This window comes from Acidobacteriota bacterium (assembly GCA_009861545.1).
In the GTDB taxonomy this organism is placed as follows: domain Bacteria; phylum Acidobacteriota; class Vicinamibacteria; order Vicinamibacterales; family UBA8438; genus WTFV01.
The window spans coordinates 1-45936 of the sequence record VXME01000032.1; the positions used below are offsets into that span (position 1 = coordinate 1).

The window sequence follows — 45936 nt, forward strand, 5'->3', positions numbered from 1 at the left end:
GTGGACTGGCGACCCGTTTCGTGCCGCAAACGTCCTGCGGCGCAGACTCCTAGCCGGCGCCGACGAGCCAGCGGCGGACATCGAGAAGAGCGCGCCGGCCGGGACCGCAGCGATACGGTCGTCGATGCCATACGGCATTTCGCCCGGGTAGAACGTGCGGACGAACGCCTTCCGCCACGCCGCGCGCCAGCGCTTTCTCGAGCCCTCCGCCGTCGAACCGCTAGTCCTGGGAGGATGCCTCCCGTACCGCCCGCCGGGCGATGCTCCGCAGGAGCCCCCTGAACAGAACGACGTGGACCGGGTACAGCGCGTGCCAGTAGCACCGCCCCAGCAGGCCGGCCGCGTCGAAGACGGCGGTCTGGCGGACGGTGGAACCCCCGCCGTCGCGCGGCGCGACGTCGAACTGGAGCCACGCGCGGCCCGGCACCTTCATCTCGGCCGCGAGCCGCAAGCGGGCATCGGGCTCGTACGCCTCCACCCGCCAGCAGTCCAGCACGTCGCGCTCCGCCAGGTGTTCGCGGTCGCGCCGGCCGCGGTGCATGCCGACGCCGCCCAGCAGCAGGTCGACGAGACCACGCAGGCGCCAGATCCAGTCGCCGTAGTACCAGCCGCTGGCGCCTCCGATGCGCCGGATGGGCGCGAACGCGGCATCCGGCGCCATGGGCAGGTCGACCGCGCACGAGTGAATCAGCCGGGTGCTGATGCGCACGCCGCCCCAGCGCAGGGCCGTCCCCGCCGACAACGCATCCTCGGACCACGAGATCGAGGCGAAACCGGCGTCCTCCTCCTCGATGGCCCGCGCAACCGCCTGCCGCAGCCCCGGCGGGCGAACGGGAAACGCCGCCAGGGCGGCAGCGTCGCTCACGACCGTCGCGGTGCGGAGGCCGTCGACGAGCTCGCGGCCCACCCTTGCGTACACCGGCGTGGTCAACCCCAGCCACAGGCTCGACAGGTGCGGCGTCAGCAACGGCACCGGGATCAGCCAGCGCCGGAGTCCGCGCTGCCGGGCGTACTCCTGCATGATCCGGCCGTACGACACCACGTCCGCACCGCCCACCTCGAACACCCGGCTCTCACCGCCGGGCCGGTCGAGCACGGCCACGAGATAGCCCACCAGGTCCGCCAGTGCGATCGGCTGGGTCGGGGTACGGACCCACGACGGGCAGATCATGACCGGGAGCCGCTCGACCAGCGCGCGGATCAACTCGAACGAGAGACTGCCGGCGCCGAGCACGATGCCGCTCCGCAGCTCGATGACCGGGACGCCCGACTCGCGCAGCACCTCGCCGGTCTCATGCCGGCTGCGCAGGTGGCGGGACAGGCCCGACGAGGCGCCGAGTCCGCCCACGTACACGATGCGGCGGACGCCCGCGGTACGCGCGGCGGCCCCGAAGTTGCGCGCCGCGGCGCGGTCCTGCGCCTCGAAGTCCGCCGTGCCCCCCATCGAGTGGACCAGGTAGTAGGCGGTGTCGATCCCGGCGAGGGCGTCCGGCAGCGAGGCCGGGTCCAGACAGTCGCCGCGGACCACGCTGGTGCGCGCTCCTGCCCGACCGGCCAGGGCCTCCGGACGTCGTGTCATGCAGCGGACCGGATACCCGCGCGCCTCGAGCGCCGCAAGCAGGCGGCCGCCGATGCAGCCGGTGGCGCCCGTCAGCAGAATCTTCGGCCGTGGCTCCGTTACGTTCATCGCCATGCGGTTCGCTTCAGCCGTCCATCGAATAGCCCCTCACGTCGAGGCCGGGCACACGGCGATAGTGTCTCGTGTTGCGTGTCACCACCGGCACGCCATGCGCCACCGCGGTGGCTGCGATCCAGAGATCATTACCGCCAATCATGGCGCCGTTGTCCCGCAGGTATCGGGACGCGCGTCCGTATTCCCAACTGACGTCGTCGGTAATCGGCAGAACGCGGAACGGACTCAGGAACCGCTCCCAGCGCCCCGGTTCGGCGAGGCTCGTGCCGGCAGCCAGCTCCCCGGCAATGGTCGGGGTTATGAACAGACGACAGGTCGCATGAGACTCCAGGAAGCGTTGCGCGGGACCATTCTCACCCTTGACGAACTCGCGTTCGAGGTCGATCAGGAAGGTCGTTTCGAGAATCAGCGCATGTTCCATTTGTCGATCGCCGGAGCGTCATCGCGCTTGAGCGCCTCTACCCGATCGAGCGCCGCGGCATCGAAGACGGCTCCCCGTTCCCTGCAGATGTCCAGGAACGCCTTGCCGGTCGTCGTCGTCTCCGGCCACGTCGCTCGCAGGACGACAGCACTGAACGACTCGCCGGGATAGCGACGTGCCGCACGGAGCCGTTCGTACGCCTCCTCCCGGAGCGATATGGTCTTGCTGGACATGCATGTAGTATGCATAATGCACGTGTTCCCTGCCAGCGACACTCCCATGATCACGTTCCTCGACGGTCTCCGGTCCTGGCAGCTTTTCGTACTGGCCGCCGCGCTGCTCGTCATCGATCTGCTCGTCCCGGACCCGATCCCGTTCCTCGACGAGACGCTGCTGGCCGTGCTCACCTACACCTTGGCGCGCTGGAAGAAACCCCTATAGCACCCGCTTCTTCCAACCGCCGCGCCGGAACGCGAGCACGCCCACCACCGCCATCAGCGTCTGGCAGACCGCGACCGTCACGAACACCCCGGTTGGCCCCAGACCGGCCGGGCCCGCGAGCGTCCACGCGAGCGGGAGCTGCACCACCCAGTAGACGAAGAAGTTGATCCACGTCGGCGTGGTCGTGTCCCCCGCCCCGTTGAACGCCAGTACGGTGACGAGGCCGAAGCCCCAGAACACGTAGCTGCAGGCCACGATGCGCAGGCAGGTGGCGGCCAGCGCCACGACCTCCGGATCGGCCGCCAGCAACCCGACGATGGGCCGGGCGAAGACCACGAAGATCACGCCGACGATGCCCAGCAGCACCGTGTTCAGGCGCGCGGTGAACCAGACCGCGCGCTCGGCGCGATCCGGTTGGCCGGCGCCCAGGTTCTGCCCCACCAGCGTCGCGGCGGCGTTGCCGACGCCCCAGACCGGCAGCAGCACGAAGATGATGATCCGCACCGCGACCGTGTAGCCCGCCAGCACCGTGTCGCCGAACGGCGCCAGGATGCGGATGAGACCGACGAAGCTGGCGGTCCCGACCAGGTACTGCAGGATGCCGATGCCGCTGACACGGAGCAGGCGCAGCATGGTCTGCGTCTCGATGCGCACCCGCCGCCAGTCGACGGCCACGCGGCCGTTGCCGCTCGTGAGCGCCCGAAGCTGGTAGGCGACGCCCAGGCCGCGCCCCACCGTCGTCGCGATCGCCGCCCCTTCGAGCCCGAACGCCGGGATGGGTCCCAGACCGAAGATCAGGATCGGGTCCAGCACGATGTTGACGAGGTTCGCCAGCCACAGCGCCCGCATCGCCAGCACCGGATCGCCCGCCCCGCGGAAGATGCCGTTGATCATGAACAGCAGCGTCACCGTGACGCAGCCGCCGAGCATGATCGCCGTGAAGGTCCGGCCGCTCGCCGCCAGCTCCGGCGTGGCGCCCAGCAGCACCAGCAGATCGGAGGCCCAGACGACCCCGGCCACGCCGATCGCCAACGACACCGCGCCTCCGGCGGCGATGGCCTGCACAGCGGCGGCCGCGGCGCGCTCGGGCGCCCCCTCGCCGACGCGCCGCGCCACCATCGCCGTGGCTCCCATGCTGAGACCGATGGAGACGGCGAACACCAGGGCGATGAGCGAATCGGACAAGCCGAGAACGGCGACCGCCTCCGACCCGAGACGGCCCACGAAGTAGACGTCGACGACCGAGAACACCGACTGCATCCCCATCTCGAGGACCATCGGCACCGCCAGCAGCAGGACGGCGCGCCCGAGGCTGCCGCGGGTGTAGTCGCGGGGCACGGCGCGCACGGCGTCGCGCACGTCGCCCCAGAGTTGCGCGTTGCGGGCCGCCAGGGTGCGGCGGCCGTTGGAAACCACGTTGACGAAAGACATCGGTGCACCACGAAAGAAGAGCGGAGACGACGGAACGGGACGCCGCGTCGAACGCAACGGACCCGCGGAGCCGACCGAAGAAGGAAGTAGATCAGCCGCGCCGCGCGGAAGGATCGAACCGAACGAACGGCGGAACTGTCGTGAAGGAGCGGCGCCCGTCCAGGAGTCCGCACCCGTTTCTACGGTGCGGATTCCCGGTCGCGCGTGCGGACGCTAGCCGCGAATGCGAGGTGTGTCGGAGATGGCAAGCACGAACATGGGCAGGCTTCCTGTAGGCAAAGAACCAGTATACATCATCTGCCGATGCGCTTCCGCACCGTGTCGGCGAACTGCAGAAGCTCGCCGAGATGGTGCTCGACCACGTCGCGGACGATTTCGAGATCGACCGTGTCGTAACCGTGCACGAGCACGTTCCGGAAGCCGGCCATGTCCCGCAGCGCGTCGGCCAGCACCGGCGGGATCCAGCCCGCCCCATCGAGCAGGTCGAACAGCTCGCGGTTGGTCCGCGGCTCCCCCAGCCTTTCGTCGGACACGATGTGCGACGCGGTGTCGAGAACCGCCTGGATAGCGATCTGCAGCGTGTGCTCTACGAACCGCGCCTCGCGAACATCGGCGTGAATCGCCGCCGGGCGGGCCAGCTCGCGCAGCTCGCGGACGCTCGTCTCGATGATCGCGAGCCGTTTCGCGACCAGCTCCGGATCTGTCATCCGGCCGGCGCCGCCAATCGCCGATACGTGCGGAGCACCGGCTGCAGGTCGAACCACAGGTTGCGCGTCCGCACTTCGAATCCGATCCGCAAGGCGGGATCATGGTCCGCGAGGAGCACGCCGTCACGCAGCACGCGGGCGCACAGGTCGACGGGAGCCAAGTTAAGACAGACGACCTCCGTGCGCCGGCGCAGGAGTCGCTCGATCTCCCCCTCCAGACGCAACGGCAGCGCGTCGAACGTCCGCGGCGGATCGCGCCGGTAGAGGATCGCCACGTCGACGTCGCTCCGAGCCCCGTCGTCGCCGCGCGCGACGCTGCCGAAGAGCCAGGCGGCGACGAGGTTCCCGTCAGTCGCGTGCGCCGCGAAGTACCGCTCGAGCTGTTCGATCACGCCGTTTCTTCCGACTCGACTTCGATTATAGGCGTCGCGGAGCGTGCTACGATGAAATCGACCCCGCAGGAACGCCGGTGACCGATACGACCACCGAGGCCACCTTTCGCTGGACCCGCGAGCGGTACGACCGTGCGGTCGAAGCCGGCGTCTTCGGCCCCGACGACCGTCTCGAGCTGATCGAGGGACAGCTTCTCGCCATGAACCCGCAAGGCAGCCGGCACGCGGCGATTGTCGGTCAGGCCGGCGACATCCTGCGCGACGTCTTCGGCGCCGACTGCAGCATCCGTACGCAATGCCCACTGGTAGCGGGTGACGATTCGGAACCAGAGCCGGACCTCGCGGTGGTACCGGGACGGGCGCGCGACTACCTGGACGCCCACCCGACGAGCGCCCTGCTGGTGGTCGAGGTTTCCGACGACTCGCTGCGCCGCGACCGCATCATCAAGCAGAGCCTCTATGCGCGCCACGGCATCCCCGAGTACTGGATCCTCGCCCTGCCCGACGCCCGTGTGGAGGTCTACCGCGATCCGACTCCGGACGGATACCGCACCGTCCTGATACGACGCGCCGGCGAGACGATCGCGCCGCTCGCGCGGCCTGCGGCGGCCATCGCCGCAAGCGACCTGCTCCCGTAACAGAGGACCCGCCGAACACGGACTCCAGTCGTTCCACCAGCACCTGGATTTCGTGGCCGGCTCTTCGACGCGCAATAGCGGATCGTCGCCGGAACGCGAGTATGATGGCGAACTGGCCCTGGACATCCCGGTCAGGTGGGATCGGCCTGAATCAGGTTGCCGACGAAACGGGGGCGAGGATGAGCACGAAGACGTGGTGGACGATCTCTCGGACCCGGATATCACGGATGGGGACGCTGGCGATCCTCCTCGCCTCCCTCGCCGGCGCCGGACCCGCCGCGGCGCAGGACCGCGACTTCACGCCGGTCACCGACGCGATGCTCGCAGACCCCGATCCGGCCGACTGGATCAACTGGCGGAGAACGCTGGACGGCTGGGGCTACAGCCCCCTCGACCAGATCGACCGGGAAAACGTCCACCAGCTCGGGCTGGTCTGGTCGTGGACGATGCCCACCGGCCTGGCGCAGCCCACGCCGATCGTCCACGACGGCGTCATGTACCTGCCGGGTCCGCTCAACGTGGTGCAGGCGCTCGACGCCGTCACCGGCGATCTCATCTGGGAGTACCGCAAGCGCTTCGAGCGCTCGCCCGACGATTCGTTCCGCGCCCGCACGCGGTCCATCGCCATCTACGACGACAAGATCTACCTGAACACCAACGACGCCCACATCGTCGCCCTCGACGCGCGGACCGGCGAGGTGGTCTGGGATCACGTGGTGGCCGACAACCGGCTCGGCTACCGCTACACGAGCGGGCCGATCATCGTCAACGGGAAGATCGTGGCCGGCATGACCGGCTGCGAGCGCTACAAGGACGGCACCTGCTTCATCTCCGCGCATGACCCGCAGACCGGCGCCGAGCTGTGGCGCACGTCCACCGTGGCCCAGCCGGGCGATCCGGGCGGCGACACCTGGGGGGACCTGCCGGCGATGTTCCGGGCGGGCGGCGACGCCTGGATTCCGGGCAGCTACGACCCGGCCACCAACCTGACCTTCTGGTCGACTTCGCAGGCCAAGCCGTGGGCGCGGCTGTCGCGCGGGACCGACGGCGACGCGCTCTACACGAACAGCGTTCTCGCGCTGGATCCGGACACCGGCGAGCTCGACTGGTACTACCAGTTCGTGCCGGGCGAGACGCACGATCTGGACGACGTCTTCGAGAGCGTGCTCATCGACCACCGCGGCCGGCAGTCGCTGTTCAAGATGGGCAAGCTCGGCATCCTGTGGGAGATCGACCGGAAGACCGGCGCGTTCGTCGCCGCCCACGATCTCGGCTACCAGACGCTGGTCGACGTCGACCCCGAGACCGGCGAGACCACCTACCGCCCGGAGATGATCCCGGAGCCCGGCGAGGAGCTGGAGTTCTGTCCCGACTTCCAGGGCATCCGCAACTGGCGCTCGTCGGCGTACCACCCCGGGACGGGAATGCTCTACATCCCGATCCACCCGACCTGCGTCAAGGGCACGTTCAGCGAGGTGGCGCGCGAGCCGCATCCGACCGGCGACCTGTACTACTACGGGAACCCGCGCTGGACCGGCTGGCAGTCGGCGGGCCGGCTGCCCCACCCGAAGAGCCCCGACCACGACGGCCACCTCGTGGCGATGGACATCGACACCGGCGAGGTGCGCTGGCGGCACTCGACCCGCCTGCGCTCCCTGGCCGCGGCCCTGACCACCGCCGGCGGCCTGGTGGTGACCGCCGACGGCGACCGCTACCTCTACATCATGGACGTGGAGACGGGCAACGTGCTGTACCGCACCCGCATGCCATCGCCGGTGCAGGGCTTCCCCATCACCTACGCGGTCGACGGCCGGCAGTACCTGGCCATCCCGGTCGGCGGCGGCCGGGTGCCCGGGGCGCCGAACGCGATGTACGTGTTCGCCATGCCTGAAGATGACCAGGGTCCGTAGCAGTCCATAGACTGCCGGTATTCCCCGGTTTTATTGGCGCATCTTGCAGTATGCATCCAGAGGCCGCACGGGTCCTCAACGGCTGGGCCACGCAACCGAACGGTGCTGCCGGATGAACCGTCCGAGTGTGCTGGCGTTGCCGCAAGGGCCTGGCAGCTGTGGCTGTCTACGCGCGACATTGTCAGGCAACGCCTCACCGCAGTGGCCGGAAGGCCGCAGCGGCGCCTCCGCCGCTCGGCCCTGTTGCCCCCGTTCGAGGTGCACGTCAAGCCGGTGGGCGTCCCGCAACCGGACTACGGCGCGCGGCACGGCGCCGCTCTGGTGCTGATCGTAGAGCCGGGGCGCCATCAGCGTGTCGGTCCGGGCCTGGTGGCCACGACGCTGGGGCTGACGCCGGGGGAGAGTCAGGTGGCGGTCTGGCCTGGCGGAAGGCAGAAGCGTGCGGGACATGGCCGAGGCGACCGCGCACACGCAAGGCGCCATCTACTGGCACCTGAAGGAGATCTACCGGAAGCAGTCCATCTCGCGGCAGGTGGACCTGGGACGGTTGGTGTCGCTCGCCGAGTTCGGTGATCGCTCGGACCCTCGACGCTGAAGCGCGCCGTGGCCCGCCGCGATACCAATTCTGGTATTCAACGGCGTAAGGGTCCGCCCCTCTATCCCATGGTTGCATGGCATTACATCGCTATGTGGCCGGAATTAGTACGCTCGGCGTCGTCGATGCCGCACAGGCAAACTTGACAAACGCCAGCGGGAGTGCGAGAAAAGGCCCGGCGCGCGGATCGGGAACCACCGCCAGGACCGCCAGGAAGTCTCCGGGCTGACGCCGGATCAGTAGTGACAACTCGAGGAGGAAGAAAGCTATCCTGAACCGGTGGAGACCGGCTTCGGGGCCAGATTCCGAAAAGGACTGCACTGACCAGGGGACTGACAGATCATGCAACACACACATCGTTCGCTCGTGGCGGTTGCGGTTCGCCTGGGGTTGCTGACAGGCCTGTGGGCGGCGCCGCCATCGGCGCAAGGAGCGCCCTGGATTGCCGAACCAGGGACCGGTAGCGTCAGCTTTTCGTTCGTGAGGCAATTCACCGACTTCGGTGGGACCTCGGCACGGCCTTCATGCGCCCGCGCAGTCTGACGTATGCACTGTCGCGTCTCGGCGTGTACTACGCGCCACGGTGAGGGAAAGCGACAGTGACCGGTCGCATCGTCGGGGCAGCCCGGAACATCCCGAACGTCGGGCCATGCGAGACGGCGAATCCGTGGGAAGTACCCTCGCCGCTCGCGACGGGCGCGGTGGACATGACCGACGGGAGTCGCATCATACTGCGGCGGCACGGCAACCCGGACGGTCCACGGCTCGTGCTGAGCCACGGCAACGGGCTGGCGATCGATCTGTACTACCCTTTCTGGTCACTGCTCGCAGAGCGATTCGATCTCGTCCTGTATGACCTCCGAAACCACGGCTGGAACCCGCCGAGCGACATTCGAAGCCACAACATTCCGACCTTCGTTTCCGACAACGAGCACGTCTTCAGGGGCATCGACCGGTACTTCGGGAAGAAATCCGGGATCGGCGTCTTTCATTCGCTGTCGGCGGTGGCGGCGCTCAACCACGAGCCCCCGGGAGAAGGGTTGGCGGCCCTTGTTCTCTTCGATCCGCCGATCTGCCCGCCCAGCGGCGACCCACTCGAGCTCGACGCCCTGTGGAAGAAGTGCGGCATCATCACGCGGCTGCGCCAGGAACGGTTCGAGACGCGCGAGGAGCTCGCGGACAACATCCGCCGCACGCCGGCGTTCGCCCGTCTGGCGCCCGGCGTAGCGGATCTCTTCGCGCAGACGACACTCCGCCACGCATCCGACGGCACGGGCTACCAACTTCGTTGTCCGCGCGCGTGCGAGGCCCGGGTGTTCGAGTACATCTTCGCCTACAACTTCGAGCCCGAGACGAGCGGTTTCGCTTGTCCGGTCAAGGTGGTCGGAGGAGACCCGACCGCGGGTTACTCATTCCTTCCGAGCATGAACCTGCGTGGCATCGCCGGCCTCGACTACGACTTCGTGCCGGAGACGACTCATTTCCTCCAGCTCGAGGACCCGGAGGCGTGCGTCGCCAGGATGCTGGAGTTTCTCGAGCGCCAGGGACTCGCATGAACCGGGGCCGCTCGTTCGGGCCACAGGGGGGCGCCGCCGAGCGGAACAAGGCTGATGGAACACATCGACTGGCAGTTGCAACGCTTCGGAGAAGGCGCGGATCGTGCGGCCATCATCTGGCGCGATCGCGCCTGCGACTACTCCGAGCTGACCGATCGCTACCGGCAGTGGCTCGGCCGACTGGAGGCGGCGGGCGTGCGCCCGGGCGATTCGGTAGGCGTGCTCAGCGACTTCTCGCCGGGCGCCGTGTCGTGCCTGCTGGCGTTGCTGAAGATGCGGTGCGTACTCGTGCCCCTTGCGTGGGAGTCGCGCGATCAGCACCAGGCCTTCTTCAGGACGGGCGAGCTGGATCACCGCGTGGAGATTGACGACCAGGACCAGGGTGTGGTTACCAGGATGGAGGAGCACCGCCGCAACCACCCATTGATGGAGCGACTGCGGACGGCGGGCAAGGCGGGACTGGTGCTCTTCAGTTCCGGCTCCACCGGTAAGCCGAAGGCGATTCTGCACAGCCTGCCGGAGCTGCTCAACAAGTTCCGCAAGCCCCGGCACTGCTACCGGACGCTGACGTTTCTCCTGTTCGATCACATCGGCGGATTCAACACGCTGTTCTACACCCTGGCCAACCTCGGCTGCGTGGTGGCGGCGGCCGGTCGCAGCGTCCCCAGCGTGTGCGAGGTCATCGAAAGGCACCGGGTGGAGCTGCTGCCGACCTCGCCGACGTTCCTGAACCTCATGCTGCTGTCGGGGGCGCACAAGTCGTACGACCTCTCGTCGCTCAAGTTGATCACCTACGGTACCGAGGTCATGCCGGAGCGCACGCTCAGGATGGCCAACGCGGCGTTTCCGAAGACCCGTTTCCTGCAGACCTACGGCCTCAGCGAGCTCGGCATTCTGCGCTCGAAGTCGGAGTCCGACGAGTCGCTGCGGGTCAGGATCGGCGGCGAGGACTACGAGACCCGCGTCACGGACGGCAGACTGCGGATCCGCGCGCAGTCGTCGATGCTGGGGTATCTGAATGCGCCCAGCCCCTTCGACGAGGACGGCTGGTTCGACACCGGAGACTCGGTGCTCCGCGAGGGTGACTACTATCGGATCCTGGGACGGCAGTCGGACATCATCAACGTTGGCGGCCAGAAGGTATACCCCGCCGAGGTCGAGCAGGTAATCGCCGAAATGCACGGGATCATCGACGTGTCGGTGAAGGGCGAGCAACACCTGCTGATGGGCCAGGTGGTCACCGCCACCGTACAGGTGGCGGAACCCGTGCCGGCCGTGCAGATGCGGAAGCGAATCGCCGAGCATTGCAGGGGACGCCTGCAGCCTTTCATGATCCCGGTGAAGGTCAAGGTGGCCACCGAGGGACAGGTGAACTACCGGTTCAAGAAGATCCGGCGATAGAGGAGCGAGTCGTCCGTCATGGCGAAGAACACGCGCAGACCGGTCGTTGTCGTCGGCGGCGGACCCGCCGGCAGTGTCGCCGCGCTCTGTCTCCGGAAACTGGGACATGACGTGGTCGTGCTCGAGCGGGAGAAGTTCCCCCGCTACCGACTGGGCGAATCGCTGCTGCCCGGGACCATGTCGATCCTGACCCGGCTCGGGGTGATGGACCGCATCGAGGCCGCGAACTTCGTCAAGAAACGGGCTGCGACGTTCATCTGGGGCCCGGAGCAGGCCCCCTGGACTTTCACCTTCGCGACGCCGAAGACCGCGCCCTGGGTCCACGACCACGCCTACCAGGTGACGCGCGCCGAGTTCGATCAGATCCTGCTGGACGCCGCGCGCGAGCGCGGCGCCGACGTCCGCGAAGCGCACGAGGTCACCGGGATTCGGACGGACGGCGAGGGCGGTCCCGTGGCCGTGAGCTGGAAGAACGGCGCATCGAGCGGGACGCTGGAAGGCGACTTCATCATCGACGCCTCGGGGTCGCGCGGAATCGTCGCCACGAAGCTCAAGATGCGGCGGTTCGACCGGTACTTCCAGAACATGGCCGTGTGGTCCTACTACAAGGGCGGCAAACGGTTCGAGGGCGACCTGGAAGGCAACATCTTCTCGGTGACGTTCACGGAAGGCTGGATCTGGATCATTCCCCTGAAGGACGACGTCTACAGCGTGGGGGTGGTGACCGACAAGTCGGCGAGCGCCCGCATGCGCGACGTCGGGATCGAGACGTTCTACCGGGAGTGCCTGGAGATGTGTCCCCTGGCGATGGAGATCCTGGAGAGCGCCACCCGCTGCGAGGAGGTGCGGGTGATACGCGAGTGGGCGTACGACGCCTCGTCGCTGTCGCTCGGCCGCGCCTTCCTGTGCGGCGACTCGGCCTGCTTCATCGACCCGCTGTTCTCGCAGGGCGTGCATCTGGCGACCTACTCGGCGATGCTGGCCGCCGCGGGCATCGATCATCTGTACCGCAACCCGCAGGACGCGGACGAGATCCGCAAGTGGTACGAGAAGTCCTACCGGGAGGCCTACAACCGCTACCACGAATTCCTGGCCGCCTTCTATTCCGCCAACTCCGCGCTCGATTCGACGTTCTGGCGGAAGCGCAAGATCGCCGGCGCGGAAGACAGCCGCTTCGCCGGCAAGGAGTGGTTCACCGCACTGTCCGGCCAGCAAGTGGAGGCCGGCGCGCGGGGCGTCGACGAACTCGAAGCGCGTGCGGCGACCCTGGCTGACCTGTGGCAGCACAGCAGGAACGAGGTCACCGACCAGTTCGACGAGACCGAGCTCTCGCTGCGCCGCCTGCGCTGGGCCGGCCAACTGATGAAAGAGTTCAGGCGGATGGCCCGGATCACCTGGGTGTCGGACGAGGTGCGGCTGGTGCCGTCCTTCAAGGTCCATCCGACCTCGTTCGCGCTCGAGCGCCAGCAGTTCATCGCCGACGAACATGGGCGCGCCATGACCGCTTATGCCCTCACGGAAGAACACCGCCGGCTCTTCGAGAGCCTGAAGAGCCAGCCGCTGAGCTATACGGCGCTGGCCGGCAGGCTGAAGGCGCTTGCCGGCCAGGGCACGCCGGTGCAGGTCATCGGTCGCCTGACCGAGAACGGCTTCCTGCGGGGATTCGACAAGAACGGCGATCCGGTGAAGATTCGCGCCGCCCTGCGCTTCGGTGGGGTCGGGGCCGAGGACGACATCTCCTGACGAAGCCGGCGCCACGGTGGGGAGAACATGCAGAAAACCGATCTGATCGAGATGATGACCGCGCTGCTGGTCGACGCGCTGAAGGAAGAGGGCTGGGACGATCCCGGGCGGGCCGGGGCGGGCGCGCCGCTGTTGGGGAGCGACGCCGTGCTCAGCTCCATCGGCCTGGTCACCTTCATCACCGGCGTCGAGTCGGTCCTGGAGGAAGAGTACGAGGTGGAAGTGACACTGGTGAGCGAGGAGGCGTTCTCGCGCCGGCAGAGTCCCTTCCGCACGATCGACACGCTGGCGGACTACATACTTGAATTGTCCGGCGACGCGACGAACGATGCCGTGCAGGAAGCGTCAGCGAGCAGGCCGACCAGCCGATGAATAGCGGACCGTGCCCGGTAGCCCTGGTGACCGGGGCTCGAAGAGGGATCGGCAGGGCCCTGGCCGAGCATCTGCTCGACCGCGGGTACCGGGTGGTCGGCTGTAGCCGTCTGGACGCGGACTGGACGGCCGAGGGCTTCTTCCACCTGCGGACCGACGTGGCCGACGAGCGGCAGGTCAAGGCGCTGTTTCGCGAGGTCAAGCGACGCTACGGCCGTCTGGACGCGGCGATCAACAACGCGGCAGTAACCTCGATGAACCATGTTCTGCTGACGCCGGCGGCTTCCGTCGAGAAGATGATGAGCGCCAACGTCGTCGGCACGTTCCTGGTCAGTCGCGAAGCCGCAAAGCTGATGCAGAGGCGGGAGTACGGGCGCATCGTGAACTTCAGCTCGCTGGCCGTACCCATGCGTCTGGGCGGTCAGTCGGCCTACGTCGCGTCCAAGGCCTCGGTGGAGAGCCTGTCGCAGGTCATGGCCCGGGAGTTGGCGGAGTACGGCATCACCGTGAACGTGATCGGCCCGTCCCCAATCGAGACCGACATGATCCGCGGGTTGTCGAAGGACAAGGTCGATCACCTCCTCGACGCGATGGCGGTCAAGCGGATGGGAACCTTCGCCGACGTCGCCAACGTCCTGGACTTCTTCCTGCGCCCGGAGAGCGATGCGGTGACCGGACAGGTGATATATCTCGGCGGAATTCCCAACCTCTGATTCCGTACGGCTTGCCCCGCGTGCTCCACCATGCGGGCGCCCCGGAGGTGGCACTGCGCGTGCGCGGTTCCTTCAACGCGCCGGCTCTGGCCGGAGACCTGTTCGGCGGCGTGACGACGGCGGCCGTGGCTCTGCCGGTGGCGCTGGGCTTCGGCGTCGCCTCGGGGCTGGGCCCGCTCGCCGGCCTGTACGGCGCCGTGATGGTCGGATTCTTCGCGGCGGTCTTCGGCGGGGCGCCCGCACAGGTGTCGGGCACCGCCGCACCGATGGCCATCGCCACGGCGGTCGTGGTGACCCGGCACGCCGACCACCTCGCCGAAGCGTTCACCATCGTCATCCTCGCCGGGTCGATCCAGATTCTGCTGGGGGTCCTGCGGCTCGGCAGTTTTGTCGCCTACACGCCGTACTCGGTAGTCTCAGGGTTCATGTCCGGCATCGGCATCATCATCGTCGTCATGCAGGGAGCGCCCATGCTCGGTGCCGCGACCGCGCCGGGAAGAGCCCTCGACACGATCCGGTCATGGCCCGACGCGGTGGCCGCCGTCAACCCGGACGCTGTCGCGGTGGCCGCCGTGGCGCTGGCGGTGAGCTGTGGTTGGCCCCGCAGAATCCGCCGGTTTCTGCCCGCGCCGCTGGCTGCCCTGATCATCGGCAGCCTGGCCGCCTCGCTCTGGTTCGGCGACGCCCCCGTCCTCGGGGCGACGGTGTCCGGCCCGCCCAGCTTCGAGACGCCCGCGTTCTCCCTCGACTTCGTCGCCAGCGCCCTGCAACCGGCGTTCATACTCGCCCTCATCGGCTCCGTCAACAGCCTGCTCACCCTGCTGGTGACCGACTCGCTGACCCGCAGGCGTCACAATCCCAACCGCGAGCTGGTGGGGCAGGGGATCGGCAACATCGCGGCCGGACTGATCGGCGGCCTGCCCGGCGCAGGATCCCCCCCGCTCACCGTGCTGAACATCAGCGCGGGCGGCAGGACCGCGCTCGCAGGCGTCGTGCGCACCGCCGTCCTGCTGGCGCTGGCCCTCGGGATGGGCCGGATCGCCGAACCTGTCCCGCAGGCGGTCCTCGCGGGCATTCTGGCGAAAGTCGGCTGGGACACGATCGACTGGCGCTTTCTGACCCGGATCCGCCGGATCGGACGCAGCTACGCCGTGGTGATGCTGATCACGCTCGTCCTCACCGTGTTCGTGGATCTCGTCACCGCCGTGGCGCTCGGCTTCATCGCCGCGGCCATCGCGCAGGCGCGGGATGCCGAGCGCCTGGAGCTGGACGGCGTCGTCTCCGCGCCGCTGCTCGACCAGTCGTTCCTCCCGGACGGGAAGGGCGCGGGCGAGCTCGACCCCTACATGGCCCGCGTCGGTCTCGTGGTGCTGCGGGGCCGCTTCTCCGTCGCCTCCGCCAACGCGCTGGCGCGCGTCGTCGGGGCGGACATCCGCGAGCACGATGTCGTGATCTTCGATTTCTCGTCCACCACTCACATGGACGACAGCGCAGCGTTGATCATGGAACAGCTTATCGGCATCGCCGCCGAGGACGGGACGGCTTGCATCGTGATGAATCTCTCCGACCCGGTCGCCGGCGCCCTGCAATCGCTCGACGTGCTCAGGCGCGTCCCCAAGCATCATATCGTCGACAGCCTGGACGAGGCGAGGCGCGCGGCGAAACGCGTCCTCGACACCAGAGACCGGTCGCATGCGCCGAGCCGATCGGTGACCTGAAACGCGACGCTCGCGCGCTCCACGCGAGAACTATTACGCCATCGATGAAGCCGCGCCCCGCTTCCGGCAACTGCCCGACGGAGGTCTGGCCCACGCGACGGATCTTTACACGGCCGAGGAGGTGAGATCCTGGCCACCGAACCCGGCGCATCGATGACGTGACCGCGTTCGACCGGGACCGGGCATGAGAGTACGATCCCTTCCGGGATGCCGGGCAACAGCTTCGGGCAGGCGTTCCGGATCACGACCGCGGGCGAATCGCACGGCCCCGGGAATCTGGTCATCGTCGACGGCTGTCCCCCAGGACTGCCGCTGCGCGTCGAGGACCTGATCCCCGACCTCGCGCGGCGACGGCCCGGGCAGAGCGCCATCGTCACGCAGCGCGACGAGCCGGATGCGCCGGAGATCCTGTCGGGCGTATTCGAGGGGAAGACCACCGGCACGAGCATCGCGATCCTCATCCGCAACCGCGACCAGCGCAGCCGCGACTATGCCGCCATCAAGGACAAGTACCGCCCGGGGCATGCCGACCACACCTACGATGCCAAGTATGGGTTCCGCGACTACCGGGGCGGCGGGCGGTCGAGCGCGCGCGAGACGACGGTCCGCGTGGCCGCCGGGGCCATCGCGAAGAAGCTGATCGCGGAGCGGTTCGGCGGGCGGGTCGTCGGCTACGTGAAGCAGGTCGGCGGCGTGGCGGCCGAGATTCCGGACCCGGCCGCAGTCACCCTCGACCGGGTGGAGCAGCTCCCGGACGGACGGCCCAACATCGTGCGCTGCCCGGACGCGGCGGCGGCCGAGCGCATGGTGGCGCTGATCGAGCGGATGCGCGCCGAGCAGAACTCGATCGGCGGCGTGGCCGAGATAGTCGCCGCGGGGATCCCGGCCGGACTCGGCGAGCCGGTCTTCGACAAGCTGAAGGCCGACCTGGGCAAGGCGCTGTTCAGCCTGCCGGCGGTGCTCGGGGTCGAGTACGGCGTCGGCTTCGGCTGCGCGACGCTGCGCGGCACGGAGAGCAACGACGTGTTCTACGCGGCCGAGGTCCTGGAGCGAACGATCGGGAGCGGCAACCGCCCGGCCGACGACGTCGGAGAAACTGCCGGCAACGCCGGGGACAGGTCGGCAGCGGGTGGAGGCGCTCCGGCTTCACCCCGCATCGCCACCCGCACGAACCGCCACGGCGGCATGCTCGGCGGCATCTCCAGCGGGATGCCGATCGTGCTGCGGGCCGCCGTCAAGCCGACCAGCAGCCTGCCGCAGCCGCAGGAGACGGTGACCCGCACCGGCGAGCCGACGACCATCGCCACGAAGGGGCGCCACGACCCCTGCCTGCTCCCGCGCTTCATCCCGATGGCGGAGGCGATGGTCGCGCTGGTCCTCGCCGACCACTGGCTGCGCTGGCAGGCCGCGGGCGGAAGCTGACCAATCCCCCCTCGATGCCGCCGAACGGGACCTGGCGGGACACGGACACCGGCGCAGGGGATCAGGACGCGCCGCACGCTATAATCGCCGCAATCCGGGAGGTCGATTGCGATGCATGCCGAGACGAAACCCGTCAACGTCGGTGCCATAGCCAAGATAGCCGCCGCCGGCGCGGTCCTGATCCTCGTGTTCGGCCTCGGCTGGCTGACCGCCGCCACAGGACGCGGACAGGAAGCCGACCCCGCCTCGCTCACCGACCTTGAGCGCGAGTTCACCGAGCGGATGCGCAACGTCGTCCTCGTCGGGCACTTCACCATCGAGGGACAGCAGCGCCGCGACGGCCTCCCCGAGCGCTACGCCATCAGCGAGGTGACGAAGCTGGAAGGTGACCGCTGGCGCTTCGACGTCCACATGACCTACGGCAGCGTCGACGCCACCCTGCCGGTGGTCGTGCCGATGGTCTGGGCCGGCGACACGCCGATGGTCAGCATCACCGACTTCGCCATCCCCGGCCTGGGCGAGGAGTTCGGCGCGCGGGTGGTCTTCCACGACAGCCGCTACGCCGGCACCTGGGACCACGGGGAGTACGGCGGGTTGATGTACGGCACCATCGAGCCGCTCGACGCGGAAGACGGGGAATAGCCCCACACGCCCGGACGTTCTGTCCCCCGCCGCGGCAGGAAGCGAGAGTGGGGCCGCCCGCTCGGGTCGGCTCAGAACGCCCGCTCGTAGCGCCAGCCCGACTCCAGCATCCACAGGCGGTGCCGCGGACCGGGAAGGTCGAGTCGACCGTCCCCGTGGGCGGCATCCTGGTGATACAACGCGACCTGCCCGCCTTCCACGTCGAGCAGATCGCCGAGCAGGCGCTCCTCCGGCCAGCCCGCCACGGCGGCGAGGGCCGTCTCGACATCGTCGAACGCCGCCATCCGCGTCGTCAGGGCGAAGGTGGGCGCGGCCAGCTTGATATCCCCCGCGGCCTGCCGCGCAAGCGCGTCGGCCGGCCCCAGCCACTGGTGCGCATGGATCTCGCCGCCGTCCACCGTAATGCGTTCGGTGGGGGCCCGCGCCACGAAGAACCAGGTGGCGAAGCGGATGGGGCTGACCTCCGGGGTCGTCCAGTGGACGGCGAAGGCCAGCGACTCGGGGGTCACCTCGACGCCCGCCTCCTCGCGGGCCTCGCGCACCGCGGCCCGCCGCGCCGCCGCCGCCTCGTCGCCCGGCGCATCGGGATCGGCGTCGTCCGCGTCGATCCGCCCGCCGGGAAAGACCCAGTAGCCGCCGTGGAAGGCCAGCGTCGGATTGCGCCGGAGAAAGAGGATCTCGAGTCCCCGAGCACCCTGCCGGACGAGCATGACGGAGGCGGCCGGCCGCGGCGTCACCGGAGTTGCGCTCACGATAAAAGTTTAGCGGACGGTAGACTGTACCGTTTTGTCCATCGCCGACGTCGTCTTCGTGACCGTGCTCACGTTCGTGGGGTCGACGCTGCAGGGCGCCATCGGCTTCGGGATGGGGCTGCTCGCCGCGCCGCTGCTCATCCTGCTGGACCCGCGGTTCGTGCCGGCGCCCATCCTCGCCTGCACCCTAGTGCTGACGCTGCTCATGGCGTACCGCGAGCGCCACGCGATCGACCTGCGCGGCATCAAGTGGGCGATGCTCGGGCGCGTCGCGGGCACGGTCGTCGCCGGCGGCATCCTGGCGATCGTGGCGGCCGACACCCTCGTGCTGCTGTTCGGGATATTCATCCTGGCCGCCGTGGCGATGAGCGTTTCCGGACTGCGCTTCGTACCCACGGGCCGCGCCCTGGTGGCCGCCGGCGTGCTCTCGGGCGTGCTCGGCACGGTCGCAGCGGTCGGCGGCCCCCCGCTGGCGCTGCTCTACCAGGACGCCCCCGGCGCCCGCATCCGGAGCACGATCTCCGGCTTCTTCGTGGTCGGCACCATCGTGTCGCTCGCGGCGCTGTGGGTCGTCGGCCGTTTCGGGGCGGACGAGTTCCGGCTGGCGCTGGTGATGCTGCCCGGCATGTTGGCCGGACTCGCCCTGTCGCGGCGCGTCGCGCCCTACGTCGACCGCGGCCGTACCCGGCCGGCCGTTCTCACCGTCGTGGCCCTGACCGGCGCGGCGATCGTCCTCCGGGAGATCCTCTAGAGGTGCCAGCGCATGCGGGTCTCCGGTTGACCCCGCCGGCGATTGGATCGATCCTTGGGTTTGTATCGCGTGGCCGTGTCTCCTTCGGAGTTCAGAGAGGTGTTCCGATGAAAGCCCGTCATCTTGTGCTGCTGCTCGCGGGAATCCTGGCCGTATCGCTGGCGCCGGCGCCGGCCGCCGCGCAGAACGAAATGCCGCGGACGGCGTGGGGCGCGCCGGACCTGCAGGGGATCTGGGACTTTCGCACCATCACGCCGATGGAGCGTCCCGAGGAGTTGGGCGACCAAGCGTTCCTGACCGAGGAGGAAGCCGCGAACCTCGAGCAGGCCACCGTCGACCGCAACGCGCAACTGCTGGCGGCGGAGGCGCGCCGCACCGAGGCCGGCGGAAACGTCGGCGCCTACAACAACTTCTGGATGGACCGGGGCACGCGCACGGTCAGCAACCGGCGCACGTCGCTGATCGTCGATCCCCCGAACGGACGCATTCCGGCGGTGACCGCGGGCGGACAGGCCCGCAAGGACGCGGTGGCCGTGCGGCGCGGGCGCCCCGCCTTCGGCCCCGAGGACCGCAGCATCGGCGAGCGGTGCCTCCTCGGCTTCAACGCCGGCCCGCCGATGGAGCCGCGCGCCTACAACAACCACGCGCAGCTCTTCCAGACCCCTGACCACATCGTGATCCTCAACGAGATGGTCAACGATTCGCGCATCATTCCGCTGGACGGACGGGATCGCCTGCCGGAGGACGTCACGCAGTGGCGGGGCGACTCGCGCGCCCGCTGGGAGGGAGACACGCTGGTCGTCGAGACCCGCAACTTCCATACCGACACCGCGTTCAGCGAGCGCCAGGGATCGAGCCCCGACATGTTGCTCACCGAGCGCTTCACCCGCGTCGACGGCGAGACGCTGCTCTACGCGGCGACGATGGACGACCCGTCCACCTGGACGCAGCCGTGGACCTTCGAGGTGACGATGTTCCGGACCGACGAGCCGGTCTACGAGTACGCCTGCCACGAGGGCAACATCGGCATGGACGGCATCCTCGCCGGCGCGCGCGCCGACGACGCGCGGGCCGCCCAGCAGCAGTAAACCGATCACCGCAAAGCAGATTCCGGAGCCATTCATGACACGTCGCTTTTCGTTCGCAGCAACCGTCCTCGCCGCCGCGCTCGGCGCCGGGCTCGCCGGCCCCGCCGCCGCGCAGGTAGAGGATTACCTCCCGGTCACCGACGACATGCTTGCCGCACCGCCGGCGGCCGATTGGCTGAGCTGGCGCCGCACGCTGGACGGGCAGGGGCACAGCCCCCTGGACCAGATCACGACGGAGAACGTCGACGACCTGCGGCTGGCCTGGAGCTGGAGCCTCGGGCCGGGGTCCCAGCAGACCACCCCGCTGGTACACGACGGGGTCCTGTACATCGCCAACCCCGGCGAGATCGTCCAGGCGCTCGACGCCGCGACCGGCGACTTCCTGTGGGAGTACCGGCGCGACGCGCCCCCGCCCGGAAACAGCTTCGGCGGACCGCCGCCGGGCCGGCAGCACCGCAACATCGCGATCTACGAGGACAAGGTCTACCTGAACACCGCCGACGCCCACATCATCGCCATCGACGCGCGGACCGGCGAGGCGGTCTGGGACACGGACGTCGGCCGGGGGGTCGGCTTCCAGTACTCCAGCGGGTCGATCGTCGCCGACGGCAAGGTCGTGTCGGGTCTGACCGGCTGCGGCCGCTACCGCGAAGACACCTGCTACATCGTGGGACTCGACGCCCGCACCGGGGACGAGCTGTGGCGGACGTCCACCATCGCGCTGCCCGGCGAGCGGGGCGGCGACACGTGGGGCGATCTGCCGCTCATGTTCCGGGCCGGGAGCGATTCGTGGATTCCGGGCAGCTACGACCCGGCCACCCGCACCCTGTTCCACGGCACGTCGCAGGCCAAGCCGTGGGCGCGGGTGGTGCGCGGCACCGACGGCGACGCGCTCTACACCAACTCGACCCTCGCCCTCGATCCCGACACCGGCGAGATGAAGTGGTACTACCAGCACATCCCGGGCGAAACGCTCGACATGGACGAGACCTTCGAGCGGATCCTGGTCGACTACGACGGACAGCGCTCGGTGTTCACGATGGGCAAGATGGCGGTGCTCTGGGAGCTCGACCTCGAGACGGGCGGGTTCCGCAACGCGCACGACCTCGGCTACCAGACCTTCGCCGACGTCGATCCGGAGACCGGCGAGGTGACGCACCGGGAAGGCATGATCCCCGAGCTCTACGAGGAGGTCTTCTGGTGCCCGAGCACGGCCGGCTTCAAGAGCTGGCGGGCGATGTCGTACCACCCGGAGACCGAGGCGTTCGTCATCCCCATCAACCTGAACTGCGAGACCGGCGTGTTCGGCCCCGTCGAACGGGTCGAGGGGGGCGGCGGCACCGGTCCGGTGCGGCGCACCAACCACTTCCATCCGGACAGCCCCGGCCAGCTCGGCGAGCTGCTGTCGATGAGCATCCGCACCGGCGAGGTCCTCTGGCGGCAGCGGTTCAAGACGCCGATCAACAGCGCTGCGCTGACCACCGCGGGCGGGCTGGCGTTCGCCGGTAGCTGGGACCGCTACATCTACGCCTTCGATGCGGCCGACGGCGAGATCCTCTGGAGCCGGCGCCTGCCGACCTCGATCCAGGGGTTTCCGATCAGCTACGCGGTGGACGGCCGGCAGTACGTCGCGGTGCCCGTCGGCGCCGGCGGCGCGAGCTGGCAAGGCATGATCCCCACCGACCTGATGCCGGAGGAGAAGCGTCCGGTGGGGGGCAACGGGCTGTTCGTCTTCGCTCTCGACGAGTAGCAGCCGGCGCCGCGCGACGGCGGAAATACGGGAAGCCCGGGCCTTCTCTCCGGCCCGGGCTTCTCTCTGTGCACGGCGCCTGGAATCCCGGAGCGACGAGCTACCCATCGGCAGCGTTGCGGTCGGGGTCCGGGAAACCCGGTCCGGCAGACGGCAGGCGGCCGCAGTTCACGGCAGCTCGGTGAATCCGTGCGCCACCGCGTACTTCGTCAGCTCCGACGCCGTCCGCACCCCGAGCCGATCCATGATGCTCGCCTTGTGGAACTCGACGGTCTTGACCGAGATGCCGAGGCGGGCCGCGATGTCCTTGGCGGTGTGTCCCTCGGCCACCAGTTGCAATACCTCCCGCTGGCGCGGCGTCAGCCTGCCCAGGGTGGGCGGCACCGCCACCGAGCGGGGCACGCTCGCCCGCAACGCGTCGCTCGTGATGAGCGGCGTCAGGTACTTGCGGCCGGAGAGGACCGCGGCGATGGCGACTCCCAGCTCCGAAGCGGCCGAGCGCTTCAGCAGGTAGCCGGCGGCCCCCGCCTCGAAGGCCTCGCTGGCGTAGGTCGGATCGGCGTGCATCGTCAGGAAGATGATCCGGGTGTCGGGAACCAGGGTGCGCAGCCGGCGCGCCGCGTCGAGCCCGTTGAGCAGCGGCATCGAGATGTCGAGCAGGACGACGTCGGGCGCGAGCCTCGGCGCCGCCTCCACCAGGGCCCGGCCGTCCTCGACCATGCCGACCAGCTCGCACTGGTCCTCGAGGAGCCGGCGCAGGCCCTCCAGCACGAGCGTATGGTCGTCCGCCAGCAGAACCCGCGGCCGCTTCGCCGCCGTCTTCGTCATTCCGCGCCGCCCTCACCACCGGCCGCAGCGCCCGGCAACGGCGCCCACACCGTGACCCGGCTTCCCGCCCCGGACCGCGAGGCGAGCTCGAAGCGCCCGCCGGCCAGCCGCACCCGTTCCTGCATCCCCACGATCCCCAACCCCTCGGTCGAGCGCGCCGGCACGGCGAACCCGACGCCGTCGTCGGACACCGTCAGCCGGATCCCGCCGTCGGCCGGCGCCATGTCGACCGTCGCCCGGCTGGCGCGGGCATGCTTGACGACGTTGCGCAACGCGGCCTGCGCCACGTGGTACAGGCACGCCGCCACCGCGGGCGGAACCGGCTCGGACAGATCGCCGATCCGCAGGTCGATGCGAATCGATCCGTGGCGCCGCAGATCCGCCACGTGGGACCGCAGCGCCGCCTGCAGGCCCAGATGATCCAGGACCGACGGATGCAGGCCGTAGGCGAGGCCGTGCACGTCGTCCGACAGCTCCACGAGCCGGTCGCGGATGGCCCCGAGCCGCTCGGCGGTCGCCCGCGGTGAACGGGGCACGCCGGCCTGCAGCGACTCGACGTCGAGCGTCAGCATTGCGAGCCGCTGGTTGACGTCGTCGTGCAGCTCGCGCGAGATGCGCCGCCGCTCGTCGTCCTGGGCCGTCAGCAGCCGCCCCGCCAGCGCCCGCAGCTCGGCCTGACTCTGTTCGAGCTCCGCCTGCTTCCGCCGCAGGGCGTCCTCGGCCCGCTTGCGGTCGGTCACGTCCCGCCAGATGGACCGGTAGTAATAGTTGCCGCGCTCGTCCCGGATAAGCGCCATGCCGAGGCTGACGTCCAGCAGGCTGCCGTCCCGACGCCGCAGTCGAAGCTCCACGTCTCCCGCCCGTCCGTCCGCGCGGGCGGTCTCCAGCGCCCGGCCGAGAGCGGCGGCGCTGCCCGCATCGTGCAGCTCGCGGATCGGGCGCCCGAGCACCTCCACCCGCCGGTAGCCGGTCGCGCGCAGCAGCGTGGCGTTGCACTGCACGACCCGCTCGGTGTCGACGGTCACCGAGGCGAACATGTCCGGCGCGTCCTGGTACAGGTTCTCGTAGCGCGCCCGCGCCGCCTCCAGCGCACGCAGGGACTGCTCGCGCAACTGCTCCCGGTCGGCGTCGCGCGTCTTCTGCATGCCTGCAGTCAGATGTACCCGAGCGGCCGCGATCCGAGGACCTGGGGATATCCCTAGTTTCCAGGCGCCCCGGGACATCGTATCTTGCACTCAGAACCGGGGCGGCGCGAGGCTTGGCCGGCCCGGGGAGAGATGGAGGCACGATGGACACACCACCGGACTTCCAGCGCCTTCGCCGGCAGACGGCTCGCGGCCCCGCGCGCCGTCTGTACGGCGGAGGCATCGCCGTTGCGCCAGGCCGGCGCGACCGCAGCCCGGGAACCGAAACGCGCGTGACCGCCGTGTCGCGCGGCGTGGACGCTCCAACGACAATCTGTCCAGTGCGAGCCGCGCAGGCCACTCCTCGGGCGCGGGGCCGGACGGCGTGACGGGCGCATCACGCTGTCCGGCCGGCGGGCGTCGGTTCCGTCCGACAGCGACGGCGTTTTCCCCCTCCTCCGTCGGCAACGCCTGATCGGCCGCCGCCGCGAGCTCACGCGAACGGATTCCGTACCGTCACGCCGGCGAAGTGCACGCCGCCCTGCAGGTCCTGGCGCAGCCACGATTCGACCAGGTTCACGGCGGCCTCGTGGGCGAGACGTCCGGCTTCGTCGCCCGCGTCGCCTGCACGTAGAATTCCTGGAGCACCTGTGCGATCGCCTCTCCAGTACTTCCTCTGGCCGTCGCCGCCCCGCACCCGCGGGGCCATCACCGCCGATTTCCCCGGCGCCGCGGCTCCCCCCGGCAGCCGGGTGCGGTTCACGACCCGCGGCCAGTCGATCACCGGCGTGGTGGCCGAGCTGCAGGCCGCCCGCGCGGTGGTGCTGGCCGGCGACGACGGCCGGTGGCAGGTGCCCTACCGCCTCCTGGAGGTCGTGGAACGGGTGCCGGAGCGGGAGTGCACCCTGGCCGACGTCGAGACGATGGCGCGGCGCCTGCTCGCGCGGCATCAGGCGCAGAGCGGACTCGGCACGCAGTGGACGTTCGGCTTCGACCTCTCTACGGCGCGGGCCGGCGTCTGCCGCTACCGGGAGACGCGCATCGACCTGTCGGTGAGCTACTGCCTGCGGGCGACCCGGGCCGACATCGAGAACACCCTGCTGCACGAGATCGCACACGCGATCGTCGGCGCCGAGCACGGCCACGACGCCGTCTGGCAGCGCAAGGCGCGCGAGATCGGCTCCACCGCCGAGCGCTGTCACGACCTCACCCACACCGCGGCCCGCTGGGTGGGCGAGTGCGGCTGCCGGCGGCGCTGGTTCCGCCAGCGCTTGAGCCGCAGACTGCGCCACGGCGCGATCTGCAAGGCGTGCGGGCGCACGGTCGCGTGGCGCTGGAACACGGGCGAAGAACCCGCGGGTTGAGGTCAATCGTCCACGAGCCACCCGTCGCGGAGCTGGACGATGCGGCTGCCGTAGGCGGCGTTGGCGTCCGAATGGGTGACCTGGACGATGGTCGTCCCCTCCCCGTTGAGCCGCGTGAACAGCTCCATGATCTCTCGGCCCTGGCTGGAATGGAGGTTGCCGGTCGGCTCGTCGGCCAGGATCAGCGTCGGCTTGGCGATCAGGGCGCGCGCGACGCCCACGAGCTGCTGCTGCCCGCCCGAGAGCTGGCTGGGATACAGGTCCTTCTTGCCGACGATCTGGAAACGATCGAGGGTGTCGGCGACCAGGCTCTGGCGCTCCGCGCGGGGCACGTTGCGATACGAGAGCGGCACGTCGAGGTTCTCCGCCACCGTCAGGTCGTCGAGCAGGTGGTAGCTCTGGAACACGAAGCCGATGTGGGTCCGGCCGAGCGCCTGGCGGTGCTTCTGCCGCAGCTTGTGGACGGGTTGGCCGAGCAGGTCGTACTCCCCCGACCACTCGGCGTCGTGCATTCCCAGGATGTGCAGCAGCGTCGACTTGCCGGCCCCGGACGGGCCCATGATGGAGACGAACTCGCCGGCGGCGATCTCCAGCGTGATCCGGCGCAGGACGAACGTCCGGCTGACCCCGTGGCGGAAGACCTTCTCGACGTCGCGCAGTGCGATCAGCGGCTCGGGCATGGAAGAGCTTACCAGTCCGCCGCGCGGGCCTCGCCGCGGACTCCGGCCCGGAATGCGGAGCAACGGCCGGCCCGGTGGATGGCGGAGCGAGTCACGGAGTAGACTCCGTGCGTCACGGGATTCCAGCGCGTCTGACGCGCACCACAACGGCCTCACCAGAAGCGAGGATGTCATGAGAATCACCACGTTGCTCACCGTAGTTGCCGTCGCCGGCTTGCTGGTCGGCGGGACGGCGCAGGATGCCGCCGCCCAGGAAGCGGAGCAGTTCCGGGCCGCCGACTTCGAGTACGGCTCGCGCTTCGAGCTGCCGGACGGCACGACCGCCCAGATCTGGAACCCGGCGAAGGCCAAGCTCGTCGCGGGCGGGCCGATGATCGGCGGCACGGTGCGCGCCACCGACCCGCGCACGTACTGCGCGATGGCCGCGGCCGGCTACGACTTCGTCTGGGTGGAGATGCAGCACGAGTCCATCTCGTGGGAGCAGGTCTCCCGGATGTGGCGCACCTGTCCGGGACCCGCCGCCCCCGGCGCGCGCGTGGCGTATGCCGACGAGCGCGAGATCCAGCACGCCACCGACATGGGCGCGCTGGTCATCGTGGTGCCGACCGTCGACAGCGTCGAAGAGGCGCAGGCCGCGGTCGACTGGACCTACTTCCCCCCGATCGGCCGGCGGAGCGCGGGCGGCGGCCAGGGCGCGGGCGAGTTGTGGAACCAGGTGCCCGGCGGCTACCGGCAGACCTACAACGACAACGTGGTGCTGATCCTGATGATCGAGACCCTCGAGGGCGTGGAAGCCTCGCGCGAGATCGCGCAGATCCCGGGCGTCACGGGGCTGTTCGCGGCCAGCGGCGACCTCGGCAACTTCTCCGGCTACGGCGAGGGCGATCCGGAGTACGAGGCGCTGATCACCGAGGTGCGCGACGCGGCCCTCGACGCCGGCATCCACGCCTGCGCGCCGCTGCGCTGGGCCAACCGGGCGTCGTTCACCTGCTTCCAGGCGGGTACCGAGGCGGCGAACATCAGCCGCGGCGCCGCGGCCGAGATCCAGCAGGCCAACGAGGTGTTCGGCGCCACCGGCGGCGGCGCCCCGGGCGAGCGCTCCGGCGCGGCCGGGCTGCTCGCCGAGCTGACCGCCCAGTGCGGCTCGATCACCTACGAGGACGACTGCTACGCGGCGGTCCGCAACGCGGCCGGCGCGGCCGGCGACCTGTCCGACGACGAGCAGGCGCAGATCGTGCGCCGTCTGCGCGAGGTCATGGGCAACAACCCGAACCAGGCGGGCCGGATCGGCGAGATCGCCGCCGAGGCGGGCCTGTCGGTCCAGTAGTCCGCGGCGCGCGGCGGCCCTTCGACGAGCGCAGGGGGCCGTGACGCGCCAACCCCCCGCAAGTCCGGCGCCGGATGCCTGAACAGGGTGTCCGGCGCCGGTCGCATTCGACACGCGCCCACGGCACATTCCTCCGGCACCCGCTCGCGGCTTCACCGGGCGCCCGTCCCGGGCGGCTGGGCGCTATCTCTCGGCCGCGGCGCGCCGGCGTTGCTCGCCGACGAGCCGCGGCAGGGCATCGACCGCGTACAACGGCAGCGACAGGATGCGCACCGTCACCGGCTGCGTTCCTTCCGCAACGCGGATGGTGTGGCGCACCGTCTGCAGGCTGGGCGGGTTGGCGTCGAACCGTACCGCGAGCGGCGGCCGTTTCTCGTGCGCGAACTGCAAGAGCGATTTCAACGAGCCGCTGCTCCCCGCCTTGACCTCGATCGGCACCATCCAGTCGCCGTGCGAGACGACGTAGTCGACCTCGGCGTTGCCCCTGCGTGCATTGCGCAGCCAGTAGTGGAGCGCCGGCGGCTGCTCCCCGCCGTTCAATCCGATGAGTTGCTGTCCGACGTACTGCTCGGCGATGCCCCCCTCGTTCACGAGGCGAACCGCATCCATGGCCTCGATGCCGGTCGGATCGAGGCCGCAGACGTGGTTCATCAACCCCACGTCCATGAACAGCAGCTTGCCGGTGCGGCGGCCGGCGTCGGCGCCCAGCGGGAGCCCGGCGCAGTTGCTGTGGGAAACGCGATGGCAGACGCGCGCCTTGACCAGCAGCTCGACGGCCTGGCCGACCTCGGCGGCGCGCGCGTCCGGGTCGAGGCGGCGGTAGCTCACGGGATGTCCGACCGTGCGCGGCACGGTGCGGAACAGCCGCTGCAACCGGCCGAGCTGGGCCCCCCGCGCATACTTGGCGAAGTCGTCTTCGTAGGTCGATGCGATGGACCGGTGGACGGCGGCCACCTCCAGCGGCGACCCCGACTCGCAGTGCGCCTGCACGGCTTCGGGCAATCCGCCCACCAGCAGGTACTCCCGCAGCCGGCGTGACAGCCGGCGGTGCACGGCGTCGGCAGACGGCGCGTCCGGATCCGCGGCGGCGGCCTCCTCCGACACCTCCGGGTCGGCGGCGGCCAGGAACTCGCGGAACGTCATCGGTCCCAGGTGCAAGTACTCGATGCGTCCGACGGGCATCGAGAACCCATGGTCGGCGAGCGTGAACTCCAGCAACGATCCGGCCGCCGCCACCGGCAGGTTCGGCCGGTCCTCGTAGAGGTAGCGCAGCGCCGGCAGCGCATGCGGCGTCGCCTGCACCTCGTCCAGAAACAGCAGCGCCCCGTCCAGCCGCACACCGCCGAGCGCCTCCAGCTCCCGCAGGATGCGCCCGGTGTCCAGACTCTCGAACACCCGGTCGAGGTAGAGATGCCGCTCCAGGTTCACCTCGCACAGCGCGAGCCCGGCCGCCGCCGCGAATTGCCGGACTAGGGTCGTCTTCCCGACCTGCCGTGCGCCGCGCAGCACCAGCGGCTTGCGGCGCGGGGCCTTCAGCCAACCGTGCAACGTCTCTTCCGCGAATCGCTTCATGTTCAAACAGACGTCTAAAATATCAAATATATCGACTTAAAATACATCTGTTCTAGCAAGGAACACGTGCAATCGAACCGCTGGAGGCTCAGTCGGACGGTTCCGCCAATTCGTGCGGGCGCACCATCTCGACGACCCGCTGGTTCCCCTGGCGCGCCAGGGCGTACGGGGGCACGTCGACACAACATCACTCGGCCCGCAACGCCGCGGCCGGATTCGGCCGTTCCTCGATTTCTACACTTCTGGTGGTGTATCATGTACACCATGCGAACCAACATCGTGCTGGACGACGCCCTGGTTCGGCGGGCGATGAAGCTGACCGGCGCGCGGACCAAGCGCGAGGTCGTGCACGTGGCGCTCACCAGCCTCGTCGAGAGCCGCTCCCGCAAGAACCTGCTGGAGCTGGCCGGAACGCTGGAGTTCGCACCGGACTTCGATCACAAGGCGCTGCGCGGATTGCGCGGCGATGCCGACCGTGTTGATCGTTGACACATCGCTCTGGATCGACGTGCTGCGCAACGCGGACAAGCGGGGCGCGCTCGAAGCAGCGATCAGTGGAGACGATGTCTTTCTCACCCGCTTCACGCAGATCGAGCTCCTCGCGGGCGCCCCGCGCGAGGAGCAGTGGCACCGGCTGGCGACCTATCTCGACGGGCAGCGCTACCTGGAGCCCGAGCCCGACACCTGGCGGCAGGCGGCGCGGACCTTCTTCGAGCTGCACCGTCTCGGAACGCCCGCGCACAGCCCCATCGACTGCTGCATCGCCGAGATTGCGATCGCGCACAAGGCGCTGCTGCTCCACCACGACCAGGACTTCGGACTCATCGCGGCGCTGCGCCCGCTGCAGGAACGCTGGCTGGAGCTGTAGTCGAGCGTTGACGCCGGCGGCAGCCACGACCCCGCCGCGGTGGCTGATCTCGTCGCCGGCGAGTCCGCGCACGCCCGCATCCTCTCTATCCGGAAGGTAGCCGAGTCGAACGGCCGAGTGGCCCGGCAGGCGCACCGACCGGGGTTGGCGTTTTCTACGCCCCCTCCCGTTCTGTACGCGCCTGCACGAAAATTCGAAACGAGCGATGATGGGTACACACGCTTCCGAACGGGAAGTTCGCTTCGGAAGGGGAGGATTGGAATGCCATCGAGAGTGCTCGCATCGGGGGTCGGTCTTGCGCTGGCCCTCACGTTCGCGCCCGGTGCTTTCGGGCAGGGCCGCCAGACCGGCGCCATCGGCGGCGCCGCCGTCGATTCGCAGGGACTCTCGCTTCCCGGCGTCACCGTCACCGTGAGCTCACCGTCCCTGCAGGGGACACGAACCGCCGTCACCGACATCAACGGCAACTATTCGCTGCCGCAGCTCCCGCCGGGAGCCTACTCGGTGGTGTTCACGCTGTCCGGCTTCGACGACGTCGAGGAGGAGGCGACCGTCCCGCTCGGCGGCGAGGTGGGCGTCAACGCCGTCCTGGCGCCGGCCGGCGTGACCGAGATGGTGCAGGTGGTGGGCGTGGTCCCGGCGGAGATCCAGACCACGGAGACCGCCTCGAACATGGTGGTCGACGAAGTGAACGCGTTGCCGATGGGCCGCTCGCCGTTCGCCATCGCCGCGGTGCAGCCCGGTTTGAATACGAACACGCCCAACGGGGGCCAGCTCGCGGTCAACGGCTCGTTCGCCTACGACAACGTCTACCTGATCGACGGCGTGGACACGAACGACAACCTCTTCGGGACCTCGAACAGCCTCTACGTCGCCGACGCGATCGAAGAGACGCAGGTCCTCACCTCCGGAATCTCCGCCGAGTACGGGCGGTTCTCCGGCGGTGTGGTCAACGTCATCACGAAGAGCGGCGGCAACACCTTCTCGGGCAGTTGGCGGACGAACTACGACAACCCGACCTGGGAAGGGCTCAACCCCTACGAGGTCGAGAACGAAGTGGAGCGGGAGGACGTCCTGAACCAGACGCACGAGGCGACGCTGGGAGGCCCGATCGCGCGCGACCGCCTCTGGTTCTTCACCTCGTACCGCCGGGCCCGGACCACCGACAGCGACAGCTTCGGGCAGACCGGCATCTCGTACAGCGAGCGGGCCAACAACGACCGGAACCAGATCAAGCTGACCGCGACGCTCGCGCCGGGGCACACGCTCTCCGGCCAGTACATGCGGAACTACACGGCCCAGTTCGGCCGTCCCTCGTTCTCGGCGTTCAGCATCACGCCCGACGTGCTGAACGACGCGACGCGGCCGAACGACCTGTACGTGACGACCTGGCGCGGCGGCGTCAGCCGCAACGTCTTCGCCGAGGCGCAGGTGTCGCAGAAGCGGTTCGGCTTCCGGGGGGGCGGCGGCAGCGAGACCGCCATCGGGCACTCGCCGTTCATCACCCTGACGCAGGAGCTGGGGCACTACAACGCACCCTATTTCGATGCGACCGACCCCGAGGATCGCAACAACCTGCAGGTGACCGGCAACGTCACGTGGTACCGCGGCACCGAGCGGTTCGGTTCGCACAACGTGAAGGTCGGTTTCGAAAGCTACCGGTCCACGCGCACCGGCGGCAACTCGCAGACGTCGACCGGCTACGTCTTCGACGCCGACTACAAGGTGGACGCCAACGGCGATCCGGTCCTCGTGAACAACCGGCTGACCCCGGTGTTCTCCCCCTTCGAGTCGCTCATCGAGAACTGGATCCCCTCGCGCGGCGCGCGGATCGACATCAACACGTCGTCGTTCTTCATCAACGACAACTGGTCGCTCAACGACCACTTCTCGTTCAACCTGGGCCTGCGCGGCGAGTACGTCTCGAGCGAGGCGACGCCGGGCGACATCACGACCGTCGACACGCGGGCCATCGTTCCGCGCCTGGCCGCCTCGTACGACCCGCTCGGCGACGGCCGCTACTCGATTCAGGCGACCTACAGCCAGTACTCCGGGAAGTACAGCGAGGCGCAGTTCGCCGAGAACACCAACGTCGGCAACCCGAGCCTGCTGCTGGGTGTCTACACCGGGCCGCCGCACGAGTGCCCGGGCCTGCCGAACGCCACCGCGCTCGACTGCCCGGGTCTCGACCCGGCCAACTACTTCACCGTCCTGGGCCGCTTCCCGACGCAGAACGTCTTCACCGGTGAACGCCTCAATTCGCCCGTCACCGAGGAGTTCACGCTGTCGACCGGCGCCACGCTCGGCAGACGCGGGCACTTCCAGGTGACCTACGTCCGACGCCGCGCCCGCAGCTTCGTGGAGGATTACCAGGACCTGACGACGGGAACGACGGTGCTGACGGATCCGGACACCGGGGACGAGTACGGCGAGTTCACGAACAAGTTCTACCGGAACCCCGGCGACCTGGGGGACGATCCCGACGTTCTGCAGCGGAACTACGACGGACTGCAGTTCGAGACGCGTTACCAGTTGTTCGACGACCTGCTGCTGAACGGATCCTGGACGACCCAACTCCGCAACGAGGGGAACTTCGACGGCGAGGGCACCAACACGCCCGGCGTCTCGTCGGTCTACGGCGACTGGCCCGAGATTTCGCCGGCGGACCGGTTCTACCCCTGGGGCCGCCTCGACGACTACCAGAAGCAACGGGTGCGCGTCTGGGGCATCTATACCCTCGGCGTGGGATCGTTCGGCAATCTCGACATCGGCGCCTTCTGGCGCTACGACTCGGCGGAGAACTACAGCCTGGCGTCGAGCAGCTTCCGCGTGACGCCGGAGCAGCAGGCGATTCTCGACGAGCTCGGCTACATCGACGGTCCGTCCTCGCGCACGCTCTACTACTCGGACGGGCGCGGGTCCGAGCTCTACAACGGCTCCGGCCGGTTCGACCTGTCGCTGCACTACGACATCCCCGTCTGGCGGCGCCTGCGGCCGTGGGTGAAGATCGAGTGGTACAACCTGACGAACAACGACAAGCTGCTCTACTTCAACACTACGGTCCGGCCCGATTTCGACGGCCCGCTGGACGCACTCGGGATCCCGACCGCGTACATCGAGGGAGACCGCTTCGGCGAAGCGACCGCGGCCGGCGACTACCGTTCCGCCCGGTCGTTCCTGATCGCCTGGGGCTTCCGCTTCTAGACTGGTCCCGCTACCCAAGGAAGGAGCGCCGCCGCCTTGCCTGACCGCCACGAGAACCACGCCGCCCGCACCGTCGCCCCGGCATCCCCATCGCGCCGCCGCTTCCTGCGGGAAACGGCGGCCGCGCTTGCCGCGGCGCCCTTCGTCCGCCCGGCGTTCGCCCTCGGGCAGCCCGCCGTGCGCCCGGCGCCCGGCCTGCCGGCGCCGCACTTCGTCACCACCAACGGGATCAGGATGGCGGTGTACGAACGGGGCGAGGGCCTGCCGGTGGTCTTCGTGCACGGCTTCCCGGAGCTGGCGTACTCGTGGCGCAACCAGTTCCGCTCCTACCCGGCGGCCGGCCTGCGGGCCATCGCCCCGGACATGCGCGGCTACGGGCTGACCGACCGGCCCGCGGAGGTCGACGGGTACGCCATCCCGAGCCTCTGCGCGGACCTGGTCGGCCTGCTCGACGCCCTCGACATCGAGCGCGCGCTGTTCTGCGGCCACGATTGGGGCGGCGCGGCGGTCTGGACCATGCCGCGGCTCTACCCGGACCGGGTGCTCGGCGTCATCGGCGTGAACACGCCGGCGTTCGGCGGACAGGCGCCAAGCGCGCCGGCCGAGGAGCCGCTGATCGTCTTCACCGAGAACTACTACGCCACCACGTTCCTGGAGCCGGGCCGGGCCGAGGCGGTCTTCTCCCGCGACGTGCGGCGGGCGCTGGAGATGATCTTCCGCCGGGGATGGTACTGGGACGTCGAGAACATGCGCGGCTACCCGCCCGACTCGGCCGAGAAGACGATGGACATGCTGCGGATGATCGAGGAGGACAACTACCGGGGGGAGCTCATCCTGCCCGCCGACGTCCTCGACTACTGGGTGGAGACCTTCGAGGCGACCGGGTTCACCGGCGGGCTCAACTACTACCGGGCGAACATCGGCCGCGGCGGCGGGACGCCCCGGCCGACCGGCGACATCGACGTCCCCTGCCTCTACGTCGGCGCGGAGAACGACACGATCCTGCGTCCCTCGTCGTCCGACGCCATGCCGTCGTTCATTCCCGACCTCGAGCGCCGCGTCATCGCCGACTGCGGCCACTGGACGCAGCAGGAGCAGCCGGAGGAGTTCGACCGGCTGACGCTCGACTGGATCCGCCGCAAGTTCCGTTCAGCATGACGGGTGGAACCAAGCGCAGGAACGACGAGGCGGCGATCTGCCCGCCATGCTGCGGGAAATGGTCGGGGTGAATAGCCTCCAGGCAACCAACCAGGTGGCGACGCGGGAACTCGTGGCCATGCTGCGGGAGATGGCCGTCCGATCCCGGCCGACGTCGTCGACGTCCTCCCCGCCACCCTGCCCATCGAGCCGTTCGATCAGTCGCTGCAGCCGTTCGCGTTCGCGCAGGGCACGAGGTCCTGGGACGACGCGCGGAGGTCACACGAGATCGTCCAACGGCACGTCCAGAGCGGTGGCGAGGCTCTTGAGCGCCTTCACCGATCCGGGCTTCACGCCGCGCTCGATGGCGGAGAGGTAGGAGCTTGGGATGCCCGCGGCGACGGCCAGCGAGCGGGCGGTCATGCCGCGGTGCGTGCGCCAGACGCGCACGGGGTGTTCCCCTTCGACAATGCGGCGTGGCTGGCACCGGCTCTTGCGCCACGGCGTCAGAGCTGCTCGCCCGCGTCCGCGGCGACAGGCCGTCACCCGGTTCGGCTCGACGCGATCCGCATCGAGGAATCCCGCCGTTTCCCTCGCCGCGGCGGCGGGCGATATGATCGATGGGTTCGGCCACCACCGGTGCCGGCCGACGCCGCATCCACCACCGACACTTTCCACGGAGCCTCCCATGCAACTCGCTCGCTCGCTCGCTGCAACCACCCTGCTCGTCGTCGCCGCGGCCCTCCCGGCCGGGGCGCAGGTGCAGGCCGTGAACGACCCCATTGCGGAGCCGATCCGGAAAGGCGACCTGGTCGTGGAGGCGAACCGGTTCGTGCGCGCGCCGCAGACCGAGGAATCGGCGCTGGACGCCATCACGAACCTGGCCTATGCCCGCATCCAGTACCTGACGCCGATCGGGGACGGCTCGGGGCGCCTGGTCCTCAACGACCTGCGCGGGCCGCTCTACATCACCGACGAGAGCGGGATGGAGCCGGTCACCTACCTGGACATCCGCACCCGCGACGTCGGCTTCGACGACTCGATGTTCCCCAACGAGACCGGTCTGGTGGGGATTGCGTTCCACCCGCAGTTCGCCGCCGCCGGCACGCCGGGGTACGGGAAGTTCTACACGGCGTACAGCGCCACGTCGGAAAGCGGTCGGGCGGACTACCTCGACGACGACGCCGAGAGCCACGAGAGCGTGATCCGGGAGTGGACGGCCGACGATCCGGCGGCCAACGTGTTCAGCGGCACGTCGCGCGAGGTCTTCCGGATCGGCCAGTTCGCCTCCAACCACAACATCGGCGTCATCGCGTTCAATCCGACGGCGGCCGCGGGGTCGCCGGACTACGGGATCCTCTACGCCAGCCTCGGAGACGCCGGGGCGGCCAACGATCCCCGCGACTTCAGCCAGTCCCTCGGCGTTCCGCACGGCGCGATCATCCGCATCGATCCCCTCGCGGGCGACGGAAGCAGGGGCTACGGCATCCCGGTGGACAATCCCTTCGTGGGCGAGGCCGGCGTCGCCCCCGAGATCTGGGCCTACGGCCTGCGGCACGCGCAGCAGTTCTCCTGGGACACCGACGGCCGGATGTTCATGGGCGACATCGGCCAGAACTTCGTGGAGGAGGTCAATCTGGGCGTGCCCGGCGCCAACTACGGCTGGCGGCTCCGGGAGGGCACCTTCGCCACCGGCTACGCGGTCGGCGCCAGGCGCCCGGGACGCGTGTATCCGCGGCCGGCCCAGGACGACCAGGCCTTCGTGTATCCGGTGGCCCAGTACGACCACGGCGAGGGCAACGCCGTCGGCGGCGGGTTCGTCTATCGCGGCCAGGCCATTCCCGCCCTGCAGGGCAAGTACGTCTTCACCGACTTCCCGCGCGGCCGCGTGTTGTACATCGATGCGGACACGCTCGTCGCCGGTCAGCTCGCCGAGATCCGGGAGTTGCGGCTGATCGTGGACGGCGAGGAGCGCGACCTGGTCGACGTGGCCGGGTTCCCCAACACCTACGGCCGCGGCGACCGGGTGGACGCACGCCTGGGGATCGACTCGACCGGGGAGCTCTACCTGCTGACGAAGGGCGACGGCTGGGTGCGGAAGCTGGGGCCGGCGCGAGCGCAATAGGACGTCAGGAAGACCGATCCGGATCGGTCTTCGGAGGGCGTTCATCCTCGCGCGAATGCTTTGACAGGGTGCGGTAGCGGGCATATATTCGAACTGAGTCCAGGAGCTGCGACAACGGCGCCGGCGGCGGCGCAGCCCGATCGCCATGGGCCGCGCGTCCGGCAGCCGGCCGACGTCTCGGGAGGTGTGGAGATGCGGCAACGACTGATCGAGTCGTTCGGCGTGGCAACGGCAATCGCAACCGTCGCGGTGCTGCTGCAGCTCGCCGCCGTGCCGGTCGAAGGGCAGGCGCCGAGCGAGACTCCGTGGGGGCATCCCAACCTGGAGGGCATCTGGCTCGACGTCTACGCGACGCCCTTCGAACGGCCCGCCGAGCTCGGTGATCGGGAGTTCTTCACGGCGGGCGAGCGGGCCGCACGCGACCAGGCCCGCATGGTCAACCCGGGCCGCAACGCGCGCGGGCAGGATGGCCGGACGGACGTGGCCGGGGCGTACAACGCCGTCTACACGTCGGCCCGCCCGGCCGGCCCGCGCACGTCGCTCGTGGTCGATCCGCCGAACGGGAGGCTCCCCGCCCTCACGCCGGAGGCCCGGCGGCGGAACGAGTTGGAGCGCGAGTGGCGCCTCATGCTCCTGCGCAGCACCGAGACCTGCCGCCTCGGCGGTAGCGGCTGCGCCGGCGGGGAGTACGGATCGGCGTCGCCGCGGCGGTTCGATGTCGTTCCCTTCTACAACACCGGCCGCATGAACCGCCACTTCGGGCCGGAGGATCAGAGTCTGGGCGACCGCTGCATGTCTGGGCGCACACCCGATTTCAACGGGTTCCGGCGCATCGTGCAGGGCGCGGATTCCATCGCGATCGGCTACGACACCGGGCAGGGACAGGGCTACCAGCGCATCGTCAACCTGAGCGGAAGCCATCCGCCGGACCGCATCCGCCTGCGGCACGGAGACTCGCGCGGCCGCTGGGAGGGCGACACGCTGGTCATCGAGACCACGAACTTCTCGCCCAAGTTCCGCTTCCGCGAGTCGGGCGGGAGCCGGCGTCTCGTCGAGCGCTATACGCGGGTCGACGAAGACACGCTGGCCTACGAAGTGACCATCGAGGACCCGGCGGCGTGGGTGGCGCCGTGGACCGTGCGGCAGGAGCTGAAGCGTCAGAGCGACCGGCAGAACCGAATCTACTACGAGCCGCGGTGCCACGAGGGAAACTACGGCCTGCCGGCGCTGCTCATCGGCGCCCGCGTGGACGAGCAGGCGTTCGCCGATGGGCGCGGTCCGGATCCGTTCTCGCTGGACACGGCGACCTGCGTAACCGGCTTGCAGGACTGAGCGATCTCGGCATCAAGGAGCGATGATGATGGGAAACCGTTTGAGAGTCTCGACCGTTGTCACGGCCCTTGCCGCCTTCAGCATGGGCGCCGTCCTCTCCTTCGGGGTGACCGGCACGGCCAGCCAGGACCAGGCGGAGCGGCCGGCGCAGACCCCCGACGGGCGGCCGAACTTCAACGGCGTGTGGCAGGCCCTCAACGAGGCGCACTGGGATCTGCAGGCGCACGAGGCGCTGCCGGGCATGGTGATGCAGGAGGGCGTCTATCCCTACGAGTACGCCCGGGTGCCGGCCGCGCCGGTGGTGGCGCTGGGCGCCGCGGCCGGCGTGCCCGGGTCGATGGGGGTCGTGCAGGGAGACGGCGGCATCCCGTACCGGCCGGAAGCGCTCCAGGTGAAGCAGGAGAACGGCGCGAACTGGATCGACCGCGATCCCGAGCTCAAGTGCTACCTGCCGGGGACGCCCCGCGCGATGTACATGCCCTACCCCTTCCAGATCGTCCAGGGCACGAACAAGATCCACATGAACTTCGCGTTCTCGAACGCGGCGCGCATCATCCACCTGGACGAGGTCGATCTTCCGCCGGACTATTCCTACATGGGACACTCGGTCGGACGGTGGGAAGGCGACACGCTGGTGGTCGACGTGACGGACTTCAACGGCAGGAACTGGTTCGACCGGGCCGGGAACTTCCACAGTGAAGCCCTGCAGCTCACCGAGCGCTACTCGCCGCTGTCGGCGGACGCCATCTGGTACGAAGTGACGATCGACGATCCGGAGACCTTCACCGAACCGTGGTCGATCGCCATGCCAATCTATCGTCGCCTGGAACCGAACGCCACCGTGCTGGACTATCCCTGCATCGAGTTCGCCGAGGAGTTCATGTACGGGAACCTGCGCCGCGAGCAGTTGGTCCGGCGCTGGGAAGGCGAGACGATAATCGTGGAGATTACGCGCAAGATTCCACCGGGCGACGCACTGCACGAGTGGTATCGACGGTAACGAACCGGTGGCAAGGAGGGCAAAGCCCATGAGGACGAAACTGTTGATTGCGGGCTGTGCGGTCGTCGGGAGCTGCTTGTGGTTGGCGGGAATGGCCGCGCCAGTGGCAGCGCATCACGCCTTCGCCGCGGAATTCGACGCCGACAGGCCGGTCGATTTCAGCGGCACGGTCACGCGGGTCGAGTGGGTCAATCCCCACGTCTGGATCCACATCGACGTGGAGCTCGACGACGGCACCACAGAGGAATGGGCGTTCGAAGGGGGCACTCCGAACGTGCTGTTCCGGCGGGGCTTCACGAGGCGGTCGCTGCTGCCCGGCACCGAGGTCAACGTCGACGGGTATCAGGCCAAGGACGGCACGAACCGGGCGAACGGCCGGGACATCACGCTCCCCGACGGGACGAGGCTGTTCCTCGGGTCGTCCGGCACCGGCGCCCCGTGGGAGCTGGCCCGACCGGGTGTCGACACCGTAGAGAATCCCAGGTAGCCGCAGCCTGTCGGACGACGCGACGTTTCGAGTACACGAAAAGCCCGGCCTCGCAAATTGCGAGGCCGGGCTCGATTTTTGCGGGCCCGCGCCCGCAGGCAGCACGGGGCTGCCTCGACGCTCGGGACCCGAGCGGTCACCGCTGCAGGCGGTCGGCGTCGTAGATGGAGAAGGAGGCCGGGTCCGGGCCGCGCCCTTCCGCAAACGCCTGATCGTCCAGACGATAGCCGAGGAGCAACGCCGGCAGGCCGTAGTTCCCTTCGTGGCACCGGGGCTCGTAGTAGATCCGGTTCTGCTGGTCGCTCTGCCGCTTCAGCTCCTGCCGGAGCGTCCACGGCGCCACCCACACCGTCGGATCCTCGATCGTCATCTCGTAATCGAGCGTTTCCTCGTCGACCCGCGTATACCGTTCGACGAGCCGGCGGTTCTCGGCCGAGCCCTGGTACGGGAACTTGTGGGAGAAGTTCGTGGTCTCGATGACCAGCGTGTCGCCCTCCCACCGGCCGCGCGAGTCGCCGTGACGCAGGCGGATGTGGCCCGGCGGATGACTTCCGCCCAGGTTGACCATGCGCTGGAACCCCTGGCCCTGCCCGGTGTCGTAGGCGATGGCGACGGAGTTCTCACCCTGCACGATGCGGCGGAACCCGTTCAGGTCTGGCGTGCGCCCCGACATGCACCGGTCGCCCAGGCTCTGATCCTCCGGACCGTCGTGGCGGTTCATGCGGCCCCGCGTGTTGTAGTAGGGCGTCGTCTCGTAGCGGCGGGGCGAAGGGGGCCCGTACTCTCCCCCGGCGCACTGCGGCGCCTGGGTCCGGCAGGTCTCGGTGTTGCGCAGGAGCATGGCGCGCCACTCCTGCTCGATCTCGTTGCGCCGCACCTGCTCCGGCGTGAGTGCGGGAATCCTCCCGTTCGGCGGGTCGACGACGAGCGACGTCCGGGGGCCCGCCGGCTTCGCCGAGGTGTAGACGGTGTTGTACGCCCCGCTGGGCAGCACCGGCGGACGAGCGAGCGCGGCCTGATTCCGTGCGGCCCGCTCTTCCTCGGTGGCGAACTCGCGCTCGCCGATCGCCGGGTCCCGCTCCAGCGGCGTGGAGTACACGTCCAGCCAGATGCCCTCCAGGTTCGGATGCCCCCACGCGGTCGTATCCGGCGCCTGGCCGCTCACCGGCACCGCGGTAAGCTGCAAGAGCACCGTGAGGGTCGCGAGCACCGCTGCCGTACCGAGCAACTCGAGCAGTCGTCGCCTCATTTCCATACCCCCTGACATTCCTCACCGGCCTGCGAGGGGCCGCCGGCGGCGGCCCCTCGACGCGCAAGCCCGGCGGGCATCAGTCACCCGGCCAGGGCACGCCGACGTCGCCGGCGGCACTGCCCATCCCGACGTACTTGAACCGCTGCACGCGCTTGCCCTCGAAGGTCTCGGTCGTGTAGACGTTGCCGGCCGAGTCCACCGCGATGCTGTGGTTGCCGAAGAACTGCCCCGCCATGCGGCCGCCGCTGCCGAAGCTGTAGATGTACTCCAGCGGCTTGCGGCGCAGCACGTGCACCTGCTGGTTCACACCGTCGGCGACGTAGGCGAAGGTCTGGTCCGGATCCGTCGAGAACGCGATGTCCCAGGCGGAGCCGGATCCGAGCGTCTTCGGCATGAGGTAGATCTCCTCGACGAACTCGCCCGCCTTGGTGAACACCTGCACGCGGTTGCCCGGACGGTCGCACGCGTAGACCAGGCCGTCGCTGGTCGGGTCGGCGCAGTGCACCGGGTTGCGGAACTGCTGGTCCCCGGACTTGTCGCTGCTGACCGCGCCGTGCGCCGGCGCGTTCGCCGCGTTGTAGCGCGGCAGCTCGTCGTCGCTGGGCCGGTTGCCGTAGGCGCCCCAGTAGCGCTTCAGCTCGCCGGTGTCGCCGTCGACCACCGCCACGCGCCGGTTGCCGTAGCCGTCGGCGAGATACGCCTCGTTGGCCTCGGCGTCGAAGGTGACCTTGGCGACCTTCTGGTAGCGCGTCATCGAGTTGCTGTCGGGCTCGGCGTAGCCGTCCTCACCGACCTGCAGCAGGAACTCGCCGCTGTGGCTGAACTTCAGCGCGTGCGAGTCGTCGGCGCCGTTGCCGCCGATCCAGACGTTGTCCATCGGATCGACCCAGATGCCGTGGTTCGAGTCGGGCCAGTCGTAGCCCTCGCCGGGTCCGCCCCAGTGCTGCACCAGCTTGCCCTCCTGGTCGAACTCCAGGATGGGCGGCGCGGGATGGCAGCACGCCTCGGCGAACGGCGGGTCCAGCGCGGCCGGGATCTCGTTCGGCGCGAGGTTGCCGCGGTGCACGATCCAGACGTGGTCGTCCGAGTCGACCGAGACCCCGATGGTCGAACCGAGCAGCCAGTTGTTCGGCAGCGGCTGCGGCCAGAACGGGTCGACCTCGAACAGCGGCGCGTTCGGGACGGCTTCCTGGGCCCCGATCCCCCCGCTCTGTCCGCCGCCCCACACCAGAATCGCCGCCAACAGAGTACAGACGCTCAAGATGATCAGTCGCGACTTCATGTCCTTGTCCCCCACCTCACCCGAAAACAGAGGCTCACAGTATACGCCCCGCGGAACGCCGTCGCGAGCCCTTCCGCCCCTCCGCCGCCGGCGTCCGCGGATCACCAGCCGAACCCGGATCCACGGAGCACGGGCGCCGGGGCTACCTGGAATCCGTCCCCGCCGCGTCGCCTGCCGCCTGCCGTTCGAGATTGCGGTGAATCTCGAGTATGTGTCGAATGTCGTGATTGCCCTCGTGGCACCCGTACTCGAACAACGGACCGGTGGTCTTCACCATCGGCAGCTCCACGCTCCACGGGCTGGTCCACGTCTCCGGATCGGTGACCGTGAACTCGTAGTGAATCCGATCGGCGCTGACGCGGGTGAAGCGTTCCACGACGTGGAGTGCGCCGCCGGCTCCGCGGAAACGTCTCCTCTCGGCGTAGTTGCGGGTCTCGACGACCAGCGTGTCCCCCTCCCAGCGGCCGCGCGAGTCGCCGGGGAACTGGCGGATTGCGTCCGAGACGTGCGGGCGCCGGTCGAGCGGGATGATGCGCGGGGGATTGGTGGCCAGCTCGGAGAGCACCACGACGTGGTCCGGAGTCTGGAAGAACTGATGGATGTCGTTGTAGGACGGCGGCATCATCGGCGGACCCTCGTGCGACCACGCGATGCAGCGCTCGGACAGGGGCCGGTTCTGGTGGCTGTCGAACGCGCTTGCATGCGCCTGGGCGGCCCGGGTAGCGGCCGCGCGCGCCGCGGCCTCCGGCGTCAGCGGCGGGAATCGGCCGTTCCGCGGCCGGGTGATCAACGACGTGCGCCGGCTCGACAGTCCCTTGGGCACCGGCGTGCGCAGCCAGATCTCGTTGTCGTAGTGGATGTGATGACGCTCGTCCGGCGTGCGGTTGGCCTGATACTTGTACCGCTGGAGTTCCTCCCGATCTTCTATGTCGATGATGTCGAGAATCTCGCGCGCCGACGGGTCGACGCCGGCGGCCGTGAGCTCCCGCTGCAGCCAGGCGGTCTCCTCTTCCGTGAAGAACTCCCGGTCGCCCAGATGCGCGGGCCGCTCCAGCGGCGTGAAGGTCTGGGTCGTCCAGTAGCCCTGCAGGTCGGGACGGCCGTCGGGAGTGCGAGGCAGCGTCCACTCCGCCGCCCCGTCCGCGTCACTCTTTTCCCGATCCTGCGCGGACGCGGAGACCGGCGACAGAAGCGCGATCGCGACGACCGCGGCCAGCGCCGCAAGCGTGGCATGGTGCATCTGAGTCCTCCCCGAGCATCAGGCCCGTCGGTGACCGGGATCGCGCTCATGATCGCCTGCCGCACGCCCTTTTTCAAGCCGCGGTGGAGTCGCCGGCGTTGACCACTGGATTCCATCGCCCATACCATCGCGCGATGTCCCACCGTCCTTCCACAAGCCGAACCGCCGTCGTCGTCGCCTGCGCGATCGTCTGGCTCGGCGCCGCCGCGCCCGGCGCCGAGGACTGGCCGCAGTGGCGCGGCGTCGACCGGGACGCCGTGTGGCGCGAGACCGGCCTCGTCGAGCGGTTCGCGGACGACGGCCTGATCGTGAAGTGGCGGACGCCGGTCCGCGGCGGCTTCGCGGGACCGGCCGTCGCCGGGGGGCGCGTCTTCGTCCTCGACTACCAGGAGACGCCGGGCAGCCGCACGATGGACGGCCACGAGCGGCTGCTGGCGCTCGACGAGGAGACCGGCGCCGTGCTGTGGACGCGGGAATGGCCGGCCGCCTACCGCAACATCCACTTCAAGTTCGCGAGCGGCCCGCGGGCGACGCCGCTCGTCGACGGCGGCCGGGTCTACATCCTCGGGGCGGCCGGCATGCTGTCGTGCTTCGACACCGCGACCGGCGACCTGATCTGGCGCATCGACACGGCGGCCGACTACGGGGTGACGGTCCCGGTCTTCGGCGTGTCGCAGTCGCCGCTGGTCGAGGGCGGGCACCTGATCGTGCTGCTCGGCGGCGAGCCGGACGCGAAGGTGGTCGCCTTCGACAAGGCGACCGGCACGGAGGCGTGGCGGGCGCTCGAGTCCGACTCGGAGCCCGGCTACTCGTCGCCCATCGTCATCACCGCAGGCGGCGTGCGGCAACTGATCGTCTGGCACGCGTCGGCGCTCACCTCGCTCGATCCGGCGACCGGCGAGATCTGGTGGAACCACCCGTACGAGGTCGGCGGCGGCCTGTCGATCGTGACCCCGGTCCGCAGCGGGCGCTACCTCGTGGTCAGCGAGTTCTTCAACGGCACGATGATGTTCGCGCTCAACTCGGACCGCCCGGCGGCGCGCATGCTGTGGCGGGGGCAGGCCCGCACCGAGTTTCCCGACCAGACCGACACGCTGCACTCGCTCATCTCGACCCCGATCGTCGTCGGCGACCACCTGTACGGCGTCGGCAGCTACGGCGAGCTGCGGGGCCTCGACGCCACGAGCGGCGAGCGGCTCTGGCAGAGCGACCGGATGAACGCCCAGGATCGCTGGGCGACGGCCTATTTCGTCCGCAACGGCGACCGCCACTTCGTCGTCAACGACTCGGGCGACCTGATCATCGCGCGCTTCGGACCGGAGGGTTACGAGGAGGTCGACCGGACGCTTCTGCTGACCCCGACCACGCGCACGCGCGGCGGCGCCTCCGGGCGCTGGAACGACCGGGCCGTGCTGTGGTCCCACCCGGCCTTTGCCAACGGCCACGTCGTCGCCCGCAACGACGCCGAGGTCGTGCGGCTGTCGCTGGCCGCCGTGGACTACGAGCAGGGACCATGACGGCGCGCGGGCCGGTCTGGCAGCGTCCACGGGCTCGCGTACGTCGCCGGGTCGGTGGTCATTGGACGGTGAAGGTGCCCGCCACGGTGCGCCCGCCGTCCGCGCGTTGGCGGCGGACCGAAGGAACATCGCCGACAGTGAACTCGAACGCGCCGGTCCGGATCGGCGTGAAGCTGAACTGCACCGTGCCGCCGACGTCGAATTCGATGGCGCGGAACGCCAGCGCCTGCAGATGCACCTCGATCCCGTTGATGGTGACGAGGCGCAGGTGCGAGTTGTGCAGCAGCTCGTCGACCTCGAGCCGCCACGGCTCGACCCCGTCGCTGGTGACGTTCAGCCGGTAGTACTCGCCCGTTACCAGGTCGAACGCCGTGGTGGAGAGCACGGGTCCGTCGGGGCTTGTCGTGATCTCCAGGTGGATGTCGAGGGGCGGCCCGGCGGCCAGATTGCCACCCACCTGGGCATGTGCCGCGGCCCCGGCAAGCACCAGCGCCGGACCGCAGATTGCGACGACGAGGGCTCGCTGCAGCATGCCGGTGGTTATATCCGAATGTCGTCCGGCGAGCCAGCAGTTTCGGCGGAAGCGCGCCGGCGCTATCGGGGTGGACGCGCGATCAGCGGCCGTCGGCACGAGTCTCCTGCACGCGAGCGCCGCGCAGCACGTTCACGATCGCGTAGTTCCCCTCGTGGCAGGCATATTCGAACAGGCGGCCCGGGGCCACCCCTCGCTGCGCCTGATCCGACGACATCGTGAAGCGGACGGTCCACGGCCGGGCGAAGCGGACCGGGTCGGTGATCGTCGCTTCGTAGTCGATCGTGCCGGCATCGACTCGCGTGAACCGCTCGACTACGCGCAGACTCGCGGACGGCGCGCGCCAGACGTGGCGGAACCGATCCTGCGACCGATCCGGGAAGTGGCGGCTCTCGACCACCAGCGTGCTCCCGTCCCACCGGCCGCGCGGCTCACCGTCCCACCGCGGGATGCCGGTCCGCGGGCGGCCGTCGATCGGGATGATGCGGCGCACGTGGTACATCTCGTGCAGGATCACCACGTGGGTCGGCGTCTGGAAGATCTGGTGGTTCGGGTTGTCGCCGAACCAGATCTGGGGCAGCCCGTCGCCGAAGCACCGCTCTCCCGTGTCGAGATCGATGTGCGAGTGCCAGGGACCGGTCCCGTACGGCCGCTCGTGGTCGCGCGCCGTGGGCGTATAGGGGATTCGCCCGTTCGCCGGGTCGACGATCAGCGACGTACGCCCACTGGCCTGCCAGGTGCTGCCCTCGTCGAGCCAGAAGGCGTCGTAGCCGAGGCTGCCGTCGGACCGGTAGTCGACGTCCCCCCCGGCTGGCGCCCCCCGCCGCGGCCCCCCCCCCCCCCCCGCAAAAAAAAACCCCCCGGGGGGTGAGAACGCCCCCCCCCCCACCGAACGCCCAAACACCCCCCCCACCCTAAACCCCCCGCCG

The 45936-nt window shown here is 69.4% G+C and carries 42 protein-coding genes; 25 read left to right on the forward strand and 17 right to left on the reverse strand.

Annotation, left to right across the window (positions count from 1 at the left end; translation table 11 throughout):
- Positions 1–220 precede the first annotated feature (220 nt).
- From F4X11_04485 to F4X11_04495, 3 genes are read right to left on the reverse strand one after another with little or no spacing between them, the layout of a single operon-like run.
- On the reverse strand, positions 221–1687 hold the full coding sequence (locus F4X11_04485) for an SDR family oxidoreductase (protein MYN64270.1): 1467 nt from the start codon (positions 1685–1687) through the stop codon (positions 221–223).
- A gap of 16 nt (positions 1688–1703) precedes the next feature.
- Positions 1704–2114, reverse strand: a complete 411-nt coding sequence (locus F4X11_04490) for a type II toxin-antitoxin system VapC family toxin (GenBank protein ID MYN64271.1) — start codon at positions 2112–2114, stop codon at positions 1704–1706.
- A complete protein-coding gene (locus F4X11_04495; protein MYN64272.1) occupies positions 2099–2347 on the reverse strand; it encodes a hypothetical protein in 249 nt (82 codons plus the stop codon). Before F4X11_04495 ends, F4X11_04490 begins: the two co-directional genes overlap by 16 nt.
- Positions 2348–2363: 16 nt before the next feature.
- Between F4X11_04495 and F4X11_04500 the strand changes: the two genes are divergently transcribed.
- Positions 2364–2555, forward strand: a complete 192-nt coding sequence (locus F4X11_04500) for a hypothetical protein (GenBank protein MYN64273.1) — start codon at positions 2364–2366, stop codon at positions 2553–2555.
- On the opposite strand, the gene F4X11_04505 is transcribed toward F4X11_04500, so the two are convergent.
- The 3 genes from F4X11_04505 to F4X11_04515 form a co-directional block, all read right to left on the reverse strand.
- Complete coding sequence (locus F4X11_04505) at positions 2550–3986, reverse strand: MATE family efflux transporter (GenBank protein ID MYN64274.1); 1437 nt, start codon at positions 3984–3986, stop codon at positions 2550–2552. The genes F4X11_04500 and F4X11_04505 overlap by 6 nt on opposite strands.
- Before the next feature lie 293 nt (positions 3987–4279).
- A complete protein-coding gene (locus tag F4X11_04510; protein MYN64275.1) occupies positions 4280–4693 on the reverse strand; it encodes a DUF86 domain-containing protein in 414 nt (137 codons plus the stop codon).
- The gene (locus F4X11_04515) at positions 4690–5082 is read right to left on the reverse strand and encodes a nucleotidyltransferase domain-containing protein (protein ID MYN64276.1); all 393 of its coding nucleotides are present in this window, start codon (positions 5080–5082) and stop codon (positions 4690–4692) included. Before F4X11_04515 ends, F4X11_04510 begins: the two co-directional genes overlap by 4 nt.
- An 80-nt stretch (positions 5083–5162) precedes the next feature.
- Here F4X11_04515 and F4X11_04520 point away from each other — a divergent pair, with 80 nt between their 5' ends.
- From F4X11_04520 to F4X11_04565, 10 genes are all read left to right on the forward strand, one after another.
- Complete coding sequence (locus F4X11_04520; GenBank protein MYN64277.1) at positions 5163–5723, forward strand: Uma2 family endonuclease; 561 nt, start codon at positions 5163–5165, stop codon at positions 5721–5723.
- Between the two features lie 101 nt (positions 5724–5824).
- Positions 5825–7633, forward strand: a complete 1809-nt coding sequence (locus F4X11_04525) for a PQQ-binding-like beta-propeller repeat protein (GenBank protein MYN64278.1) — start codon at positions 5825–5827, stop codon at positions 7631–7633.
- A 1194-nt stretch (positions 7634–8827) separates the two neighbouring features.
- Positions 8828–9784 (forward strand): alpha/beta hydrolase, encoded by a 957-nt coding sequence (locus F4X11_04530; protein MYN64279.1) that lies wholly within the window; start codon positions 8828–8830, stop codon positions 9782–9784.
- A 54-nt stretch (positions 9785–9838) separates the two neighbouring features.
- Positions 9839–11185 carry an AMP-binding protein gene (locus tag F4X11_04535; GenBank protein MYN64280.1) on the forward strand — a complete coding sequence of 449 codons (1347 nt, stop codon included), beginning with the start codon at positions 9839–9841 and terminating at the stop codon, positions 11183–11185.
- 18 nt (positions 11186–11203) lie between these two features.
- Positions 11204–12928 carry an NAD(P)/FAD-dependent oxidoreductase gene (locus F4X11_04540; protein ID MYN64281.1) on the forward strand — a complete coding sequence of 575 codons (1725 nt, stop codon included), beginning with the start codon at positions 11204–11206 and terminating at the stop codon, positions 12926–12928.
- A 27-nt stretch (positions 12929–12955) separates the two neighbouring features.
- On the forward strand, positions 12956–13300 hold the full coding sequence (locus F4X11_04545) for a hypothetical protein (protein MYN64282.1): 345 nt from the start codon (positions 12956–12958) through the stop codon (positions 13298–13300).
- Complete coding sequence (locus F4X11_04550; GenBank protein ID MYN64283.1) at positions 13297–14013, forward strand: SDR family oxidoreductase; 717 nt, start codon at positions 13297–13299, stop codon at positions 14011–14013. Before F4X11_04545 ends, F4X11_04550 begins: the two co-directional genes overlap by 4 nt.
- A gap of 59 nt (positions 14014–14072) precedes the next feature.
- Positions 14073–15731, forward strand: coding sequence for a SulP family inorganic anion transporter (locus F4X11_04555; GenBank protein MYN64284.1), 1659 nt, complete (start codon positions 14073–14075; stop codon positions 15729–15731).
- Between the two features lie 207 nt (positions 15732–15938).
- Positions 15939–17153: a chorismate synthase gene (gene aroC / locus F4X11_04560; protein ID MYN64285.1), complete on the forward strand. Its 1215-nt coding sequence runs from the start codon at positions 15939–15941 to the stop codon at positions 17151–17153.
- A 111-nt stretch (positions 17154–17264) separates the two neighbouring features.
- On the forward strand, positions 17265–17795 hold the full coding sequence (locus tag F4X11_04565; GenBank protein MYN64286.1) for a hypothetical protein: 531 nt from the start codon (positions 17265–17267) through the stop codon (positions 17793–17795).
- Between the two features lie 71 nt (positions 17796–17866).
- On the opposite strand, the gene F4X11_04570 is transcribed toward F4X11_04565, so the two are convergent.
- Positions 17867–18547 (reverse strand): NUDIX domain-containing protein, encoded by a 681-nt coding sequence (locus F4X11_04570; GenBank protein ID MYN64287.1) that lies wholly within the window; start codon positions 18545–18547, stop codon positions 17867–17869.
- 34 nt (positions 18548–18581) lie between these two features.
- On the opposite strand from F4X11_04570, the gene F4X11_04575 reads away from it, so the two are divergent.
- The 3 genes from F4X11_04575 to F4X11_04585 all read left to right on the forward strand — a co-directional run bounded on the left by F4X11_04575 (position 18582) and on the right by F4X11_04585 (position 22136).
- The gene (locus tag F4X11_04575; GenBank protein MYN64288.1) at positions 18582–19298 is read left to right on the forward strand and encodes a sulfite exporter TauE/SafE family protein; all 717 of its coding nucleotides are present in this window, start codon (positions 18582–18584) and stop codon (positions 19296–19298) included.
- Positions 19299–19405: 107 nt separating this feature from the next.
- On the forward strand, positions 19406–20386 hold the full coding sequence (locus F4X11_04580; GenBank protein MYN64289.1) for a hypothetical protein: 981 nt from the start codon (positions 19406–19408) through the stop codon (positions 20384–20386).
- Between the two features lie 34 nt (positions 20387–20420).
- Positions 20421–22136, forward strand: a complete 1716-nt coding sequence (locus F4X11_04585) for a PQQ-binding-like beta-propeller repeat protein (GenBank protein ID MYN64290.1) — start codon at positions 20421–20423, stop codon at positions 22134–22136.
- Between the two features lie 168 nt (positions 22137–22304).
- Here the strand turns inward: F4X11_04585 and F4X11_04590 are convergent, their stop codons facing one another.
- Positions 22305–22964, reverse strand: a complete 660-nt coding sequence (locus F4X11_04590; GenBank protein ID MYN64291.1) for a response regulator transcription factor — start codon at positions 22962–22964, stop codon at positions 22305–22307.
- Positions 22961–24187, reverse strand: a complete 1227-nt coding sequence (locus tag F4X11_04595) for a PAS domain S-box protein (protein ID MYN64292.1) — start codon at positions 24185–24187, stop codon at positions 22961–22963. Before F4X11_04595 ends, F4X11_04590 begins: the two co-directional genes overlap by 4 nt.
- Positions 24188–25011: 824 nt before the next feature.
- On the opposite strand from F4X11_04595, the gene F4X11_04600 reads away from it, so the two are divergent.
- Positions 25012–25452 (forward strand): transcription elongation protein SprT, encoded by a 441-nt coding sequence (locus tag F4X11_04600; GenBank protein MYN64293.1) that lies wholly within the window; start codon positions 25012–25014, stop codon positions 25450–25452.
- A gap of 2 nt (positions 25453–25454) precedes the next feature.
- Here the strand turns inward: F4X11_04600 and F4X11_04605 are convergent, their stop codons facing one another.
- Positions 25455–26132, reverse strand: a complete 678-nt coding sequence (locus F4X11_04605) for an ABC transporter ATP-binding protein (GenBank protein MYN64294.1) — start codon at positions 26130–26132, stop codon at positions 25455–25457.
- On the opposite strand from F4X11_04605, the gene F4X11_04610 reads away from it, so the two are divergent.
- The gene (locus tag F4X11_04610) at positions 26011–27459 is read left to right on the forward strand and encodes a hypothetical protein (protein MYN64295.1); all 1449 of its coding nucleotides are present in this window, start codon (positions 26011–26013) and stop codon (positions 27457–27459) included. The genes F4X11_04605 and F4X11_04610 overlap by 122 nt on opposite strands.
- Before the next feature lie 183 nt (positions 27460–27642).
- Here F4X11_04610 and F4X11_04615 read toward each other — a convergent pair whose 3' ends face one another.
- Positions 27643–29031: an ATP-binding protein gene (locus F4X11_04615; protein MYN64296.1), complete on the reverse strand. Its 1389-nt coding sequence runs from the start codon at positions 29029–29031 to the stop codon at positions 27643–27645.
- A 264-nt stretch (positions 29032–29295) separates the two neighbouring features.
- On the opposite strand from F4X11_04615, the gene F4X11_04620 reads away from it, so the two are divergent.
- The 4 genes from F4X11_04620 to F4X11_04635 all read left to right on the forward strand — a co-directional run bounded on the left by F4X11_04620 (position 29296) and on the right by F4X11_04635 (position 34261).
- Positions 29296–29520, forward strand: a complete 225-nt coding sequence (locus F4X11_04620; protein ID MYN64297.1) for a type II toxin-antitoxin system VapB family antitoxin — start codon at positions 29296–29298, stop codon at positions 29518–29520.
- Positions 29507–29899: a PIN domain nuclease gene (locus tag F4X11_04625; protein MYN64298.1), complete on the forward strand. Its 393-nt coding sequence runs from the start codon at positions 29507–29509 to the stop codon at positions 29897–29899. The genes F4X11_04620 and F4X11_04625 overlap by 14 nt, the downstream gene beginning before the upstream one ends.
- 261 nt (positions 29900–30160) lie before the next feature.
- Positions 30161–33103: a TonB-dependent receptor gene (locus tag F4X11_04630; GenBank protein MYN64299.1), complete on the forward strand. Its 2943-nt coding sequence runs from the start codon at positions 30161–30163 to the stop codon at positions 33101–33103.
- A 36-nt stretch (positions 33104–33139) separates the two neighbouring features.
- Positions 33140–34261 carry an alpha/beta hydrolase gene (locus F4X11_04635; protein ID MYN64300.1) on the forward strand — a complete coding sequence of 374 codons (1122 nt, stop codon included), beginning with the start codon at positions 33140–33142 and terminating at the stop codon, positions 34259–34261.
- Positions 34262–34519: 258 nt separating this feature from the next.
- Here F4X11_04635 and F4X11_04640 read toward each other — a convergent pair whose 3' ends face one another.
- Positions 34520–34930 carry a helix-turn-helix transcriptional regulator gene (locus F4X11_04640; protein MYN64301.1) on the reverse strand — a complete coding sequence of 137 codons (411 nt, stop codon included), beginning with the start codon at positions 34928–34930 and terminating at the stop codon, positions 34520–34522.
- Here F4X11_04640 and F4X11_04645 point away from each other — a divergent pair.
- The 4 genes from F4X11_04645 to F4X11_04660 all read left to right on the forward strand — a co-directional run bounded on the left by F4X11_04645 (position 34929) and on the right by F4X11_04660 (position 39184).
- Complete coding sequence (locus tag F4X11_04645; GenBank protein ID MYN64302.1) at positions 34929–36365, forward strand: PQQ-dependent sugar dehydrogenase; 1437 nt, start codon at positions 34929–34931, stop codon at positions 36363–36365. The two genes, F4X11_04640 and F4X11_04645, sit on opposite strands and share 2 nt — an antisense overlap.
- A gap of 192 nt (positions 36366–36557) precedes the next feature.
- Positions 36558–37697: a hypothetical protein gene (locus F4X11_04650; GenBank protein ID MYN64303.1), complete on the forward strand. Its 1140-nt coding sequence runs from the start codon at positions 36558–36560 to the stop codon at positions 37695–37697.
- Positions 37698–37737: 40 nt separating this feature from the next.
- Positions 37738–38697, forward strand: coding sequence for a hypothetical protein (locus F4X11_04655; protein MYN64304.1), 960 nt, complete (start codon positions 37738–37740; stop codon positions 38695–38697).
- A 28-nt stretch (positions 38698–38725) separates the two neighbouring features.
- Positions 38726–39184 carry a hypothetical protein gene (locus F4X11_04660; protein ID MYN64305.1) on the forward strand — a complete coding sequence of 153 codons (459 nt, stop codon included), beginning with the start codon at positions 38726–38728 and terminating at the stop codon, positions 39182–39184.
- Positions 39185–39320: 136 nt separating this feature from the next.
- Here the strand turns inward: F4X11_04660 and F4X11_04665 are convergent, their stop codons facing one another.
- The 3 genes from F4X11_04665 to F4X11_04675 all read right to left on the reverse strand — a co-directional run bounded on the left by F4X11_04665 (position 39321) and on the right by F4X11_04675 (position 42958).
- Entirely contained in the window at positions 39321–40433 is a 1113-nt protein-coding gene (locus F4X11_04665; protein ID MYN64306.1) for a hypothetical protein, read from the reverse strand.
- A 79-nt stretch (positions 40434–40512) separates the two neighbouring features.
- The gene (locus F4X11_04670; GenBank protein MYN64307.1) at positions 40513–41670 is read right to left on the reverse strand and encodes a hypothetical protein; all 1158 of its coding nucleotides are present in this window, start codon (positions 41668–41670) and stop codon (positions 40513–40515) included.
- Between the two features lie 190 nt (positions 41671–41860).
- Positions 41861–42958: a hypothetical protein gene (locus F4X11_04675; protein ID MYN64308.1), complete on the reverse strand. Its 1098-nt coding sequence runs from the start codon at positions 42956–42958 to the stop codon at positions 41861–41863.
- Between the two features lie 134 nt (positions 42959–43092).
- Here F4X11_04675 and F4X11_04680 point away from each other — a divergent pair, with 134 nt between their 5' ends.
- On the forward strand, positions 43093–44475 hold the full coding sequence (locus F4X11_04680) for a PQQ-binding-like beta-propeller repeat protein (GenBank protein MYN64309.1): 1383 nt from the start codon (positions 43093–43095) through the stop codon (positions 44473–44475).
- Positions 44476–44533: 58 nt separating this feature from the next.
- Here F4X11_04680 and F4X11_04685 read toward each other — a convergent pair whose 3' ends face one another.
- Positions 44534–45007 (reverse strand): hypothetical protein, encoded by a 474-nt coding sequence (locus tag F4X11_04685; GenBank protein ID MYN64310.1) that lies wholly within the window; start codon positions 45005–45007, stop codon positions 44534–44536.
- A gap of 82 nt (positions 45008–45089) precedes the next feature.
- Positions 45090–45911: a hypothetical protein gene (locus F4X11_04690; GenBank protein MYN64311.1), complete on the reverse strand. Its 822-nt coding sequence runs from the start codon at positions 45909–45911 to the stop codon at positions 45090–45092.
- Between the last annotated feature and the right edge of the window lie 25 nt (positions 45912–45936).

Excerpts from the sequence above, each read along its gene's own strand:
- F4X11_04485 (MYN64270.1), bottom strand. The coding sequence starts at position 1,687 with ATGAACGTAACGGAGCCACGGCCGAAGATTCTGCTGACGGGCGCCACC.
- F4X11_04490 (MYN64271.1), bottom strand. The coding sequence starts at position 2,114 with ATGGAACATGCGCTGATTCTCGAAACGACCTTCCTGATCGACCTCGAA.
- F4X11_04495 (MYN64272.1), bottom strand. The coding sequence starts at position 2,347 with ATGTCCAGCAAGACCATATCGCTCCGGGAGGAGGCGTACGAACGGCTC.
- F4X11_04500 (MYN64273.1), top strand. The coding sequence starts at position 2,364 with ATGCACGTGTTCCCTGCCAGCGACACTCCCATGATCACGTTCCTCGAC.
- F4X11_04505 (MYN64274.1), bottom strand. The coding sequence starts at position 3,986 with ATGTCTTTCGTCAACGTGGTTTCCAACGGCCGCCGCACCCTGGCGGCC.
- F4X11_04510 (MYN64275.1), bottom strand. The coding sequence starts at position 4,693 with ATGACAGATCCGGAGCTGGTCGCGAAACGGCTCGCGATCATCGAGACG.
- F4X11_04525 (MYN64278.1), top strand. The coding sequence starts at position 5,825 with ATGATGGCGAACTGGCCCTGGACATCCCGGTCAGGTGGGATCGGCCTG.
- F4X11_04535 (MYN64280.1), top strand. The coding sequence starts at position 9,839 with ATGGAACACATCGACTGGCAGTTGCAACGCTTCGGAGAAGGCGCGGAT.
- F4X11_04540 (MYN64281.1), top strand. The coding sequence starts at position 11,204 with ATGGCGAAGAACACGCGCAGACCGGTCGTTGTCGTCGGCGGCGGACCC.
- F4X11_04545 (MYN64282.1), top strand. The coding sequence starts at position 12,956 with ATGCAGAAAACCGATCTGATCGAGATGATGACCGCGCTGCTGGTCGAC.
- F4X11_04550 (MYN64283.1), top strand. The coding sequence starts at position 13,297 with ATGAATAGCGGACCGTGCCCGGTAGCCCTGGTGACCGGGGCTCGAAGA.
- aroC (MYN64285.1), top strand. The coding sequence starts at position 15,939 with ATGCCGGGCAACAGCTTCGGGCAGGCGTTCCGGATCACGACCGCGGGC.
- F4X11_04565 (MYN64286.1), top strand. The coding sequence starts at position 17,265 with ATGCATGCCGAGACGAAACCCGTCAACGTCGGTGCCATAGCCAAGATA.
- F4X11_04580 (MYN64289.1), top strand. The coding sequence starts at position 19,406 with ATGAAAGCCCGTCATCTTGTGCTGCTGCTCGCGGGAATCCTGGCCGTA.
- F4X11_04585 (MYN64290.1), top strand. The coding sequence starts at position 20,421 with ATGACACGTCGCTTTTCGTTCGCAGCAACCGTCCTCGCCGCCGCGCTC.
- F4X11_04590 (MYN64291.1), bottom strand. The coding sequence starts at position 22,964 with ATGACGAAGACGGCGGCGAAGCGGCCGCGGGTTCTGCTGGCGGACGAC.
- F4X11_04595 (MYN64292.1), bottom strand. The coding sequence starts at position 24,187 with ATGTCCCGGGGCGCCTGGAAACTAGGGATATCCCCAGGTCCTCGGATC.
- F4X11_04600 (MYN64293.1), top strand. The coding sequence starts at position 25,012 with ATGGCGCGGCGCCTGCTCGCGCGGCATCAGGCGCAGAGCGGACTCGGC.
- F4X11_04610 (MYN64295.1), top strand. The coding sequence starts at position 26,011 with ATGATGGAGACGAACTCGCCGGCGGCGATCTCCAGCGTGATCCGGCGC.
- F4X11_04605 (MYN64294.1), bottom strand. The coding sequence starts at position 26,132 with ATGCCCGAGCCGCTGATCGCACTGCGCGACGTCGAGAAGGTCTTCCGC.
- F4X11_04615 (MYN64296.1), bottom strand. The coding sequence starts at position 29,031 with ATGAAGCGATTCGCGGAAGAGACGTTGCACGGTTGGCTGAAGGCCCCG.
- F4X11_04620 (MYN64297.1), top strand. The coding sequence starts at position 29,296 with ATGCGAACCAACATCGTGCTGGACGACGCCCTGGTTCGGCGGGCGATG.
- F4X11_04630 (MYN64299.1), top strand. The coding sequence starts at position 30,161 with ATGCCATCGAGAGTGCTCGCATCGGGGGTCGGTCTTGCGCTGGCCCTC.
- F4X11_04645 (MYN64302.1), top strand. The coding sequence starts at position 34,929 with ATGCAACTCGCTCGCTCGCTCGCTGCAACCACCCTGCTCGTCGTCGCC.
- F4X11_04640 (MYN64301.1), bottom strand. The coding sequence starts at position 34,930 with ATGGGAGGCTCCGTGGAAAGTGTCGGTGGTGGATGCGGCGTCGGCCGG.
- F4X11_04650 (MYN64303.1), top strand. The coding sequence starts at position 36,558 with ATGCGGCAACGACTGATCGAGTCGTTCGGCGTGGCAACGGCAATCGCA.
- F4X11_04660 (MYN64305.1), top strand. The coding sequence starts at position 38,726 with ATGAGGACGAAACTGTTGATTGCGGGCTGTGCGGTCGTCGGGAGCTGC.
- F4X11_04665 (MYN64306.1), bottom strand. The coding sequence starts at position 40,433 with ATGAGGCGACGACTGCTCGAGTTGCTCGGTACGGCAGCGGTGCTCGCG.
- F4X11_04675 (MYN64308.1), bottom strand. The coding sequence starts at position 42,958 with ATGCACCATGCCACGCTTGCGGCGCTGGCCGCGGTCGTCGCGATCGCG.
- F4X11_04680 (MYN64309.1), top strand. The coding sequence starts at position 43,093 with ATGTCCCACCGTCCTTCCACAAGCCGAACCGCCGTCGTCGTCGCCTGC.
- F4X11_04685 (MYN64310.1), bottom strand. The coding sequence starts at position 45,007 with ATGCTGCAGCGAGCCCTCGTCGTCGCAATCTGCGGTCCGGCGCTGGTG.